The sequence below is a fragment of the Kitasatospora sp. NPDC101176 genome (assembly GCF_044768035.1).
Classification (GTDB): Bacteria; Actinomycetota; Actinomycetes; order Streptomycetales; family Streptomycetaceae; genus Kitasatospora.
On the sequence record NZ_JBIWPA010000002.1, the window covers coordinates 74,826 to 131,078 of the forward strand.

Annotated in this window: 54 protein-coding genes (1 of these 54 cut by a window edge); 29 read left to right on the forward strand and 25 right to left on the reverse strand. The window is 73.5% G+C overall.

Annotated features, from left to right (window positions below; translation table 11 throughout):
- Window positions 1–232: 232 nt before the first annotated feature.
- The gene (locus ACIRS1_RS03070) at window positions 233–526 is read right to left on the reverse strand and encodes a hypothetical protein (protein ID WP_360210205.1); all 294 of its coding nucleotides are present in this window, start codon (window positions 524–526) and stop codon (window positions 233–235) included.
- 135 nt (window positions 527–661) lie between these two features.
- On the opposite strand from ACIRS1_RS03070, the gene holA reads away from it, so the two are divergent.
- Window positions 662–1,660, forward strand: a complete 999-nt coding sequence (gene holA / locus ACIRS1_RS03075; protein ID WP_402836402.1) for a DNA polymerase III subunit delta — start codon at window positions 662–664, stop codon at window positions 1,658–1,660.
- A 199-nt stretch (window positions 1,661–1,859) separates the two neighbouring features.
- Here holA and ACIRS1_RS03080 read toward each other — a convergent pair whose 3' ends face one another.
- The 3 genes from ACIRS1_RS03080 to ACIRS1_RS03090 form a co-directional block, all read right to left on the reverse strand.
- The gene (locus ACIRS1_RS03080; protein ID WP_402836404.1) at window positions 1,860–2,684 is read right to left on the reverse strand and encodes a hypothetical protein; all 825 of its coding nucleotides are present in this window, start codon (window positions 2,682–2,684) and stop codon (window positions 1,860–1,862) included.
- 374 nt (window positions 2,685–3,058) lie between these two features.
- On the reverse strand, window positions 3,059–3,328 hold the full coding sequence (gene rpsT, locus ACIRS1_RS03085) for a 30S ribosomal protein S20 (protein ID WP_196951699.1): 270 nt from the start codon (window positions 3,326–3,328) through the stop codon (window positions 3,059–3,061).
- Between the two features lie 155 nt (window positions 3,329–3,483).
- Window positions 3,484–3,789 (reverse strand): antibiotic biosynthesis monooxygenase family protein, encoded by a 306-nt coding sequence (locus ACIRS1_RS03090; RefSeq protein ID WP_402836406.1) that lies wholly within the window; start codon window positions 3,787–3,789, stop codon window positions 3,484–3,486.
- A 231-nt stretch (window positions 3,790–4,020) separates the two neighbouring features.
- Between ACIRS1_RS03090 and lepA the strand changes: the two genes are divergently transcribed.
- A complete protein-coding gene (gene lepA, locus ACIRS1_RS03095) occupies window positions 4,021–5,889 on the forward strand; it encodes a translation elongation factor 4 (protein WP_360210197.1) in 1,869 nt (622 codons plus the stop codon).
- 133 nt (window positions 5,890–6,022) lie between these two features.
- Here lepA and ACIRS1_RS03100 read toward each other — a convergent pair whose 3' ends face one another.
- The 4 genes from ACIRS1_RS03100 to ACIRS1_RS03115 all read right to left on the reverse strand — a co-directional run bounded on the left by ACIRS1_RS03100 (window position 6,023) and on the right by ACIRS1_RS03115 (window position 12,278).
- Window positions 6,023–7,102, reverse strand: coding sequence for an NAD(P)/FAD-dependent oxidoreductase (locus ACIRS1_RS03100; protein ID WP_402836408.1), 1,080 nt, complete (start codon window positions 7,100–7,102; stop codon window positions 6,023–6,025).
- A 195-nt stretch (window positions 7,103–7,297) separates the two neighbouring features.
- The gene (sigJ, locus tag ACIRS1_RS03105) at window positions 7,298–8,368 is read right to left on the reverse strand and encodes an RNA polymerase sigma factor SigJ (protein WP_402836410.1); all 1,071 of its coding nucleotides are present in this window, start codon (window positions 8,366–8,368) and stop codon (window positions 7,298–7,300) included.
- 107 nt (window positions 8,369–8,475) lie between these two features.
- Window positions 8,476–10,374 carry an ABC transporter ATP-binding protein gene (locus tag ACIRS1_RS03110; protein ID WP_402836871.1) on the reverse strand — a complete coding sequence of 633 codons (1,899 nt, stop codon included), beginning with the start codon at window positions 10,372–10,374 and terminating at the stop codon, window positions 8,476–8,478.
- A 170-nt stretch (window positions 10,375–10,544) separates the two neighbouring features.
- Window positions 10,545–12,278, reverse strand: a complete 1,734-nt coding sequence (locus tag ACIRS1_RS03115; RefSeq protein ID WP_402836412.1) for an ABC transporter ATP-binding protein — start codon at window positions 12,276–12,278, stop codon at window positions 10,545–10,547.
- A gap of 416 nt (window positions 12,279–12,694) precedes the next feature.
- Here ACIRS1_RS03115 and ACIRS1_RS03120 point away from each other — a divergent pair, with 416 nt between their 5' ends.
- The 3 genes from ACIRS1_RS03120 to ACIRS1_RS03130 all read left to right on the forward strand — a co-directional run bounded on the left by ACIRS1_RS03120 (window position 12,695) and on the right by ACIRS1_RS03130 (window position 16,548).
- The gene (locus ACIRS1_RS03120) at window positions 12,695–14,626 is read left to right on the forward strand and encodes a long-chain fatty acid--CoA ligase (protein ID WP_360210190.1); all 1,932 of its coding nucleotides are present in this window, start codon (window positions 12,695–12,697) and stop codon (window positions 14,624–14,626) included.
- Window positions 14,627–14,720: 94 nt separating this feature from the next.
- A complete protein-coding gene (hemW, locus tag ACIRS1_RS03125; RefSeq protein WP_387897648.1) occupies window positions 14,721–15,950 on the forward strand; it encodes a radical SAM family heme chaperone HemW in 1,230 nt (409 codons plus the stop codon).
- Between the two features lie 40 nt (window positions 15,951–15,990).
- Window positions 15,991–16,548: a Uma2 family endonuclease gene (locus ACIRS1_RS03130; protein ID WP_402836414.1), complete on the forward strand. Its 558-nt coding sequence runs from the start codon at window positions 15,991–15,993 to the stop codon at window positions 16,546–16,548.
- Here the strand turns inward: ACIRS1_RS03130 and ACIRS1_RS03135 are convergent.
- The 3 genes from ACIRS1_RS03135 to htpX form a co-directional block, all read right to left on the reverse strand.
- Window positions 16,539–17,372 (reverse strand): DUF3097 domain-containing protein, encoded by an 834-nt coding sequence (locus ACIRS1_RS03135; protein WP_402836416.1) that lies wholly within the window; start codon window positions 17,370–17,372, stop codon window positions 16,539–16,541. The two genes, ACIRS1_RS03130 and ACIRS1_RS03135, sit on opposite strands and share 10 nt — an antisense overlap.
- Before the next feature lie 31 nt (window positions 17,373–17,403).
- Entirely contained in the window at window positions 17,404–17,988 is a 585-nt protein-coding gene (locus tag ACIRS1_RS03140) for a hypothetical protein (protein WP_360210182.1), read from the reverse strand.
- A gap of 108 nt (window positions 17,989–18,096) precedes the next feature.
- Entirely contained in the window at window positions 18,097–19,017 is a 921-nt protein-coding gene (gene htpX, locus ACIRS1_RS03145) for a zinc metalloprotease HtpX (RefSeq protein WP_360210180.1), read from the reverse strand.
- Window positions 19,018–19,280: 263 nt separating this feature from the next.
- Between htpX and hrcA the strand changes: the two genes are divergently transcribed.
- From hrcA to era, 15 genes are all read left to right on the forward strand, one after another.
- Complete coding sequence (gene hrcA / locus ACIRS1_RS03150; RefSeq protein ID WP_360210178.1) at window positions 19,281–20,315, forward strand: heat-inducible transcriptional repressor HrcA; 1,035 nt, start codon at window positions 19,281–19,283, stop codon at window positions 20,313–20,315.
- Between the two features lie 76 nt (window positions 20,316–20,391).
- Complete coding sequence (gene dnaJ, locus ACIRS1_RS03155) at window positions 20,392–21,534, forward strand: molecular chaperone DnaJ (protein ID WP_360210176.1); 1,143 nt, start codon at window positions 20,392–20,394, stop codon at window positions 21,532–21,534.
- A gap of 117 nt (window positions 21,535–21,651) precedes the next feature.
- Window positions 21,652–22,401 (forward strand): 16S rRNA (uracil(1498)-N(3))-methyltransferase, encoded by a 750-nt coding sequence (locus ACIRS1_RS03160; protein WP_402836418.1) that lies wholly within the window; start codon window positions 21,652–21,654, stop codon window positions 22,399–22,401.
- An 84-nt stretch (window positions 22,402–22,485) separates the two neighbouring features.
- Entirely contained in the window at window positions 22,486–25,749 is a 3,264-nt protein-coding gene (locus tag ACIRS1_RS03165; protein WP_402836420.1) for a PDZ domain-containing protein, read from the forward strand.
- A 165-nt stretch (window positions 25,750–25,914) separates the two neighbouring features.
- Entirely contained in the window at window positions 25,915–26,676 is a 762-nt protein-coding gene (locus tag ACIRS1_RS03170; protein ID WP_402836422.1) for an RDD family protein, read from the forward strand.
- Between the two features lie 44 nt (window positions 26,677–26,720).
- A complete protein-coding gene (locus ACIRS1_RS03175; RefSeq protein WP_360210168.1) occupies window positions 26,721–27,074 on the forward strand; it encodes a histidine triad nucleotide-binding protein in 354 nt (117 codons plus the stop codon).
- Window positions 27,075–27,082: 8 nt separating this feature from the next.
- Window positions 27,083–28,006 carry a ribonuclease Z gene (locus ACIRS1_RS03180; protein WP_360210166.1) on the forward strand — a complete coding sequence of 308 codons (924 nt, stop codon included), beginning with the start codon at window positions 27,083–27,085 and terminating at the stop codon, window positions 28,004–28,006.
- Window positions 28,007–28,181: 175 nt separating this feature from the next.
- Window positions 28,182–29,300: a PhoH family protein gene (locus ACIRS1_RS03185; protein WP_387897660.1), complete on the forward strand. Its 1,119-nt coding sequence runs from the start codon at window positions 28,182–28,184 to the stop codon at window positions 29,298–29,300.
- 14 nt (window positions 29,301–29,314) lie between these two features.
- Window positions 29,315–29,809 carry an rRNA maturation RNase YbeY gene (ybeY, locus tag ACIRS1_RS03190; protein ID WP_030061268.1) on the forward strand — a complete coding sequence of 165 codons (495 nt, stop codon included), beginning with the start codon at window positions 29,315–29,317 and terminating at the stop codon, window positions 29,807–29,809.
- Between the two features lie 19 nt (window positions 29,810–29,828).
- Complete coding sequence (locus tag ACIRS1_RS03195; protein ID WP_387897663.1) at window positions 29,829–31,154, forward strand: hemolysin family protein; 1,326 nt, start codon at window positions 29,829–29,831, stop codon at window positions 31,152–31,154.
- Window positions 31,155–31,187: 33 nt separating this feature from the next.
- Complete coding sequence (locus tag ACIRS1_RS03200; protein ID WP_360210162.1) at window positions 31,188–31,424, forward strand: hypothetical protein; 237 nt, start codon at window positions 31,188–31,190, stop codon at window positions 31,422–31,424.
- 87 nt (window positions 31,425–31,511) lie between these two features.
- The gene (locus ACIRS1_RS03205) at window positions 31,512–32,051 is read left to right on the forward strand and encodes a DUF4383 domain-containing protein (RefSeq protein WP_402836426.1); all 540 of its coding nucleotides are present in this window, start codon (window positions 31,512–31,514) and stop codon (window positions 32,049–32,051) included.
- Between the two features lie 93 nt (window positions 32,052–32,144).
- Window positions 32,145–32,498, forward strand: a complete 354-nt coding sequence (locus ACIRS1_RS03210; RefSeq protein WP_402836428.1) for a cytidine deaminase — start codon at window positions 32,145–32,147, stop codon at window positions 32,496–32,498.
- A gap of 198 nt (window positions 32,499–32,696) precedes the next feature.
- Complete coding sequence (locus tag ACIRS1_RS03215) at window positions 32,697–32,855, forward strand: hypothetical protein (RefSeq protein ID WP_360210156.1); 159 nt, start codon at window positions 32,697–32,699, stop codon at window positions 32,853–32,855.
- A gap of 127 nt (window positions 32,856–32,982) precedes the next feature.
- On the forward strand, window positions 32,983–33,912 hold the full coding sequence (gene era / locus ACIRS1_RS03220) for a GTPase Era (RefSeq protein ID WP_360210154.1): 930 nt from the start codon (window positions 32,983–32,985) through the stop codon (window positions 33,910–33,912).
- Window positions 33,913–34,019: 107 nt separating this feature from the next.
- On the opposite strand, the gene ACIRS1_RS03225 is transcribed toward era, so the two are convergent.
- Both ACIRS1_RS03225 and ACIRS1_RS03230 read right to left on the reverse strand, forming a co-directional pair.
- Window positions 34,020–34,286, reverse strand: coding sequence for a protealysin inhibitor emfourin (locus tag ACIRS1_RS03225; protein WP_360210152.1), 267 nt, complete (start codon window positions 34,284–34,286; stop codon window positions 34,020–34,022).
- Between the two features lie 159 nt (window positions 34,287–34,445).
- Window positions 34,446–35,468 (reverse strand): M4 family metallopeptidase, encoded by a 1,023-nt coding sequence (locus ACIRS1_RS03230; protein ID WP_360210150.1) that lies wholly within the window; start codon window positions 35,466–35,468, stop codon window positions 34,446–34,448.
- A 337-nt stretch (window positions 35,469–35,805) separates the two neighbouring features.
- Here ACIRS1_RS03230 and leuA point away from each other — a divergent pair, with 337 nt between their 5' ends.
- The 4 genes from leuA to ACIRS1_RS03250 all read left to right on the forward strand — a co-directional run bounded on the left by leuA (window position 35,806) and on the right by ACIRS1_RS03250 (window position 40,458).
- A complete protein-coding gene (leuA, locus tag ACIRS1_RS03235; RefSeq protein ID WP_360210148.1) occupies window positions 35,806–37,602 on the forward strand; it encodes a 2-isopropylmalate synthase in 1,797 nt (598 codons plus the stop codon).
- Window positions 37,603–37,842: 240 nt separating this feature from the next.
- Entirely contained in the window at window positions 37,843–38,535 is a 693-nt protein-coding gene (locus ACIRS1_RS03240) for a TerB family tellurite resistance protein (RefSeq protein ID WP_402836432.1), read from the forward strand.
- Between the two features lie 332 nt (window positions 38,536–38,867).
- On the forward strand, window positions 38,868–39,614 hold the full coding sequence (gene recO / locus ACIRS1_RS03245; RefSeq protein WP_387897671.1) for a DNA repair protein RecO: 747 nt from the start codon (window positions 38,868–38,870) through the stop codon (window positions 39,612–39,614).
- A 4-nt stretch (window positions 39,615–39,618) separates the two neighbouring features.
- Window positions 39,619–40,458, forward strand: coding sequence for an isoprenyl transferase (locus ACIRS1_RS03250; RefSeq protein WP_360210142.1), 840 nt, complete (start codon window positions 39,619–39,621; stop codon window positions 40,456–40,458).
- Between the two features lie 82 nt (window positions 40,459–40,540).
- Here the strand turns inward: ACIRS1_RS03250 and ACIRS1_RS03255 are convergent, their stop codons facing one another.
- Genes ACIRS1_RS03255 through ACIRS1_RS03270 form a run of 4 tightly spaced genes read right to left on the reverse strand, consistent with a single transcriptional unit; the run spans window position 40,541 to window position 43,687 of the window.
- Complete coding sequence (locus ACIRS1_RS03255; RefSeq protein WP_360210140.1) at window positions 40,541–40,951, reverse strand: Fur family transcriptional regulator; 411 nt, start codon at window positions 40,949–40,951, stop codon at window positions 40,541–40,543.
- 35 nt (window positions 40,952–40,986) lie between these two features.
- A complete protein-coding gene (locus tag ACIRS1_RS03260; RefSeq protein WP_360210138.1) occupies window positions 40,987–41,943 on the reverse strand; it encodes a metal ABC transporter permease in 957 nt (318 codons plus the stop codon).
- Window positions 41,940–42,704: a metal ABC transporter ATP-binding protein gene (locus tag ACIRS1_RS03265; protein WP_402836435.1), complete on the reverse strand. Its 765-nt coding sequence runs from the start codon at window positions 42,702–42,704 to the stop codon at window positions 41,940–41,942. Before ACIRS1_RS03265 ends, ACIRS1_RS03260 begins: the two co-directional genes overlap by 4 nt.
- A 17-nt stretch (window positions 42,705–42,721) precedes the next feature.
- Window positions 42,722–43,687: a metal ABC transporter substrate-binding protein gene (locus ACIRS1_RS03270; RefSeq protein WP_402836437.1), complete on the reverse strand. Its 966-nt coding sequence runs from the start codon at window positions 43,685–43,687 to the stop codon at window positions 42,722–42,724.
- 191 nt (window positions 43,688–43,878) lie between these two features.
- Between ACIRS1_RS03270 and ACIRS1_RS03275 the strand changes: the two genes are divergently transcribed.
- Window positions 43,879–45,261: a glycine--tRNA ligase gene (locus ACIRS1_RS03275; RefSeq protein WP_360210132.1), complete on the forward strand. Its 1,383-nt coding sequence runs from the start codon at window positions 43,879–43,881 to the stop codon at window positions 45,259–45,261.
- An 88-nt stretch (window positions 45,262–45,349) separates the two neighbouring features.
- On the opposite strand, the gene ACIRS1_RS03280 is transcribed toward ACIRS1_RS03275, so the two are convergent.
- The 7 genes from ACIRS1_RS03280 to ACIRS1_RS03310 all read right to left on the reverse strand — a co-directional run bounded on the left by ACIRS1_RS03280 (window position 45,350) and on the right by ACIRS1_RS03310 (window position 52,300).
- A complete protein-coding gene (locus tag ACIRS1_RS03280; RefSeq protein ID WP_402836439.1) occupies window positions 45,350–46,423 on the reverse strand; it encodes a hypothetical protein in 1,074 nt (357 codons plus the stop codon).
- Between the two features lie 68 nt (window positions 46,424–46,491).
- Window positions 46,492–47,610 (reverse strand): hypothetical protein, encoded by a 1,119-nt coding sequence (locus ACIRS1_RS03285; protein ID WP_402836441.1) that lies wholly within the window; start codon window positions 47,608–47,610, stop codon window positions 46,492–46,494.
- Window positions 47,607–48,185: an NADAR family protein gene (locus ACIRS1_RS03290; RefSeq protein ID WP_402836443.1), complete on the reverse strand. Its 579-nt coding sequence runs from the start codon at window positions 48,183–48,185 to the stop codon at window positions 47,607–47,609. The genes ACIRS1_RS03285 and ACIRS1_RS03290 overlap by 4 nt, the downstream gene beginning before the upstream one ends.
- Window positions 48,186–48,302: 117 nt before the next feature.
- Window positions 48,303–49,001, reverse strand: a complete 699-nt coding sequence (locus tag ACIRS1_RS03295) for a hypothetical protein (protein WP_387897682.1) — start codon at window positions 48,999–49,001, stop codon at window positions 48,303–48,305.
- Window positions 49,002–49,091: 90 nt separating this feature from the next.
- Window positions 49,092–49,802: a hypothetical protein gene (locus ACIRS1_RS03300; RefSeq protein ID WP_402836445.1), complete on the reverse strand. Its 711-nt coding sequence runs from the start codon at window positions 49,800–49,802 to the stop codon at window positions 49,092–49,094.
- Window positions 49,803–49,992: 190 nt separating this feature from the next.
- Complete coding sequence (locus ACIRS1_RS03305) at window positions 49,993–50,493, reverse strand: hypothetical protein (RefSeq protein ID WP_402836447.1); 501 nt, start codon at window positions 50,491–50,493, stop codon at window positions 49,993–49,995.
- A 247-nt stretch (window positions 50,494–50,740) separates the two neighbouring features.
- Complete coding sequence (locus ACIRS1_RS03310; RefSeq protein WP_402836448.1) at window positions 50,741–52,300, reverse strand: MFS transporter; 1,560 nt, start codon at window positions 52,298–52,300, stop codon at window positions 50,741–50,743.
- A 102-nt stretch (window positions 52,301–52,402) separates the two neighbouring features.
- Between ACIRS1_RS03310 and ACIRS1_RS03315 the strand changes: the two genes are divergently transcribed.
- Window positions 52,403–53,266: a helix-turn-helix transcriptional regulator gene (locus ACIRS1_RS03315; RefSeq protein WP_360210118.1), complete on the forward strand. Its 864-nt coding sequence runs from the start codon at window positions 52,403–52,405 to the stop codon at window positions 53,264–53,266.
- Window positions 53,267–53,354: 88 nt separating this feature from the next.
- Here the strand turns inward: ACIRS1_RS03315 and ACIRS1_RS03320 are convergent, their stop codons facing one another.
- The gene (locus ACIRS1_RS03320; protein WP_402836450.1) at window positions 53,355–53,741 is read right to left on the reverse strand and encodes a hypothetical protein; all 387 of its coding nucleotides are present in this window, start codon (window positions 53,739–53,741) and stop codon (window positions 53,355–53,357) included.
- 281 nt (window positions 53,742–54,022) lie between these two features.
- On the opposite strand from ACIRS1_RS03320, the gene ACIRS1_RS03325 reads away from it, so the two are divergent.
- The 3 genes in view from ACIRS1_RS03325 to ACIRS1_RS03335 are tightly spaced (at most 20 nt apart) and all read left to right on the forward strand, a layout consistent with a single transcriptional unit that may run on beyond the window.
- The gene (locus ACIRS1_RS03325; protein ID WP_402836452.1) at window positions 54,023–55,237 is read left to right on the forward strand and encodes a histidine kinase; all 1,215 of its coding nucleotides are present in this window, start codon (window positions 54,023–54,025) and stop codon (window positions 55,235–55,237) included.
- A complete protein-coding gene (locus ACIRS1_RS03330) occupies window positions 55,225–55,869 on the forward strand; it encodes a response regulator transcription factor (RefSeq protein WP_360210112.1) in 645 nt (214 codons plus the stop codon). The genes ACIRS1_RS03325 and ACIRS1_RS03330 overlap by 13 nt, the downstream gene beginning before the upstream one ends.
- 20 nt (window positions 55,870–55,889) lie before the next feature.
- Window positions 55,890–56,253: the start of a DUF4097 family beta strand repeat-containing protein gene (locus ACIRS1_RS03335; protein ID WP_387897695.1), read on the forward strand. It continues 407 nt past the right edge of the window; 364 of the gene's 771 nt are visible here — the first part of the coding sequence; it begins with the start codon at window positions 55,890–55,892; its stop codon lies beyond the right edge, outside the window.

Below are 56,253 nucleotides of genomic sequence, written 5' to 3' on the forward strand. Positions count from 1 at the left end.
GGGGGGGGGGGGGGGTGGGGGGGGGGGGGGGGGGGGGGGGGGGGGGGGGGGGGGGGGGGCGCGCCGCGGGGGGGGGCCGCGCCGGGGGGGCCCCCGCCCCCCGCCGCACAGGGCCCAGCTCGATGCTCGATGCCAGGGTTCCAGGGCTTCGAAGTTCCACGACTCCTGGGCTCGGAGCCACGTGGCCCGGGCCCCGGGGCTCACCGGCTCACCCGTTCGTCGGGGTCGGGGATCAGCCCGCTTCGCGCCAGCCCTCGTACTCGGCGGCCAAGGCGTCGAGGGCGCCGAGTCGGGCCGGGGTCCAGCCGTCCTCCGGGGGTTCGACGACGACCAGCCACTGGGCGTCCTCGGCGTCGTCCTCCCCGGCCAGGGCGTCGCGGACGATGTCGAGCTCGCCGAGGTCGGGGTGGGTCGCGCTGAGTTCCTCGGAGGCCTCCTCGGCGGCCTCGCGGTCGGGCAGGACGAGCAGTTGCCGGGCGTGCGGGTCGTCGACGACCGGCAGGTCGGTGGTGTGGTTCTCGGTCACCGGACCATTCTCCAGGTCGGGCGCGGGCCGGTGCGGCCGGGGAGGGCGGGCCCGCCGGGCTGCCCGGTGGGCCGGGTGGGGTGGGCCCGGCGGCCCGGCGGGGAGTGTCCGCGCCCCGTGGGATGCTGGTAGGCGATGGCCAGGAAGAGTGCACCCGACGACCTGCTCGCCCCGCTGACCCTCGTGGTCGGCCAGGAGGAGCTGCTGCTGGACCGCGCGGTCGCCCAGGTGGTGGCGGCGGCGAGGGCGGCGGATCCGGACACCGACGTGCGGGATCTGCCCCCCGGTGGTCTGCAGCCCGGCAGCCTGGCCGAGCTGACCACGCCGTCGTTGTTCGCGGAGCGCAAGGTGATCGTGGTCCGCGCCGCGCAGGACCTCTCCGCCGACTCGGTGAAGGAGGTCAAGGCGTACATCGAGTCGCCCGCCGAAGAAGTGATCGTGGTGCTGGTGCACGCGGGCGGCGCGAAGGGCAAGGGCCTGCTGGACGCCGGGCGCAAGGCCGGCGGTCGTGAGGTGGCCTGCGCCAAGCTGGCCAAGGCGAACGAGCGGTTGGCGTTCGTCCGGGGCGAGTTCCGCACGCTGGGCCGTTCGGCCACCCCGGAGGCCTGCCAGGCGCTGCTGGACGCGCTCGGCAGTGACCTGCGCGAGCTGGCGGCCGCGTGCAGCCAGCTGACGTCGGACGTCGAGGGGACGATCGACGAGACGGTGGTGGCCCGTTACTACAGCGGGCGGGCCGAGGCGACCGGCTTCGAGGTGGCGGACCTGGCGGTCACCGGCCGGGCCGCGGAGGCGCTGGAGCGGCTGCGCTGGGCGCTGGCCGTGGGCCAGCCGCCGACCGGCATCACCTACGCGCTGGCCTCCGGGGTGCGCAGCATCGGGCGGTTGGCGACCGCCGGGCGGAACATGCGCCCGGCCGACCTCGCACGCGAGTTGGGCATGCCGCCGTGGAAGGTGGATCGGGTCCGCCAGCAGATGCGCGGGTGGACGGGTGACGGGGTGGCCACCGCGCTGACCGCGATCGCCCAGGCCGACGCCGCCGTCAAGGGCGGTTCGGACGATCCCGCCTTCGCCCTGGAGCGTGCGGTGGTCGCCGTGGCCCGGGCCTCCCGGGCCGGGTCCCGCCCCGCCTACTGACGCCCAGGTCGGCATCCTCGACCGCACCCCCCCCCGGCACTCCGACCGGCACCCCCGCCAACGGCCTGCCTGCCGCGCGGGCGCCCACCGGGTGCCCGCGGCGCGTCCGCGGCCACGCTGCGCCGGGCGCCCGCGGCCCGACCCCGGCCTCGCCCCCCGGCCCCGTCCGCGCCCCGGACGTCCGGCGGTGCGGCGACGGCTACTTGTGCATCGAGCGGACGGCGTTGCGGGCGTCCGTCTGCAGGGCGGACCGCAGGTCGTCCCTGGACGGCACCTTGCCCTTGCCCTCGGTGTAGCTGGCCGAGTAGGAGATGTAGAACGTCATCCCGCCGTCCCGCACGTCCACTTCGGCGCTGATGCTGTGCCAGGTCTTGTCCGAGCTGCCCGCGTCGTCCTTGTACAGGAAGTACGCCTCCTCGCCGATCCCCGGGACGTCGGTGACCTGGTAGTCGCGCGCCCGGTAGACCTCCTTGGCGGCGGCGAACTCGGGTGCCGGGTTGACCGCCTTGTGCAGGTCGGCGCGCAGGTAGACGGACGCGTAGTCGGTGTCGGAGCTGCTGGCGCCGGTGCGCTTGAGCGACATCGAGCAGTTCATGCTGTCCAGGGCGGGGTGCCGGTCGCTGTGGTGGGTCGGCGGGCTGGTGTCGGAGGCGCTGTAGGTGGTGAGCAGGCTGGAGGGCTTGCCGGTGGTGCAGAAGTCGTCGGAGACCTGGTAGGCGCTCACGCTCCGGGGCGAGGAGTCGGTGCTGACCACGCCGGGGACGACGAGCACGGCGGTGGCCCAGCCGGCCGAGGCGAGCAGGGCGCCGACGAAGGCCCAGACGGTGTTGCGCCGCAGGTTGCCGCCGGGGCGCCCGGGTGTGGGGTGGCCCGGCGCGGCGGCTCCCGGGAGGAGGCCGCCGGGTGCGGGCGGCAGCAGTCCGGTCGGCGGTCCGAAGCCCGGCGACGCGCCCGGCGCAGGCGTGCCCGCTCCGGCGACCGGCCCCGGTGCCTGCTGCGGGAAGCCGTATCCCGGCCGGTTCACCGCTCCCGGGTGCGGCTGGGCCCCTGGCCGGGCTCCGGGCTGGGCTCCGGGCTGGGCCCCCGGCTGTGGCTGAGGCTGCTGCGGCGGTGGTGGTGGCGTCGTCATGGAGTCAGTCCCCCTCGGGCCCGGTGTCGTGGTGCTCCCCGCACCTCCGATCGCGCGTGACCAGACCATAGCGGCCGGACCGCGGAACGCGACAGGCGCCGCGGCCGGCCTCCGGGGAGGAGGTCGGCGGCGACGCCTGTCGTACTGCTCTGTGCACCGCACCCGCGTGGCGAACGCAGGCCGCGTACGGTGCGAGTCTCGCGCGCCTCAGGGGTCCGGGTAGAGGGCCGGGGCGTCCCGAGGCGGTGGGGGCCGTGGCCCCCGGGGCGTCAGGCCTGGGCGGCCGCGTTGACGCGCTTGGTGATGGCCGACTTCTTGTTGGCGGCCTGGTTGGCGTGGATGACGCCCTTGCTCACGGCCTTGTCGAGCGCCTTGGAGGCGGCGCGGGCCAGCACGACGGCCTTCTCGGTCTCGCCGGCGGCAGCGGCCTCACGGGCCTTGCGCAGAGCGGTCTTCAGCGAGGACTTGACGGCCTTGTTGCGCAGGCGCGCCTTCTCGTTGGTCTTGTTGCGCTTGATCTGGGACTTGATGTTCGCCACGAAGGAGCCTCAGTCTTGTCTGAAAAGGATTGAACGGGCTGCACCGGCGGCCGCCGGTCCTGCTGAGAGGGCATGCCGGGGCCAGGTGCAGCTGACCACGCTACCAGGGGGCCCGCCGCCGACCCAAACCGGCCGCGGCCGGAGCCCGGGTCCGGTCAGGCCCGCAGCACCGGCTCCCCGTAGTGCTCGACCTCCGGGAACGGCCGGTAGAAGCGGTGCAGCAGCTCCCGCCAGCGCTGGTACTCGGCGGAGGTGCGGAAGCCCTCGGTGTGGTCGATGAGGGTCTCCCACTCGACCTGGAGGAGGAAGCGCGAGCCGCGGCCCTCGTCGAGGCAGCGCCGCAGTTCCAGGGAGCGGAAGCCGTGCTGGACGGCGATCAGGGGGCGGGCCTCGGTGAAGGCGGCGAGGAATTCGTCCTCCTGGCCGGGCAGGACGTCGAGCAGGGCGCTTTCCAGGATCATGGCGGGCCATCCTGCCGTTCCGGGGGCGTTCCGCGGAAGGCGGGGGAGGGCCCCACGGACGCCCCGGGAGCGCCTCGGGGGCGGTCGGGGCGGACCGAACGGCGGCCGGTGCCGCGGTCGTGGGAGGATGGGGGGACTATTTCGATCGGACGAGACTGTCCGGTCCCCGGGAAACCGGTCAGCGATGATCCGGACACCCCCGGCCCCGGACCAACGGAGAATCGGACCAAGGTGCCCGCGACCCCCAGCAATGTGCCAGAGCCCAGCCGTACCGACCCGGCGCTGATCCGCAACTTCTGCATCATCGCCCACATCGACCACGGCAAGTCGACGCTCGCAGACCGGATGCTGCAGATCACCGGCGTCGTCGACCCGCGGCAGATGCGTGCCCAGTACCTCGACCGCATGGACATCGAGCGCGAGCGCGGCATCACGATCAAGTCGCAGGCGGTCCGCCTCCCGTGGGCGCCGAAGACCGGTCCGAACGCCGGGACGACGCACATCCTCAACATGATCGACACCCCGGGCCACGTGGACTTCACGTACGAGGTGTCCCGTTCCCTCGCGGCCTGCGAGGGGACCATCCTGGTCGTCGACGCGGCCCAGGGCATCGAGGCGCAGACCCTCGCCAACCTGTACCTGGCGCTGGAGAACGACCTCACGATCGTCCCGGTGCTGAACAAGATCGACCTGCCGGCCGCCCAGCCGGAGAAGTACGCCGCGGAGATCGCGCACATCATCGGCTGCGACCCCTCGGACGTGCTGCAGGTCAGCGCCAAGACCGGTCTCGGCGTCGAGGACCTGCTCGACCACATCGTCAACACCGTCCCGGCCCCGGTCGGCGTCAAGGACGCCCCGGCCCGCGCGATGATCTTCGACTCGGTCTACGACTCCTACCGCGGCGTGGTCACCTACGTGCGTGTCGTGGACGGTCAGCTCACCAAGCGCGAGCGGATCGCCATGATGTCCACCGGCGCGACCCACGAGCTGCTGGAGATCGGCGTCATCTCGCCGGAGCCGAAGGTCGCCGACGGCCTGGGCGTCGGCGAGGTGGGCTACATCATCACCGGTGTGAAGGACGTCCGGCAGTCCAAGGTCGGTGACACGATCACCTCGATGCACAAGGGTGCGACCGAGGCGCTGGGCGGCTACAAGGACCCGCGCCCGATGGTGTTCTCCGGCCTGTACCCGCTGGACGGCTCGGACTACCCGCTGCTGCGCGACGCCCTGGACAAGCTGCGGCTCAACGACGCGGCGCTGGTGTACGAGCCGGAGACCTCGGTGGCGCTCGGCTTCGGCTACCGCTGCGGCTTCCTCGGCCTGCTGCACCTGGAGATCATCCGGGAGCGCCTGGAGCGCGAGTTCAACCTCGACCTGATCTCCACCGCCCCGAACGTGATCTACCGGGTGATCATGGAGGACGGCACCGAGCACACCGTCACCAACCCGAGCGAGTTCCCGACCGGCAAGATCGCCGAGGTCTACGAGCCGGTCGTGCGCGGCACCATCCTGGCGCCCAACGAGTTCGTCGGCGCGATCATGGAGCTGTGCCAGTCCCGCCGCGGCAACCTGCAGGGCATGGACTACCTGTCCGAGGACCGGGTCGAGCTGCGCTACACCCTGCCCCTCGCCGAGATCGTCTTCGACTTCTTCGACCAGCTGAAGTCCAAGACCCGCGGCTACGCCTCGCTCGACTACGAGCCCATCGGCGAGCAGAGCGCCAACCTGGTCAAGGTCGACATCCTGCTGCACGGCGACGCGGTGGACGCCTTCTCCGCGATCGTGCACAAGGACAAGGCCTACGGCTACGGCGTGATGATGGCCGGCAAGCTGCAGAAGCTGATCCCCCGCCAGCAGTTCGAGGTGCCGATCCAGGCCGCCATCGGCTCCCGGGTGATCGCCCGTGAGACGGTCCGCGCGATCCGCAAGGACGTCCTCGCCAAGTGCTACGGCGGTGACATCTCGCGCAAGCGCAAGCTGCTGGAGAAGCAGAAGGAGGGCAAGAAGCGGATGAAGATGGTCGGCCGCGTGGAGGTCCCGCAGGAGGCCTTCATCGCCGCGCTGTCCACCGACGCCGAGGCGCCCAAGGACAAGAAGTAACCGCAGGCGACCGAAGGGGCCCGGGCATCCGCCCGGGCCCCTTCGCGCGTCCCGGGCCCCTTCGCGCGTCCCGGGCCCCTTCGCGCGTCCCCGGTCCGTTCCGGCCGGTGGCCCGCCGCCGGGCCGCCGTGGGCTACTTCAGCGCGCCGTAGACGCCGCCGACGATCGCCGCCTTGGCCAGCCGCCCGGCCGTGCCGGTGAGCACGGTGGGCCGCATCGAGTCGTCCGCGTGGATCAGTTGGAGCAGCCCGTCGTGCCGGCCGAGGCTCACGCACTGCGCGACGTACTTGAACGAGTACGGCGCCGTGGTGGCCCCGTCGAGCAGCTTGCCGAGGTAGCGGCCCATCGGCAGGGCGGTGGCGCAGCCCATCCGTAGGGTGCCGATGCCGGGCAGCGTCACCGCGGCGGCGTCGCCGACCACGTGGACGTCCGGGTGGGAGACCGACCGCAGCCGGTCGTCGACGACGGCCCGGCCGCGGGCGTCCACGGCCAGCCCGGCCTCGGCGGCCAGCGGGTGCGGCTCCAGCGAGGCGGCCCAGACGGTGACCTCGGCGTCGACCGGGCCGGTGGTGGTGCGCAGCCCGTCGGCGGTGACCGCGGTGACGGTGGCCTGCTCGTGGACGGTGACGCCGAGCCGGTCGAGGGCGCGCAGGACGTGGGCGCGGCCCCTGGGCGAGTAGAGGCCGCCGACCTGCCCGGCGGCGACGATGTGCACCCGCCACTGCGGGTGGCTCTCGGCGAGTTCGGTGGCCAGTTCGATGCCGGTCGGTCCGCCGCCGACCACGGCCAGGGTGCCGGGCCGGTCGGCCGTGCGCAGCCGGTGGTCGATTTCGGCGGCCTGCTCGGCGGAGTACGCGTGCTCGGCGGCGCCGGGGACGTCGTGCCAGGCGGTGCGGCTGCCGAGGGCGTAGACGAGGGTGTCGTAGCCGAGGGTGGTGCCGTCGTCGAGCCGGACCCGGTGGTCGGCGAGGTCGATCCCGACGGCCCTGGCCCGCCGGTGGTCGACCTGCCGGCCGCGGACGAGGTGGCCGATGGTCGGCCACTGCCGGCCGTGACCGGCCGCCGTCTCGTGCAGGCGGACCCGGTGGAGCAGCCGCTCCTCGGGGGCGACCAGGGTGACGGGGCGCCGCTTCCCGGCGCGCTTGGCGACGCTGAGGCCCGCGTAGCCGGCTCCCAGTACGACGATCCGCTGGTGGGTGGTGGTGCCGCTCATCTCGTCCGCCTCCATTCGGTGCGCCCGCGCGGAGCGCTGTTCGGGAGGGGGACGACGCGGCCGGCGGGAGTGTGACGGTGACCCGTGTCACATCCCGGCCGGGCCGCCGTCGCGCACGCCGGCCGGGCCCGGGCCACACGCCGGCCGGGCCGCCGTCACGCACGCCGGCCGGGCCACATGCCCGCCGGGCCGCCGTCACACGCCGATCGGGTCGATGTGGCCCAGCTTCTCCGGGTTGACCACCACGTACGCCTGGGTGATCCGCCCGTCGGCGACGTCGAGGGCGACCACGCCGCCGACGGTGCCGGTGGCCTTCTCGTACCAGACGATCCCCGGCTCGCCGTTGACCTGGGCGAAGCCGAAGCCGTGGTCGGGGGTGGACCACTTGGTGACCAGTCCGACCACCAGCCGGGCCACGTTCCAGGCGCCGAGGACGGGGCGGGCGGCGGCGCGGACGATGCCGCCGCCGTCGGCGTGCCAGACCACGTCCGGGTCGAGGACCTCCAGGAGGGCCTGGAGGTCGCCGCGTGCGGTGGCGGCGGCGAAGGCCTCGACGGCCTGGCGGTGCTCGGCCGGGTCGGCGCCGGTGCGCCGACCGCCGTCGCGCACCCGCCGGCGGGCGCGGGAGGCCAGCTGCCGGGTGGCGTCGGGGGTGCGGTCGAGGGAGGCGGCGATCTCGTCGAAGCCGACGGCGAAGACGTCGTGCAGCACGAACGCGGCCCGCTCGGCCGGGGTGAGCTGCTCCAGCACGGTGAGCAGCGCGAGCGAGACGGACTCGCCGCGTTCGGCCAGGTCGGCGGGGGAGTCGGGGGCGGAGGCGTAGGAGACGGACGGCTCGGGCAGCCACTCGCCGTAGTAGGCCTCGCGGCGGGCCCGGGCGGAGCCGAGCTGGTCGTAGCAGAGCCGGGTGACGACGGTGGTCAGGAAGGCGCGCGGGTCGTGGACGGCGGTGCGGTCGGCGGCCCGCCAGCGCAGCCAGGCGTCCTGCAGGACGTCCTCGGCGTCGGTGAACGAGCCGAGCAGCCGGTAGGCGACGGAGCCGAGGTAGCGCCGGTTCGCCTCGAAGGCGTCCGGCGCGCGGTCGACGCCCGTGTCGTCTGCCGTGTCGTGCGCCGTGTCGCCGACCCCGGCGCGGGCGGTCCCGGTACCGGCGGTCCCGCCCCGGGCGGTCGTGCCGCCGGGTTCGCCGCCGGTCCCGCCCGTCCTGCCCGTCCCACCGGCCGTGTCGTCGTCACCGGCGGCCCTGGCCGCGTCCTCGGAGATCACGGGCCCACGGTAGCGAAGCCGGTGCGGAACGCGAAGGGCCGGGGCGGTGGAGTCCCGCCCCGGGAGTCCCGCCCCGGCCCTCCGGCCGTCCCCCGTGCCCGTCCGGGTCAGTCCACCTCGGCCACGGCCTCCGCGAACTGCGCCTGGTACAGCCGCGCGTACGCGCCGTCGGCGGCGATCAGCTCGTCGTGGGTGCCCTGTTCGACGATCGAGCCGTTCTCCATCACCAGGATCACGTCGGCGTCCCGGATGGTGGAGAGCCGGTGGGCGATCACGAAGCTGGTGCGGCCGGTGCGCAGCCGGGCCATGGCCCGCTGGATCAGCACCTCGGTGCGGGTGTCGACGGAGCTGGTCGCCTCGTCCAGGACGAGGATCGACGGCTGGGCGAGGAAGGCCCGGGCGATGGTGATCAGCTGCTTCTCGCCGGTGCTGACGCCGGTGCCCTCGTCGTCGATGACGGTGTCGTAGCCGTCCGGCAGGGTGCGCACGAAGCGGTCGACGTGGGCGGCCCTGGCGGCCTCGACGACCTGGTCGCGGGTGGCGCCCTGGGCGCCGTAGGCGATGTTGTCGGCGATGGTGCCGCCGAACAGCCAGGTGTCCTGGAGCACCATGCCGATGCCGGAGCGCAGCTCCTCGCGGGACATCGCGGAGATGTCGACCCCGTCGAGGGTGATCCGCCCGGAGCTGACCTCGTAGAACCGCATCAGCAGGTTGACCAGGGTGGTCTTGCCGGCGCCGGTGGGGCCGACGATGGCGACGGTCTGGCCGGGTTCGACCTTGAGCGACAGGTCCTCGATGAGGGGCTTCCCGGGCTCGTATCGGAAGGACACGTCCTGGAAGGCGACCCGGCCGTGGACGGTGTCGGGGCGTTCGGGCATGGCCGGTTCGGGCGTCTGCTCGGGGGCGTCCAGCAGTTCGAAGACGCGCTCGGCGGAGGCGACCCCGGACTGCACCAGGTTGGCCATGCTGGCGACCTGGGTGAGCGGCTGGCTGAACTGCCGCGAGTACTGGATGAACGCCTGGACGTCGCCGATGGACAGCGCGCCGCTGGCCACCCGCAGGCCGCCGACGACGGCGACCAGCACGTACTGCAGGTTGCCGATCAGCATCATCGCGGGCTGGATGATCCCGGAGATGAACTGCGCCCGGAAGCTGGAGGCGAACAGCGCCTCGTTGTGCTCGCGGAAGGTCTCGGCGGACTCGCGCTGGCGGCCGAACACCTTCACCAGGGTGTGGCCGGTGTACATCTCCTCGATGTGGGCGTTGAGCTGGCCGGTGGACTTCCACTGCTGGACGAACTGCGGCTGCGCCCGCCGGCCGACCTTGGCGGCGACGACCACCGACAGCGGCACCGAGACCAGGGCGATCACGGCGAGCAGCGGGGAGATCCAGAACATCATGGCGAGCACGCCGACCACGGTGAGCAGCGAGTTGACGACCTGTCCCATGGTCTGCTGCATGGACTGGCCGATGTTGTCGATGTCGTTGGTGACCCGGCTGAGGACCTCGCCGCGGGGCTGCTTGTCGAAGTAGCTGAGCGGCAGCCGGGAGAGCTTGGCCTCGACGTCCTGGCGCAGCCGGTAGCCGGCCCGCTGGATGGCCGTGGTGGCCAGCCGGCCCTGGGCGATGCCGAACACGGCGGAGGCGACGTAGATGGCCAGGACCCAGAGCAGGACGGTGCCGATGGCGCCGAAGTCCATGCCCTGGCCGGGGGTGAAGTCCACGGAGGAGAGCAGGTCGGCGACGCCGCCCTGGCCCTGGGCGCGGAGCCCGTCGACGACCTGGGCCTTGGAGGTGCCGGGTGCGAAGCGGGCGCCGACGACGCCGGCGAAGATCAGGTCGGTGGCGTTGCCGAGGATCTTGGGGCCGACGACGGCGCAGCCGATGCTGACGACGCCGAGCGCCAGCACGCCGGAGAGCAGGGCGCGTTCGGGGCGCAGCAGGGCGAGCAGGCGTTTGCCGGAGCCCTTGAAGTCCATGGACTTCTCGGTGCCCTGGCCGCCCATGAAGCGGCCCGGGCCGGCCGGGCCGCGGCGGGCGGCGGCGGCCTGCGAGTCGCTGGGGAGCTCGCCGCCGGCCGCAGCGGGCCCGCGGCCGGGCGCCTTGCCCGGGTCGGGGGCCTCGCCCGGGCCGGTCTGGTCCTCGGGGGCCTTGTCGGGGGCCTTCTCGGGGGTGGTCACGCCGCCTCCTGCTCGGTGAGCTGGGAGAGCACGATCTCCCGGTACGTCGGGTTGTCGGCCATCAGTTCGCGGTGGGTGCCGGTGCCGACGACCGCGCCCTCGTCGAGGACGATGATCCGGTCGGCGTCGCGGATGGTGGAGACGCGCTGGGCGACGATCAGCACGGTGGCGTTCGAGGTCTCGCGGGCGAGGGCCTTGCGCAGCCGGGCGTCCGTCGCGTAGTCGAGCGCGGAGAAGGAGTCGTCGAAGAGGTAGACGTCGGGTTTGCGGACGAGGGCGCGGGCGATGGCGAGGCGCTGGCGCTGGCCGCCGGAGACGTTGCCGCCGCCCTGGGAGATGGGGGCGTCCAGGCCTTCGGGGAGCTTCTCGACGAAGTCCTTGGCCTGGGCGATCTCCAGGGCGTGCCAGAGCTCCTCGTCGGTGGCGTCGGGCCGGCCGTAGCGGAGGTTGCTGGCGACGGTGCCGGAGAACAGGTACGGCTTCTGCGGGACGAGGCCGATGCACTCGGCGATCGCGTCGGCGGCGAGTTCGCGGACGTCGACGCCGTCCAGCAGGACCTGTCCCGAGGTGGCGTCGAACAGCCGGGGGACGAGGCCGAGCAGGGTGGACTTGCCGCTGCCGGTGGAGCCGATGACGGCGGTGGTCTCGCCGGGGCGGGCGGTGATGTCGATGCCGCGCAGCACGGAGGCCTCGGCCCCGGGGTAGCGGAAGTCGACGTCGCGCAGTTCGAGGTTGCCGCGGCGCAGCACCTCGGTGACCGGGGCGGCGGGCGGCACGACGCTGGAGGAGGTGGCGAGCACCTCGTCGATGCGTTCGGCGCAGACCTCGGCGCGCGGCACCATCATGAACATGAAGGTGGCCATCATGACGCTCATCAGGATCTGCATCAGGTAGGAGAGGAAGGCGGTGAGCGCGCCGATCTCCATGCCGCCGCTGTCGATCCGGTGGGCGCCGAACCAGAGCACGGCGACGCTGGAGACGTTCACCACCAGCATGACGGCCGGGAACATGAAGGACATCAGCCGGCCGACCTGGAGGGCGACGTGGGTGAGGTCCCCGTTGGCGCCGGCGAAGCGGGCCTGCTCGTGGTCGTCCTTGACGAAGGCGCGGATGACCCGGATGCCGGTGATCTGCTCCCGCAGGACGCGGTTCACCGTGTCGATCCGCTCCTGCATGCTGCGGAACTTGGGGCGCAGCGAGCGCACCAGCAGGATGACGACGGCCGCGAGGAGCGGGATGACGGCGAGCAGCAGGCCGGACAGCGGGACGTCCTGGTTGAGCGCCATGATGATGCCGCCGACGCACATGATCGGGGCGGCGACCATGAGCGTGAAGCTCATCAGGGCCAGCATCTGGACCTGCTGGACGTCGTTGGTGGTGCGGGTGATGAGCGAGGGGGCGCCGAACTGGCCGATCTCGCGGGAGGAGAAGGTCTGCACCCGGTCGAAGACGGCGGCGCGCACGTCCCGTCCGAAGGCCATCGCGGTGCGGGCGCCGTAGTAGACGGCGCCGATCGAGCAGACGGCCTGGACGAGGGTGACGCCGATCATCACCCCGCCGACGCGCAGGATGTAGCCGGTGTCGCCCTTGACCACCCCGTCGTCGATGATGTCGGCGTTGAGCGTCGGCAGGTAGAGCGCGGCGAGGGTGGACACCAGCTGGAGGGCGACCAGCAGGGCGATCGGTCGGGTGTAGGGGCGCAGGTACGCCCTGAGCAGTCTGATCAGCACTGGCACACTCTTGTCGTCGGCGGGTGGATTCGCACCCCAATTCTCGGTCTTTGGTGCACTCGTACAGGCGATTCACGGGGTGCGAGCCGGAGGTTTGTCCAGTCCTTTGCCGAATCGCCCGGCGGGCCCGGTTGTATCGTTCACGCGGGCCCGGTCGTCAGGTCGGCGCGGGCCCGGTCGTACGGTCCGCACCGGCCCGTTCCCGCGGGTCGGGCGGGGGTCGCGGGGCGGACACCGGCGCCGCGGGGGCGTGCCAGCTGGCCTCGCCCCCTTACGGAATGACCGGTTTCCCCCTAGGCTGCTGATTGCCCCCTTGTTACTCGCCGGTACCGAACAGGTGAACCGGGGGCCCGGCGACCGCCCCCACGGACGCCGCGACAATCCCTCAGACGGCCACCCGCCCCCGGAGGTCCTCGTTGAGTTCCGCGCAGTCCCTGATCGACTCCGGCAGTGCCGACATCGTCGCCGGGCGTCCCGCCTCCGTCGCCCACCTGTTCCTGGAGCGGGTCGCCCTGACCCCGAACGGCGAGGCCTACCGCTACCCGGCCCCGGTCGACGAGCAGGCCGCGGACAGCGCCCCCGGCGCCGAGCAGTGGCGCTCGCTCACCTGGGCGCAGACCGCCACCCGGGTCAAGGCGGTGGCCGCCGGTCTGATGGCGCTGGGCATCCAGCCGGAGGACCGCGTCGCCCTGGCCGCCTCCACCCGGCTCGAGTGGGTCATCGCCGACCTCGGGAACATGTGCGCGGGCGCCGCCACGACGACCGTCTACCCGAGCACCAACGCCGACGAGACGGCCTTCATCCTCTCCAACTCGGGCTCCAGAGCGCTGTTCGCCGAGAACACCGCCCAGCTGGCCAAGGCCGTCGACCAGATCGGGCAGCTGCCCGACCTGCGCACGGTCATCCTCTTCGACGGGCCCGAGCCCGGCGCCGAGGCCCCCGCCACCGGCGGCCTGGAGGTGCTCACCCTCGCCGAACTGGAGCAGCGCGGCGCGGCCTACCTGGAGGAGCACCCGGACGCCGTCGAGAAGGCCGTCGCCGCCCTCGACAAGGAGCAACTGGCCACCCTCATCTACACCTCCGGCACCACCGGCCGCCCCAAGGGCGTGCGCCTGGTGCACGACTGCTGGGCGTACGAGGGCCGGGCCCAGGAGGCCAGCGGACTGCTGCGCTCCGACGACGTCCAGTTCATGTGGCTGCCGCTGTCGCACGTCTTCGGCAAGACGCTGATCTCCGGGCAGATCGCCACCGGCCACGTGATGGCCGTGGACGGCCGGGTCGACCGGATCATCCACAACCTGCCGGCCATCCGGCCGACCGTGATGGCCTCGGCGCCGCGCATCTTCGAGAAGGTGTACAACGGCATCGCCGGCCGGGCCCGTGCCGAGGGCGGGGCCAAGTACAAGATCTTCCTGTGGGCCGCCAAGGTCGCCCGGGCCCACGCCCGGGCCGTGCAGGAGAGCCGGATCGCCACCGGCACCGGCACCGCCCCGCTCGGGCTGCGGCTCCAGCACGCCCTGGCCGACAAGCTCGTCTACGCCAAGATCCGGGCGGCCTTCGGCGGCCGGCTGCGCGGTGCCGTCTCCGGCAGCGCCGCCCTCGCCCCCGAGATCGGCTACTTCTTCCTCGGCGCCGGCGTGCCGATCCTGGAGGGCTACGGGCTCAGCGAGACCAGCGCCGGCTCCTGCGTCAACCGCGAGGAGGACGTCCGGATCGGCACCGTCGGCCGCGCCCTGCCCGGCACCGAGGTCCGGATCGCCGAGGACGGCGAGATCCTGCTGCGCGGCCCCGGCATCATGCGCGGCTACCACGACCTGCCGGAGAAGACGGCCGAGGTGCTGGAGGCCGACGGCTGGTTCCACACCGAGGACATCGGCGAGCTCAGCGCCGACGGGTTCCTGCGGATCACCGACCGCAAGAAGGACCTGTTCAAGACCTCCGGCGGCAAGTACGTCGCGCCCAGCGAGGTCGAGGGCAAGTTCAAGGCGGTCTGCCCGTTCGTCAGCAACATCCTGGTGATCGGCAACGGCCGCAACTACTGCACCGCGCTGATCGGCCTCGACGAGGCGGTCATCATGCCGTGGGCGGCCGAGCACGGCATGGCCGGCCGGTCCTACGCCGAGGTGGTCGCCGACCCGCAGGTGCACCAGCTGATCGAGGGCTTCGTCAAGCGGCTCAACGCGGACCTGCAGCGCTGGCAGACGATCAAGCGGTTCCACCTGCTGCCGCGCGACCTCGACATCGAGCACGGCGAGCTCACCCCGAGCCTGAAGATCAAGCGCCCGGTGGTCGAGCGGACCTACGCGGACGCCGTCACCGCGATGTACGCGGGCGCCAACGAGGCCTGAGCCACCCGCCCCGTACGGTCCGCGCCCGGTCGCGCGAACCGTACGGGGTGCGCGGGCCGCACGGGACACCCGGGCCGTACGGGACAATGGGGTCATGCCCTCCGCACTCCCCGACGGCGATCCGGTGCCGTCCGACGGTTCCCTGCCCGCGCACGCCCTGACCGGGCTCGGCGAGCGGCCGTTCGGTTTCTACCTGCACGTGCCGTACTGCGCCAGCCGCTGCGGCTACTGCGACTTCAACACCTACACCGCCACCGAGCTGCGCTCCTCCGGGGCCGTCGCCTCCCAGGAGACCTACGCGGACAACGTGGTCGCCGAGATCCGGCTGGCCCGCAAGGTGCTCGGCCCGGTCGACCTCCCCGTGCAGACGGTCTTCCTCGGCGGCGGCACCCCCACCCTGCTGCCCGCCCGGGACCTGGTGAAGATGCTCACCGCGCTGCGCGAGGAGTTCGGGCTCGCCCCGGACGCCGAGGTCACCACCGAGGCCAACCCGGAGTCCGTCGACCCGGCCTACCTGGCGGAGCTGCGCGAGGGCGGCTACAACCGGATCTCCTTCGGCATGCAGAGCGCCCGCCCGCACGTCCTGCAGCTGCTCGACCGCCACCACACGCCCGGTCGCCCCGAGGCCTGCGTCGCCGAGGCCCGCGGGGCCGGCTTCGAGCACGTCAACCTGGACCTCATCTACGGGACCCCGGGCGAGTCCGACGACGACTGGCGGGCCTCCCTGGACGCGGCGATCGGCGCCGGACCGGACCACGTCTCCGCCTACTCCCTGATCGTCGAGGAGGGCACCCGGCTGGCCGCCCGGGTCAAGCGCGGCGAACTGCCGATGATCGACGACGACGTGCACGCCGACCGCTACCTGATCGCCGAGCAGGCGCTCGCCGCCGCCGGCTACTCCTGGTACGAGGTGTCCAACTGGGCCACCACCCCGGAGGGCCGCTGCCGCCACAACGAGCTGTACTGGACCGGAGCCGACTGGTGGGGCGCAGGCCCCGGCGCGCACAGCCACGTCGGCGGCGTGCGCTGGTGGAACGCCAAGCACCCGGCCGCCTACGCGCAGGCCCTCGCCGAGGGCCGCACCCCCGCGCAGGCCCGCGAGGTCCTCACCGAGGAGGACCGCCGCGTCGAACGCGTCCTCCTGGAACTGCGCCTCGCCGAGGGCATCCCCCTGGAGCTGCTCACCGCCGCGGGCCGCCGGGCCGCCGACCGCCACCTCGCCGACGGCCTCCTCGCCGCGGGGACGTACGCCGACGGCCGCGCCACCCTGACCCTCCAGGGCCGGCTGCTCGCCGACGCGGTCGTGCGTGACCTGGTGGACTGACGGCCGTTAACGTGGTGTCAGCCGTCGGAGGGAGCGCGCAGTGACCGCCATCGATGACCGGATGACGGGGATCTTCGAGAACCTGGAGGTCCCGGAAGGCGTCAAGGCCGAGCTCATCAGGGGGGAAATCGTGATGATGGCCGGGCCGGACATGGTCCGCAACCTCATCGTCTCCGCGATTCAGCACCAGACCCCCTACACCCGGTGGAGGGCGCTCCAGACCCAGGACCTGATCATCTCCGGCGAGGCCAGCGAGCCCCAACCGGACCTGGTCGTGTTCGAGCGGGGCGTCGTCCCGGAGGCAGGGCGTCTGCTGGCAGCCTCCGCGGTGACCGTGGTGGTCGAGGTGGTGTCCAGGACCAGCGTGCACCGTGACTACCGGACCAAGCGCGAGATGTACGCGCAAGGCGGGATCCCGGCCTACCTCATCGTCGATCCGCTCAAGGGCGTGTGCGTGCTCCTGACGGATCTGACCACCGACACGGATTCCGGCGCCCCGGTGTACTGGGCCGAGCGGACCACGAAGTTCGGCGATCCGATCGAGCTGGATCTGCTGGGCATCACGCTCGACACCTCGGAGTTCCAGACCTACTCCTGATCCGGGAGGGTCACGAAGTCGATGAGCTCCTCGACCCGCCCGAGGAGCTCGGGCTCCAGGTCCTTGTAGCTGTTCACCCGGGACAGGATGTGCTTCCAGGCGGCGGGGGTGTCCGCCGGCCAGCCGAGGCGGCGGCAGGTGCCCTGCTTCCAGTCCTCGCCGCGGGGGACGTCGGGCCAGGCGGGGATGCCGACCGAGGAGGGCTTCACGGCCTGCCAGACGTCGACGTACGGGTGGCCGACGACCAGGACGGCGTCGCCGGTGACCCGGGCGGCGATCCGGTGCTCCTTGGTGCCGGGGAGCAGGTGGTCGACCAGGACGCCGAGCCGCCGGCCGGGGCCGGGGGCGAACTCGGCGACGATCGCGGGCAGGTCGTCCACGCCCTGCAGGTACTCGACGACCACGCCCTCGATGCGCAGGTCGTCGCCCCACACGCGTTCGACCAGTTCGGCGTCGTGCCGGCCCTCGACGTAGATCCGCGACTCGCGCGCCACCCGGGCCCGGGCGCCGGGGACGGCGACCGAGCCGGAGGCGGTGCGGCCGGGCGTGCGGGCGGGGGCGGGGCCGGCCGGGCGGACCAGGGTGACGACCCGGCCGTCCAGCAGGAAGCCGCGCGGCACCAGGGGGAACACCCGGTGCTTGCCGAAGCGGTCCTCCAGGGTGACGGTGAAGCCCTCGGCGGTCTTCTCGCAGCGCACCACCGCGCCGCAGAAGCCGGTGGCCGCCTCCTCGACGACCAGGTCCCGGTCGGCCGGCACCTCCGGGGCGGGGGTCTGCTTCTTCCACGGCGGGGTCAGGTCGGGTCCGTACTGGCGGCTGCGCATGCAGGCGACTATAGGGAGTGCGGACGGACCGTCAGAGTCCGGGCGCGCCCCAGACCGGGAACCAGCGGCTGAGGTCCTTCTCCAGCCGCAGGTCGTTCCCGAGCAGGGCGTTCACCTGCAGTTCGAGCGGGCTGTTGCGCCGCTCGCCGCCGCCGGGCATCGGCGCGAAGGGGTAGAAGGTGCCGCGCTTGTACAGGTAGACGAGGGCGAGCGACCGGCCCTGCGGGTCGCGGAAGCCCACCAGCGAGCAGAGCAGCTGCGGCCCGAAGCCGTTCCCCTCCAGCTCGCTGTTGACCGCGTGCAGGTCGTTCACCAGCTCGGGCAGCTCCTCGGGGGTGTGCCGGGCGAGCAGCCAGGAGTAGCCGTAGCCGTCCTTGGAGGCCTCCACCGGGACGCCGCCGCGCTCGGTGTCGGCGTCCAGCAGCTCCCGCACCTGCTGCTCGACCTGGCCGAAGGCCGCGCCCTCGACGGCGGCGAAGCACACCGAGCCGAGCCCGGTGGGGGTGAACCCGGCCCCGGCCTCCAGGGTGAGGGCGGCGGACGGCACGCCGAACAGCTGGTCGAGGTCGGGTTTGACGGGCTTGGTGCGGCCGAACAGGGCGTCCAGGATTCCCACGGTGGTCCTTTCGCGTCGAGGCGGAGGGGTGGCGGGTCGGAGGGGCGGCGGGCCGAGGCGGCGGGTCGGTGGTGGGCGGGTTCGGCGGTGGGCGGGGGAGCCCCGCGGTCAGCGGCCGAGCTGCTCGGAGATCTTCGCCAGCTGGTCCAGCCGCTTCTCCAGCGTCGGGTGGGTGGAGAACAGCTGGGCGGCGGTCTCCCGGGCGCCGAGCGCGGGGGCGAAGTAGAAGGCGTTGTAGGGCTGGGCCTGGCGCAGGTCCTTGCTGGGGATGGCGGCGATCTGCCCGGTGACCTTGGTCAGGGCGGAGGCCAGGGCGCTGGGCCGGCCGGTGAGCTGGGCGGCGGCGCGGTCGGCGGCGAGCTCCCGGTAGCGGGAGAGCAGCCGGGTGAGCAGGAAGCTGATGGCGTAGACGACCATCGACACCAGCGGGATGATCAGGGCGACGATGGCCGCGTTCTGGTCGTTGTTGTTGCGGCCGCCGCCCATGAACCCGCCGTACACCGCGATCCGGGTCATCGCGCCGGCGAGGACGCCGAGGAACCCGGCGACGGTCATCACCGCGACGTCCCGGTGGGCGACGTGCGACAGCTCGTGGGCGAGGACCCCTTCGAGTTCCTCGGGCTCCAGCCGGCGCAGCAGCCCCGTGGTGACGCAGACCACGGCGTTCTGCGGGTTGCGGCCGGTGGCGAAGGCGTTCGGCATGTCGTTGTCGGCGACCGCCACCCGGGGCTTGGGCATGTCCGCGAGGGCGCAGAGCCGGTCGATGGTGCCGTGCAGCTGCGGGTACTGCTCCGGGCTCACCTGGTGGGCGCCCATCGCCCGCTCGGTGATCTTGTCGCTGAACCAGAACTGGGCCACGAACAGCCCGCCGGAGATGAGGACGATCAGTGGCCAGGCGCCGCGCAGGAGCGCGATCAGCAGGCCGGTGAAACCGACGTACAGCAACCCGATCACGAACATCGTCACGACCATGCGGCCGGTCAGACCGCGGTCGGGCGCGAAACGGGTGTGCTGGCCCGAGCTCGACATCGCTTGCTCCTCCATTCGCCGTCGCTTCCGATGCTGCCACCCGGACGGCCCCACGGCACCACCCCCGCGCCGGGAACTGCGGGCAGGATCACTCCGGCCGGGCCGTTCCTGCCTCAAGGCCCGGGCCTTACACTGGCAGGTACGGTTCTGGCACTCGTAGGTTCAGAGTGCCAGGGCGGTCACCGGATCCGGGGCCTTCCCGGAGCGGTCGGCAGCATCTGTGACACAGACGGACAACGTGCGAAGACGGAGGTGTGTGCCCCATGGCCGGTGAGATCCGCCAGCTGGACGACCGCAAGCTCGCCGTGCTCCGCGCGATCGTCCAGGACTACGTGGGGACCGAGGAGCCGGTCGGCTCCAAGGCCCTGGTGGAGCGGCACAACCTCGGGGTCTCCCCGGCGACCGTGCGCAACGACATGGCGGCGCTGGAGGAGGAGGGCTACATCCACCAGCCGCACACCAGTGCCGGGCGCATCCCCACCGATAAGGGCTACCGCCTGTTCGTCGACAAGCTCGCCGAGATCAAGCCGATGAGCGCCCCCGAGCGCCGGGCGATCCGGCACTTCCTGGACGGCGCCGTCGACCTGGACGACACCGTGGCCCGCACGGTGCGGCTGCTCGCGCAGCTGACCCGGCAGGTCGCGGTGGTGCAGTACCCGTCGCTGTCGCGCTCCACCGTCCGGCACATCGAGCTGGTCGCCCTCGCCCCGACCAAGGTGATGCTGGTGCTGATCACCAACACCGGCCGGGTCGAGCAGCGGATGGTGGACTGCCCGGGCACCGTCGGCGAGACGGTCCTGGCGGACCTGCGGGCCCGGATCAACGCGCGGGCCGCCGGCCAGCGGCTGCCGGACGTGCCGGGGTTCCTGGAGGAGCTCCCGGCGATGTTCGAGCAGGCGGACCGGCCGACCGTCACCACCGTCCTGGCGACGCTGTTCGAGGCGCTCGCCGAGCAGAACGAGGAGCGGATCATGCTGGCCGGCACGGCCAACCTGACCCGCTTCGGCCACGACTTCCCGCTCACCATCCAGCCGGTGCTGGAGGCCCTGGAGGAGCAGGTCGTCCTGCTCCGCCTCCTGGGTGAGACCGCGGACGCCGGGATGACGGTCCGGATCGGGCGCGAGATCGCCTACGAGGGGCTGAATTCCACCTCGGTGGTGTCGGTCGGTTACGGTTCGGGCGACGAGAGCGTGGCCAAACTGGGTGTGATCGGTCCGACCCGGATGGACTATCCGGGCACAATGGGGGCGGTGCGTGCGGTGGCGCGGTACGTGGGTCAGATCCTGGCCGAGTCGTAGCAATCGACCGCCGTTGCACGGGTAACGGCGGTGTCCAGTCGCAGCACTTCTACAGGCGGAACAAGCGGAGCATTTGGTGGCCACGGACTACTACGCGGTACTCGGCGTCCGACGGGATGCGGGGCAGGACGAGATCAAGAAGGCGTTCCGGCGCCTGGCACGCGAACTGCACCCGGACGTCAACCCGGACCCGAAGACGCAGGAGCGGTTCAAGGAGATCAACGCCGCCTACGAGGTGCTCTCCGACCCGCAGAAGCGCCAGGTCTACGACCTCGGCGGCGACCCGCTGTCCCCGGGCGGCGGCGCGGGCGCGGGCGGCTTCGGCGCCGGTGCGGCCGGATTCGGCTTCTCGGACATCATGGACGCCTTCTTCGGCGCCGCGGCCGGCCAGCGCGGACCGCGCTCGCGGACCCGGCGCGGGCAGGACGCCATGATCCGGCTGGAGATCACCCTGGAGGAGGCCGCGTTCGGCACCACCAAGGAGCTCCAGGTCGACACGGCCGTCACCTGCACCACCTGCAGCGGCGAGGGCGCGGCCCCCGGCACCTCCGCGCAGACCTGTGACATGTGCCGCGGCAAGGGCGAGGTCTCCCAGGTCACCCGGTCCTTCCTGGGCCAGGTCATGACCTCCCGCCCCTGCCCGCAGTGCCAGGGCTTCGGCACCGTCGTGCCGACCCCGTGCCCGGAGTGCGCCGGCGACGGCCGCGTGCGCGCCCGCCGCACCCTGACCGTCAAGATCCCGGCGGGCGTCGACAACGGCACCCGGATCCAGCTGGCCGGCGAGGGCGAGGTCGGCCCCGGCGGCGGCCCGGCCGGCGACCTGTACGTCGAGATCGCCGAGACCACCCACACCGTCTTCCAGCGGCGCGGGGACGACCTGCACTGCACCGTCACCATCCCGATGACGGCGGCCGCGCTCGGCACCCAGGTGCCGCTGCAGACCCTCGACGGGCTGGAGGAGGTCGACATCCGGCCGGGCACGCAGTCCGGGCAGTCGATCCCGCTGCACGGGCGGGGCATCACCCACCTGCGCGGGGGCGGCCGGGGCGACCTGATAGTGCACGTCGAGGTGCAGACGCCGACCAAGCTCGACGCCGAGCAGGAGGAGCTGCTGCGCCGGCTCGCGGTGCTGCGCGGCGAGGAGCGGCCGGCCGGCCAGTTCGCGCCGGGCCAGCAGGGCCTGTTCTCGCGCCTGAAGGACGCGTTCAACGGCCGGTAGCCGTCCGCGCGGGGGTGCCGGGGATCCGCCCGGCACCCCTTTCGCGTGCCCGCCCGGTTTCGCGTGCCCGCCCAGCCGGAGCGCCCCCGCTCCGCCCCACCACCGGAGGTTCCCCGCATGACCGCCCCCGTCTTCGTCGTCGAGACCGAGCGGATCGCCGCCGCCGCGCCCGGCACCGTGGTGCGCCTGGACGGGCCGGAGGGGCGGCACGCGGCCGCGGTGAAGCGGCTGACCGCCGGTGAGGCGGTGACCCTCGCCGACGGCCTGGGCCTGGGCGTGGACGGCACGGTCGCCGAGGTGCTCGGCAAGGACGCGATCGACGTCGCGGTGGCGGCGGTGCGCCGGGAACCGGAGCCGGCGCCGCGGATCGTCGTCGTCCAGGCCCTGCCCAAGGGCGACCGGGGCGAGCTGGCGGTGGAGACCATGACCGAGGTCGGCGTGGACGTGGTGATCCCGTGGTCCGCCTCCCGCTGCATCACCCAGTGGAAGGGCGACCGGGGCGCCAAGGCGCTCGCCAAGTGGCGGGCCACCGCCCGGGAGGCGGGCAAGCAGTCCCGCCGGCTGCGCTTCCCCGAGGTGCGCGAGCCGATGACCACCCGGCAGCTGGCGCCGGTGCTGGCCGCCGCGGCGTTCGCCGCCGTGCTGCACGAGGAGGGCTCCCGGCCGCTGGCGCACGCCGAGCTGCCGGAGGGCGGCGACCTGGTGCTGGTGGTGGGACCGGAGGGCGGGGTCTCCCCGGAGGAGCTGGCGGCCTTCGCCGAGGCGGGCGCCGGGCCGTACCGGCTGGGCCCCTCGGTGCTGCGCACCTCGACCGCCGGCGTGGCCGCCGGCGCACTGCTGCTGGGGCGCACCGGCCGCTGGTCCTGACCGGCCGGACCGGGCGGCTCGCCCGGGCACCGGAGTCTGCGAAAAGCGGAGCGCGTCGTACGCGCACGTGCCTACGCTGGCCGCGTGACGGAACCCCTGAGCACCCCTGCGGGCGCCTACCTGCGCCACCCCCATCTGCACGGTGACCTGATCACCTTCGTCGCCGAGAACGACGTCTGGCTGGCCCCGCTGGACGGCGGCCGGGCCTGGCGGCTGACGGCCGACCACCTGCCGGTCCACCACCCCCGGTTCGCCCCCGACGGGCGGCACATCGCCTTCACCTCCACCCGGGACGGCGCGCCCGAGGTGCACGTGGTGCCGGTCGACGGAGGCCCGTCCCGCCGGCTCACCCACTGGGGCAGCGACCAGACCCAGCTGCAGGGCTGGACGGCGGACGGCCGCCCGATCGCCACCACCACCGCGGGCGAGGCCACGCTGCGCCGCACCTGGGCGCACGCCGTTCCGCTGGACGGCGGCGCGTCGGAGCGGCTGCCGTACGGACCGGTCGGCGGGCTCGCCCTCGAGCCGGACGGCCCGGGTGCCGACCCGGCCGAGGACCGGGGGAGGGTGCTGCTGGCCACCGTCAACAACCGCGAGCCGGCCTGGTGGAAGCGGTACCGGGGCGGCCGGGCGGGCAAGCTGTGGATCGGTCGGGACGAGTTCGTCCGCGTCCACGAGGAGCTGGACGGCCAGCTCTCCTCGCCGCTGTGGGTGGGGGAGCGGATCGCCTTCCTCTCCGACCACGAGGGCGTCGGCGAGCTGTACTCCAGCCTCCCCGACGGTTCGGACCTGCGCCGGCACACCACCTCCCCGGACGGCTTCTACGCCCGCAACGCCAGCACCGACGGCACCCGGGTGGTCTTCCACCGGGCCGGCGACCTCTGGCTGCTGGACGACCTGGACGGTGCCGAGGCGCGCCGCCCGGACGTCCGGCTGGCCGGTCCGCGCAGCGGCCGCCGCCCGCGCCCGGTGTACGCCGCGCACTGGCTGGAGTCCGTCGCCCCCGACCGCACCGGCCGGGCGAGCGCCGTGGTGGTGCGCGGCGGGGTGCACTGGCTGACCCACCGCGAGGGCCCGGCCCGGGTGCTGGACGAGACGCCGGGCGTGCGTGCCCGGCTGGCCCGGGTCGTCCCGGGCGAGGACGGCGGGCAGGGCGTGCTCTGGGTCAGCGACGCCGAGGGCGAGGACGCCCTGGAGTTCGCCCCCGCGGTGCAGGGCGCCGAGCGCCGACGGCTGGCGGCCGGGCAGCTCGGCCGGGTGAACTCCCTGGTGGTGTCGCCGGACGGCAAGCAGGCGGCGCTCGGCGTGCACGACGGCCGGGTGCTGCTGGTCTCGCTCGCCGACGGCACCGTGCACGAGCTGGCCCGCAGCACCGACGGCGAGGTGAGCGGGCTGGCCTTCAGCCCGGACTCGGCGTGGCTGGCGTGGTCGCGCCCGGTACCGGGGATGGGCCCGTACTCGCTGCGCCAGATCGTGCTGGCCAACCTGGCCACCCGCACCGTCGGCGAGGCCACCCAGCAGCGCTTCATCGACACCTCGCCGGCGTTCACCGCGGACGGCCGCTACCTGGTGTTCCTGTCGGTGCGCAACTTCGACCCGGTCTACGACTCGCACGTCTTCGACCTGTCGTTCCCCAACGGCTGCCGCCCGTACCTGATCACGCTGGCCGCGGACACCCCGTCGCCGTTCGGGCCGCAGCGGGCCGGGCGTTCGATCGGCGGGGACGAGGACGAGCCGCGCGGCAAGAAGGCGGACGCCGAGGAGGCCGCCGCCGACGCCGCGCCGGTGACCAGGGTCGACCTGGACGGCATCGCCGACCGGATCGTCCCGTTCCCGGTCGAGGGCGGCCGCTTCGACTCGCTCCGGGCGGTCAAGGACGGCGTGCTCTGGAGCCGGGTCCCGCTGCTCGGCGAACTCGGCGACGAGGCCGCCTCGCTGGAGGACGAGCGGCCCCGGCCCACCCTGGAGCGCTTCGACCTGCGCAAGCGCCGCGCCGAGCAGCTGGTGCACGGGCTCGACTCCTTCGCGGTCAGCGGGGACGGCACCCGGGTGGCGGTGCTGGACGAGGGCGAGCTGCGGATCGTCCCGGCCGACCACAAGGCGGGCGGCGAGGACGACGAGGTGGCCGTCGACCTGGCCCGGCTGCGGGTGACGGTGGACCCGGCCGCCGAGTGGCGGCAGATGTTCGACGAGAACGGCCGCCTGATGCGGGACAACTTCTGGCGCCCCGACCTGGGCGGCGTGGACTGGGACGGCGTCCTGGACCGCTACCGGCCGCTGGTCGACCGGGTCGGCTCCCACGACGACCTGGTGGACCTGCTCTGGGAGGTGCACGGCGAGCTCGGCACCTCGCACGCCTACGTGATGCCGCACGGCCTGCACACCGAGCCGGCCCGGCGCCAGGGCCTGCTCGGGGCCGACCTGGTCAAGGACGGCGACCAGTGGCGGATCGCCCGGATCCTGCCCGGCGAGTCCTCCGACCCGCGGGCCCGCTCGCCGCTGGCGGCGCCCGGCGCGGCCGTCCGCCCGGGGGACGCCGTCCTGGCCGTGAACGGCCGCCCGGTCGACCCGGTCACCGGCCCGGCCCCGCTGCTGGCCGGTACCGCCGGGCAGCCGGTCGAGCTGACGGTGGCCGGAAAGGACGGCACCGACCAGCGGCACCCGGTGGTCGTGCCGCTCGCCGACGAGGAGCCGCTGCGCTACCACGACTGGGTGGCCGGGCGGCGGGCCGCGGTGCGCGAGCTGTCCGGCGGACGCCTGGGCTACCTGCACGTCCCCGACATGCAGACCACCGGCTGGGCCCAGATCCACCGCGACCTGCGCTCGGAGATGGCCCGGGAGGGCGTGGTCGTCGACATCCGGGAGAACCGCGGCGGCCACACCTCGCAGTTGGTGATCGAGAAGCTGGCCCGCCGGATCGTCGGCTGGGACGTCGCCCGGGACATCGCCAGCCCGCTGCCCTACCCCGGTGACGCGCCGCGCGGGCCGCTGGTCGCGCTCTGCAACGAGTTCTCCGGCTCGGACGGCGACATCGTCAACGCCGCGATCCAGGCGCTCGGCCTCGGCCCGGTGGTCGGCACCCGGACCTGGGGCGGGGTGATCGGCATCGACAGCCGGTACCGGCTGGTCGACGGCACCCTGGTGACCCAGCCCAAGTACGCGTTCTGGCTGGAGACCTACGGCTGGGGCGTGGAGAACCACGGCGTCGACCCGGACGTCGAGGTGCCGTTCGCCCCGCACCAGTGGGCGGCCGGGGAGGACCCGCAGCTGGCCGAGGGGGTCCGGATCGCGCTGGAGGCCCTCGCCGCGACCCCGGCCCGGCCGGCGCCCGCGCTGCCCTGGGAGTAGCGGGGCCGCCCGCGCACCCGGGGGCGGGGGAGGCCGGCGGAGCGGGAGTCGGCGGAGCGGGAAGTCGGACGGGCCGACTTCCCGCTCCGGGCGGTGAGTAGGATGCGGGGCTGTTCTTGATCGATCCCGATCGGGAACGAGCATCCACAGCTCACGGGGGAGCACATGGCACAGGGCTATCCGCAGCCGCAACCGCAGCAGTACGGGCAGCACCCGGACCCGTACGGCCAGAACCCGTACGGGCAGGGCGCCCACGGCCAGAACCCGTACGGGCAGGACCCGTACGGGCAGGACCCGTACGGGCAGGGCGCCCACGGCCGGAACCCGCAGGCCCAGCCCTACCCGGGGCAGCCGCAGTACCAGCAGCCCCAGCCGCCGCAGGCGCCGTACCCGCCCTACCAGCAGGCGCCCCACCAGCAGCCGTACGGGCAGCCGCAGCCCGCCGCGCACCGGCCGCCCTGCCCCAAGGAGGCGGGCGGCGGTCGGCGCTTCCTGGCGATCGTGCTCGACTTCCTGTTCGCCGTCGGCATCGGCTTCGTCGCCGCCAACGCGGCCAGCCGTCCCAGGCCCGCCGCGCACGCGGTGGCCGGCCACGCGTCCCACGCCGCGGGCCCGGCCGTGCCCTACTTCGTGGCGCTGCTGCTGGTCGGACTCGCCGCGTCCTTCCTCAACCAGGTGGTGCTCGCCCGCCTGACCGGGTTCAGCGTGGGCAAGGGGATCCTGGCGATGCGGGTGGTGCGCCGCAAGGGCGTCATGCGCCCGAACACCTGGCGGCTGACCCGGCGCTGGCTGCTCGGCTTCGTCTTCCTCGCGGTCACCCTGCTGTCCGAGGACTTCGACCTGGACGACGGCGACATCGTCGGGATGCGCTCCGTCCGCTGGAAGCACCTGCAGGAGTACCAGCAGGCGGTCGGGCGGCTCGGCTAGGCTGCCGCCGTACCGCCCCGCGACCCGAACCCGAGGAGTAGCCGATGGCCGGCGAGCCGCAGTCCGACTGCCTGTTCTGCAAGATCGTGGCGGGCGAGATCCCGGCGACCGTCCTGCGCAAGACCGAGCGCGTGCTCGCCTTCCGCGACATCGCCCCCAAGGCCCCGGTGCACGTCCTGGTCATCCCGCACGTCCACTACCCGAACGCCGCCGCGCTGGCCGCCGCGGAGCCGCAGATCGCCGGCGAACTGCTCGCCGAGGCGGGCGCGGTGGCCCGGGACGAGGGCATCGAGGACTACCGGCTGATCTTCAACACCGGGGCCGGCGCCGGCCAGACGGTCTTCCACGCCCACGTCCACGTGCTCGGCGGCAAGCCGATGACCGAGAGCATGGTCTGAGGCTCTCCGTGTCACAGCGCGAACTCGTCGTCCTCGGCACCGCCAGCCAGGTGCCCACCCGGCACCGCAACCACAACGGCTACCTGCTCCGCTGGGACGGCGAGGGCCTGCTGTTCGACCCCGGCGAGGGCACCCAGCGGCAGATGCTGCACGCCGGGGTCTCGGCCACCCAGATCACCCGGATCGCCGTGACGCACTTCCACGGTGACCACTGCCTGGGGCTCGCCGGGGTGATCCAGCGGATCAACCTGGACCGCGTCCCCCACCCGGTGGACGTCTACTTCCCGGCCTCCGGCGAGGTCTACTTCGAGCGGCTGCGGCACGCCACCGCCTTCCACGAGACGGCCGTGCTGCGCCCCCGCCCGATCGACGAGCCGGGCCCGCTGCCGGCGCCCGGCGCCCGGTTCGCCCTGGACGCCGTGCGGCTCTCCCACCCGGTGGAGTCCTTCGGCTACCGGCTGTCCGAGCCGGACGGCCGCCGCCTGGTGCCCGAGCGGCTCGCCGCCCTCGGCGTCCACGGCCCCGCGGTCGGCCGGCTCCAGCACGAGGGCGCGACCGAGGTCGACGGCCGGCTGGTCACCCTGGACGAGGTGAGCGAGCCCCGGCCGGGCCAGCGCTTCGCCTTCGTGATGGACACCCGGCTCTGCGACGGCGTCCACGAACTGGCCGAGGGCACCGACCTGCTGGTCGTCGAGTCGACCTTCACCGACGCCGACGCCCGCCTCGCCGAGGACCACGGCCACCTCACCGCCGGGCAGGCCGCCAAGGTCGCCGCCGAGGCCGGCGCGCGGACCCTGGTGCTGACCCACTTCTCCCAGCGCTACCCGGACCTCGGGCAGCACCTGGCCGACGCCCGCAAGCACTTCGACGGGCACCTGGTGCTCGCCGAGGACCTCGCCCGGGTGCCCGTCCCGCCGAGGCGGCAGGGCTGAACCGCGCGGAGCACGCCGAAAAGGGCTCGCGCCGCCCCGCGATCTGCCGCAGCATCGTCGGGTGCGGCCCCGCCGCCCGCCGCGGCGATCACGTGCGCGGCGTACCCTGGTGCCCCGGAGGACCGAGCGGCACACGACACCACGGATGGGATGAGGCAGGCCCCAGCGCCGACCTATGAGTGACACATCGCAGACCCGTACCAACGGACAGTCGCGCCCCGAACCGGCCGACGACGGCCGCGTCAGCGCCCGGATCGTCATCCCCGAGAAGCACCCGATGGTCACCCTGCTCGGCACCGCGGACTCACTGCTGCGGGTGATCGAGCAGGGGTTCCCCGCCGCCGACATCCACGTCCGCGGCAACGAGGTGACCGCCACCGGAGCCCGCGCCGAGGTCGCGCTCGTGCAGCGGCTCTTCACCGAGATGATGCTGGTGCTGCGCACCGGCCAGCCCCTGACGGAGGACTCCGTGGAGCGCTCCATCGCCATGCTCCGCGGTGCCGCGGAGGACCCGGACAGCCCGGCGCCGTCCCAGGTGTTCACCGCGAACATCCTGTCCAACCGGGGCCGCACGATCCGCCCCAAGACCCTCAACCAGCAGCGCTACGTCGACGCGATCGACAAGCACACGATCGTCTTCGGCCTCGGCCCCGCCGGTACCGGCAAGACCTACCTCGCGATGGCCAAGGCCGTCCAGGCCCTGCAGGCCAAGGAGGTCAACCGGATCATCCTGACCCGCCCGGCGGTCGAGGCGGGCGAGCGGCTGGGCTTCCTGCCCGGCACGCTCTACGAGAAGATCGACCCGTACCTGCGCCCGCTCTACGACGCGCTGCACGACATGATGGACCCGGACTCCATCCCGCGCCTGATGGCGGCCGGCACCATCGAGGTCGCGCCGCTGGCGTACATGCGCGGCCGCACCCTCAACGACGCCTTCATCATCCTGGACGAGGCCCAGAACACCTCGCCCGAGCAGATGAAGATGTTCCTCACCCGCCTCGGTTTCAACTCCCGGGTGGTGGTCACCGGCGACACCAGCCAGATCGACCTCCCGGGCGGCACCCGCAGCGGCCTCAAGGTCGTCCAGGAGATCCTGGCCGACGTGCCCGACATCCACTTCTCCGTCCTCACCAGCACCGACGTGGTCCGCCACAAGCTGGTCGGCCGGATCGTGGACGCCTACGAGCGCTGGGACGCCCGGCAGGAGGCCGAGGAGAACCCCTCGTCCGCCCGCAAGCCCGCCCAGCGGCGCGGCTCCCGCGCACCCCGCCAGTCCCATCGCACCGAAAGCTGAGTACGCAGCCCGTCATGTCGATCGACATCGCCAACGAGTCCGGTTGGGACGCCGACGAGGAAGCCATCCTCGACGTCGCCCGCTTCGCCCTGGACAAGATGCGGATCCACCCGCAGTCCGAACTGTCCGTGATCCTGGTGGACGGTGCGGCGATGGAGGAGCTGCACATCCAGTGGATGGACCTCCCCGGACCCACCGACGTGATGTCCTTCCCGATGGACGAGCTGCGTCCCGGCAAGGAGGGCGAGGAGCTGCCGCAGGGCCTGCTCGGGGACATCGTGCTCTGCCCCGAGGTCGCCGAGCAGCAGGGCAAGGCCGCCCCCTCCAAGCACTCGATGGACGAGGAGCTGCAGCTGCTCACCGTCCACGGTGTGCTGCACGTCCTCGGCTACGACCATGAGGAGCCCGAGGAGGAGGAGGAGATGTTCGCCCTCCAGAAGCGCATCCTCGACGACTGGCGGGCGGGCCGCGGCCTCGGCGGCATCTCCCCGGCCCCCACCACCCACTGAGCGCGGAGCCCGAACCCCTGTGAGTGGTGAGAGTACGAGCTTCATCCTGGGTGCCGTGCTGCTGGTCGTCCTCGGCTGGCTGGCCGCGTGCGCCGAGGCGGGGATCTCCCGGGTCTCCCGGTTCCGGGCGGAGGAGGCGGTGCGGGTCGGCCGGCGCGGTTCGGCGCGGCTGCTGACCCTCGCCTCCGACCCCATCCGCTACCTCAACCTGGCCACCCTGATCCGGGTGGCCAGCGAGATGGCGGCTGCCGTGCTGGTCACCGTGGTCTGCGTGCGCAACGTCGAGCCGACCTGGCAGGCCGTCCTGCTGGCGTTCGGCGTGATGGTGCTGGTGTCCTTCGTCGCGGTGGGCGTCTCGCCGCGCACGATCGGGCGCCAGCACCCGCTCACCACGTCGACCGCGGCCTCCTTCGTGCTGCTGCCGCTGGCGGCCGTGCTCGGCCCGATCCCGCGGCTGCTGATCCTGCTCGGCAACGCGCTGACCCCGGGCAAGGGCTACCGCGAGGGCCCGTTCGCCTCCGAGGCGGAGCTGCGGGCGCTGGTGGACCTCGCCGAGAAGGACGACCTGATCGAGGACGAGGAGCGCCGGATGGTGCACTCGGTCTTCGAGCTGGGCGACACCATCGTGCGCGAGGTGATGGTGCCGCGCACCGACCTGGTGATGATCGAGCGGCACAAGACCGTCCGGCAGGCGCTCACCCTGGCGCTGCGCTCGGGCTTCTCGCGGATCCCGGTCGTCGGGGACAACGAGGACGACGTGGTCGGCATCGTCTACCTGAAGGACCTGGTCCGGCGCACCCACATCAACCGCGAGGCGGAGTCCGAGGAGGTCGGCGCGGTGATGCGCCCGGCCGTCTTCGTGCCGGACTCCAAGCCGGCCGCGGACCTGCTGCGCGAGATGCAGCAGCGCCGTTCGCACGTGGCCATCGTGATCGACGAGTACGGCGGCACCGCCGGCCTGGTCACCATCGAGGACATCCTGGAGGAGATCGTCGGCGAGATCACCGACGAGTACGACCGGGAGATCGCGCCGATCGAGGACCTGGGCGACGGCTCGTACCGGATCACCGCCCGGCTGCTGGTGGAGGACCTCGGCGAGCTGTTCGGCGTCGAGCTGGAGGACGAGGACGTCGAGACGGTGGGCGGCCTGCTGGCCAAGCACCTCGGCCGGGTGCCGATCCCCGGCTCCGCCTGCGAGATCCCGCTGCCCGAGCCGGCCGGCACCGGCCTGGCCGGGATCCTGCTGACCGCCGAGTCCTCGGCGGGGCGCCGCAACCGCATCGGCTCGATGGTCGCCACCCCCGTCCGGGAGGTCGAGGAGGCGGCGGCGGAGTCCGGCGAGTAGCGGCCGGGCGGTCGCGGAGCGACCATGGAGGGCATGACGCACCAACTTCGCGCGGAACACGGCCCGCAGGGGACGGCCGGCGGGGTCAAGGTCTGGCACGTGGTACGCGAGACCGACCCCGCGACGGCGCTCTGCGGCCGCAGCATGGCCGACGACGCCGACACGCGGCCCGAGCAGGAGTGGGGCACGGGGCTGCGCTGCTGCCAGCAGTGCGGCTCGCTCTACATGCACGAGGTGCCGCACATGCAGGGGAGCCACCCCTACAGCTAGGGGGTGCCCTGTGGATCACTGCCCGGTGCCGTGACGCCTGGACGGCTGGACCACGGCCGGGCCGACTACCCCATGGTGGAGGCCGCCATGAAGCTGCAAGACGAACTGCCCGTCGACAACCGGCTCGTCACGGTGTGGCGGATCGGTGCGGGGCTCGGGGGGGTCTTCCTGATCGTGTTCGGGTGCCTGGGGCTGGCCGACCACCCGGGTTTCCTCTCCACCCACGGCTCGGACGTCGCCGGGCTGTCGACCAACGGGGCGCTGAGCATCCTGTCCATCGTGGCGGGCGCGGTCCTGGTGGTGGGCGCGGTGATCGGCGGGAACTTCGCGTCCAACCTGAACATGGCCGTCGGCGTGCTGTTCGTCCTCTCCGGCTTCTACGGCCTGACGGTGCTCGGGCGGCCGGACGCCAACATCCTCAACTTCCGGATGGCGAACGTGCTGTTCGCGTTCGTCTTCGGGGTGGTCCTGACGACCTTCGGGATGTACGGCAGGGTGAGCAGCCACCTGCCGCACGACAACCCGTACTGGCGCGAGCGCGCCGGGCACGAGGAGCCGCTGCCCAACGGGCCGAAGACCTTCGTCAGGATCCTCCGCCCCGGGCCGCCCAATCCCGTGGGGCACTGAGTCCGGAGCCTTCCCGGGCCGGTCCGCCCGCTCCGCCGGGCGGGCGACCGGCCGCCGGACCGGCCCCGGGGCGGGCCGCCTATGCTCGGCGGCATGAGTGACATCGTCGAGCTCGACCCCGAAGACAAGAAGATCATCACCCTGGCCCGCTCGGCCCGCGCCCGCAACGGCGTGGCCGAGGGGGCCGCGGTGCGCGACGAGACCGGCCGCACCTACGTGGCCGGGACGGTCGCGCTGGAGTCGCTGCGGCTGAGCGCCCTGCAGACGGCGGTGGCGATGGCGGTGGCCAGCGGCGCGAAGTCGCTGGAGGCGGCCGCCGTGGTGAGCGAGGCGGACCAGCCGGCCGAGGCCGACCTGGCGGCCGTCCGGGACCTCGGCGGGGCCGGGACGCCGGTGCTGCTGGCCGGGGTGGACGGGGTGCTGCGGGTGGCGGTCGAGGCCCGCTGAGGCACCTCGGGGGCCGTCCGGGGGGCTGCCCGGGCTCCCGGCCCGGGCCCCTGTTCGGGGGTCGGGGCCCACGGGGCGTCCGGAGCCCCGCCGGGGCCGGCCCGGGCTCCGCGGGGGCGGCGACGGTCCGGCGACCACCGTCCTGTGTTCAGCAGATAATCTCACCGGGGGAGTGAACTCGGTGAGGGGGCTGGGCAGATGGGGGCGGTCGCGTTCTTCGCCGGACTGCTGCTGTTCGTGATGGGGATGGGCAAGTGGCAGGAGACCGGCTCGCCGTTCTGGCTGTGGGGCTCCATCGCCTTCCTGGTCCTGCTGATCGTGATGTCCCTCGTCGCCAGGGGCGAGCGCCGGGGCTGATCCGGGCTGGTCCCGGGCCGCTTCCGGGGCCGTTCGCGGCCCGCAGGCGGCCCGTCCCCGGCGGCCGGTCGCGGGTTCCGGGCGGGGTCGGACGGCGGGGCTCCGGTGATCAGGGAGAATGGAGCGCATGAGTGCCCCTTCCTCCCCGTACCGCTCCGGCTTCGCGTGCTTCGTGGGCCGACCCAACGCGGGCAAGTCGACCCTGACCAACGCCCTGGTGGGGACGAAGGTCGCGATCACCTCCGACCGACCGCAGACCACCCGGCACACCGTGCGCGGCATCGTGCACCGCCCGGACTCCCAGCTCGTCCTGGTCGACACCCCCGGCCTGCACAAGCCGCGCACCCTCCTCGGCGAGCGCCTCAACGACCTGGTCCGCTCGACCTGGGCCGAGGTCGACGTGATCGGCTTCTGCCTCCCCGCCGACCAGAAGCTCGGCCCCGGTGACAAGTTCATCGCCAAGGAACTCGCCGAGATCAAGAAGACCCCCAAGGTCGCCATCGTCACCAAGACCGACCTGGTCGACTCCAAGCGGCTGGCCGAGCAGCTGATCGCCATCCAGCAGCTCGGCGTCGAGCTGGGCATCGAGTGGGCCGAGATCATCCCGGTCTCCGCGGTCGGCGACAAGCAGGTCGACCTGGTCGCCGAGCTGCTCACCAAGCTCCTGCCGGAGGGCATGCCGCTCTACCCGGAGGGCAACCTCACCGACGAGCCCGAGCAGGTCATGATCGCGGAGCTGATCCGCGAGGCCGCGCTCGAGGGCGTCCGGGACGAACTGCCGCACTCGCTGGCCGTCGTCGTCGAGGAGATGCTCCCGCGCGAGGGCCGCCCGGCGGACCGCCCGCTGCTGGACATCCACGCCTACGTCTACATCGAGCGCCAGAGCCAGAAGGCCATCGTGATCGGTGCCAAGGGCGCGCGGCTGAAGCACGTCGGGACCACCGCCCGCAAGCACATCGAGGCGCTGCTGGGCACGCCGGTCTACCTCGACCTGCACGTCAAGGTGGCCAAGGACTGGCAGCGCGACCCGAAGCAGCTGCGCAAGCTCGGCTTCTGAGCCGCGGCCGGGCCGACGGCCCGGGCGGGCCCGCCCGGAGTGCTCCGGGCGGGCCTTCGCCGTACCCGGGGGCGGGTGGCCACCGGGCGGCGCAGCACCGTCCGGGCCTACGCGCCCTCGCGCAGCACCAGCGAGACCAGCTCGCGCTGGGAGTCGGTGAGCTTCGGGTCGGCGCAGTGCACCGTGCGGCCGTCGACGCTGATCTCGTAGTGGAAGCCGTCCGGCACCCCGTAGGAGGGCGCCCGCAGCCCGCCCGCGACGGCCTCGCGGGCGAGCGCGTGGACGTGCGGGGCGTCCGTGCGGTCGGAGGTGTCGAGCTCCGCGTGGCGGACGATCCCCGCGAGGCCGCCGGTCCGGGTCACCTGGATACGCATGGTGTCCATGGTGCTACGCAGGGAGGGGGATTGCCGGGCCTTTTCCCCGACCGTGACCTTAAGCCCGGCTCGACCAGCCGCCGATCCCCCTCCGAGCGCCTTCCGGGCCCCCTTCCGGCCCCTCGTCGACTCCCCGCCGGCCGTCCTCCCGGACGGTGGTCAGCCCGGGCTGACCCCGACCTGCGCCCAGGAGGCCGTCACGGTGTCCGCCACCGACGGCTGGTCGGGGTAACGGGCCTGCGCGGCGGCCACGGTGGCCCGGGCGAAGGCGGTGAAGTCGGCGTCGGCGGGCAGCCTGCGGCCCGTCAGCGCGTCGTACCAGATCCGGCCGGCGCGCTCCCAGGCCGGTCCGCCCAGGGCGGTGGCCAGCAGGTAGAACGCGTGGTTGGGGATGCCGGAGTTGATGTGCACCCCGCCGTTGTCCTCGGCGGTGTCCACGTAGTCCCGCAGGTGCGCGGGCTGCGGGTCCTTGCCGAGCCTGGGGTCGTCGTAGGCGGTGCCGGGGGCCTTCATGGAGCGCAGCGCCACGCCCTGGATGCCGGGGGCGAGGAGGCCGGCACCGATCAACCAGTCGGCGTCGGCGGCGTCCTGGCGCAGCGCGTACTGCTTGACCAGTGAGCCGAAGACGTCGGAGACCGACTCGTTGAGCGCGCCGGGCTGGTCCTGGTACTGCAGTCCGGCGGTGAACTGGGTGACGCCGTGGGTGAGTTCGTGGCCGATGACGTCGATGCAGGCGGTGAAGTCGCCGAAGATCTCGCCGTCGCCGTCGCCGAAGACCATCCGGTGGCCGTTCCAGAAGGCGTTGTCGTAGTCCCGGCCGTAGTGCACGGTGGCGTCCAGGCGCAGCCCCTGGTCGTCGATCGAGCGGCGGCCGTAGGCGTCGGAGAACAGGGCGTAGGTGGCGCCGAGGCCGTCGTAGGCGTGGTCGACCGACTGGTCGGCGACCGGGGCCTGGCCCTCGGTGCGGACGGTGCGGCCGGGCAGCCGCTGGCTGTGACCGGCGTCGGCGATCACCCGGCTCGGGGCCGCCCCGCCGGCGGGCGGCGGGGGAGGGGCGAGGCGGGCCGCGCGGTGCGCGGTGTCGAGTGCGAGGGAGCGGACGGCGGGCTCGTGACCGGCCTCGGCGAGGCGGTCCAGGACGTACGGCGGGACGATCGCGCAGATCGGTACTGCTGCAGTCATGTGGCCCAGGGTGAGGCCTCGATGACCGGATGTCACCACTCTTGGCATGACCGGTCGGCGTCTCAAGGAGTGGAACGGTGGGCCGGATCACTTCGGGGGCGCGCGGCCCTGGGTTACGCTGGGGACATCATGCGCAACGGGCTGCTTCTTCTTAGCTGCCGCGTCGAGGGCCTGTAGTCCATTTCGGGCCGGCTCCCTCGCCGCGGGGATTCGAGCTGTGCGCGTCATCGGGCGATCCAACGGAGGATCGCGAGCGGCAGCTGGCCGGCCAGTCGGTGTTGATCTTCCCCGACCCGCCCCGCACCCACGCATCACAGGAAGCCGAGAGAGTCACTCCATGACCGAGCAGAGCTCCGCCGCGTCCATCCCCGCCGGTCGCGCCTTCGTCGACCGCCCCACCCCGATCACCGGCGCCTCCGTCCGTCAGCAGCCCTCGGGCATGCGGCACGGGCGCTACCTGCCGTTCGACACCGTCGACCTGCCGGACCGCACCTGGCCGAGCAAGGTGATCACCAAGGCGCCGCGCTGGCTCTCCACCGACCTGCGGGACGGCAACCAGGCGCTGATCGACCCGATGTCCCCGGCCCGCAAGCGCAAGATGTTCGACCTGCTGGTCGCGATGGGCTACAAGGAGATCGAGGTCGGATTCCCGTCCTCCGGCGCCACCGACCACGCCTTCGTGCGGTCGCTGATCGAGGAGGGGGCGATCCCGGAGGACGTCACCATCTCGGTGCTGACCCAGGCCCGCGAGGAGCTGATCGAGAAGACCGTCGAGTCGCTGGTCGGCGCCCCGCGCGCGACCGTCCACCTGTACAACGCGACGGCCCCGCTGTTCCGCCGGGTGGTCTTCCGCAACGACCGGGCCGCCACCAAGGCGATCGCCACCGACGGCACCCGGCTGGTGATGGAGTACGCCGAGAAGCTGCTGGGCGAGGACACCGTCTTCGGCTACCAGTACTCGCCGGAGATCTTCGTCGACACCGAGCTGGACTTCGCTCTGGAGGTCTGCGAGGCGGTGATGGACGTCTGGCAGCCCGGCGAGGGCCGCGAGATCATCCTGAACCTGCCGGCCACCATCGAGCGGGCCACCCCGAACGTCCAGGCCGACCAGTTCGAGTGGATGTCGCGCAACCTGTCGCGCCGCGAGTTCGTCTGCCTGTCCGTCCACCCGCACAACGACCGCGGCACCGCCGTGGCCTCCGCCGAGCTGGCCTACATGGCGGGCGCCGACCGCATCGAGGGCTGCCTGTTCGGCCAGGGCGAGCGGACCGGCAACGTCGACCTGGTGACGCTGGGCATGAACCTGTTCTCGCAGGGCATCGACCCGCAGATCGACTTCTCCGACATCGACGAGGTGCGCCGCACCGCCGAGTACTGCAACCAGATGGAGGTGCACCCGCGCCACCCGTACGCCGGTGACCTGGTGTACACCTCCTTCTCCGGCTCGCACCAGGACGCCATCAAGAAGGGCTTCGACGCCCTGGAAGCGGACGCGAAGGCGGCCGGCGTCCCGGTGGAGGAGCACACCTGGGGCGTGCCGTACCTGCCGATCGACCCGAAGGACGTCGGCCGCACCTACGAGGCGGTCATCCGGGTCAACAGCCAGTCCGGCAAGGGCGGTGTCGCGTACGTCCTGAAGAACGACCACAAGCTGGACCTGCCGCGCCGGATGCAGATCGAGTTCTCCCGGATCATCCAGGCCATGACCGACGCCGAGGGCGGCGAGGTCACCCCGGCCGAGATCTGGCGGGTCTTCGAGGACGAGTACCTGCCCACCACGGAGAACCCGTGGGGCCGGATCTCGCTGAGCGGTTCGCGGACCCTGACCACCGAGGACGGCCGGGACGCGCTGATCGCCGGCGCGCTGGTGGACGGCCTGCCGGTCACCCTGACCGGTGTCGGCAACGGTCCGGTCTCCGCCTTCGCGGACGCGCTGGCCCGCATCGACGTGGACGTCCGCGTCCTGGACTACGCCGAGCACGCGCTGAGCGAGGGCGGCGACGCCCAGGCCGCCGCGTACGTGGAGTGCGCGGTGGACGGCAAGGTGCTGTGGGGCGTCGGCATCGACGGCAACACCGTGCTGGCCTCGCTGAAGGCGATGATCAGCGCCGTCAACCGGGCGCAGCGCGGGTAGTTCGTACGAGTGGCACGCGGCGGGGCCGTCCTCCGGGGCGGCCCTTCGCCGCACCTGGGGGCGGCTGTGTCCTGCGCCACATTTTTTCGGGTCGGAAGGCGTTCGGGGTACTGACACGTGCCGGTAACCGTGGCAACATCGATCCACCGGAAAGCCGGGTCGGTGGGACGGCCCAGGTGTCCGGTCGCGTGACCTGCCCATAGTTGTGCAGGCCGCCTGCCATGTCTGGGGAGTGGCGCCGTGACCAGGTTGTGGGGTGTTCGCCCGCAGTGGCGGACGGACGTTCTCGGTGACTTCTTCTGCCCCGGCTGTGGCGGGGACCGCAACTACCGCCGGCAGCACGGCCGGCGGTGGCTGCGGTTGCTGGGGACGCCGGTGCTCCCGCTCGGCCCGGTGATCGGCAGCGTGCAGTGCACCGGCTGCCACGGCCGGTACGGCGTCGAGAGCCTGGAGCAACCGACCTGCGTGCGCCTCGGAGCGATGCTGCGGGACGCCCAGTACACCATCGCGCTGGCCCTGCTCGCGGCCGGCGGCACCGCCCACCGGGCGGCCCGCGAGGCGGCCTGCACGGCGGTGCGCGAGGCCGGCTTCGAGGACTGCGGCGAGGCGCAGGTGCTGGCCGCGCTCGCCGCGCTCTCCGGGCTCGGCGGCGAACTCCGCGACGCCCACGAGCTGGGGGCGCCCTCCGGCGAGGGGCTGGGGGAGGCCGCCGGCCTGGCGGTGGAACTGCACGCGGTGCTCGAACCGCTCGCCCCGCACCTGGCCCACCAGGGCCGGGAGCGGCTGCTGCTGCAGGGTGCGGCGATCGCCCTCGCCGACGGCCGCTACCTGCCGCAGGAGCGCGAGGCGCTGGCCGCGGTCGGGCGCTGTCTGGACCTGCCGGCGTCGCGGGTCGGGGCGCTGCTGGAGGCGGCGACCCGGGCGCCGTACTAGTCGCCCCGCCCGTCCCGGTCTCCGGCTCCGGGCCGGGCCCCGGCGGCGGGTGCGCCGGGCCGCCCCCGCCGAACCGACCTCCTGGACCTGAACCGACCTCCTGAACCGGCCCCCTGGATACCGACCTCCTGAACCGTCCTACCGGACCCCCCGAGCCATCCCCATCCCCCACAAACGGGCCCGACTCCCCCCTCCGGGCCCGCCGTGACCCGCACCGTACGGTCCTCCCCCACGGACTCGGTGCGGGCAACACGGCTGTCGGCACCCGCCCGGGCCCCGGCGGTCGTCGCCGGCTGTCGGCCGGGGCCGGCGGCTGGGGGAGAATGGCTGGCATGAGTCTTTTCCGGGACGACGGCGTCGTGTTGCGGGCGCAGAAGCTCGGCGAGGCCGATCGGATCATCACCCTGCTGACCCGCCAGCACGGCAAGGTGCGCGCGGTGGCGCGCGGGGTGCGGAAGACCAAGTCCAAGTTCGGCGCCCGCCTGGAGCCGTTCTCGCACGTGGACGTGCAGTTCTTCAGCCGGGGGAGTGAGCTGGTCGGCCGCGGGTTGCCGCTCTGCACCCAGGTGGAGACCATCGCGCCGTACGGCGGTTCGATCGTCACCGACTACGGCCGCTACACCGCCGGGACGGCGATGCTGGAGACGGCCGAGCGGTTCGCCGAGAACGAGGGCGAGCCGGCGGTGCAGCAGTACCTGCTGCTGGTGGGCGGTCTGCGCACGCTGGCGGCGGGCCTGCACGAGTCGCACCTGGTGCTGGACGCCTTCCTGCTCAGGTCGCTCGCGGTGAACGGGTACGGCGCGAGCTTCACCGACTGCGCCAAGTGCGGCCTGGAGGGGCCGAACCGTTTCTTCTCGCTCCAGGCGGGCGGCGTGCTCTGCCCGGACTGCCGAGTGCCGGGATGTGCCGTACCCTCCCCTGAGACACTGGTACTGCTCGGGGCGCTGCTGTCAGGGGACTGGCAGACGGCCGATTCCTGCGAGCCGCGGTACTGGCGGGAGGGCAGCGGCCTGGTCGCGGCCTATCTGCAGTGGCATTTGGAGCGGGGCATCCGCTCGATGAGATACGTGGAGAAGTGAGCACATGGCAGCGCGACGGCTCTTCGGCGGCGGCAAGCAGCGGGAGTACGTTCCCCCGACCCCGCACCCCAGCGGCGCCCGGCCGCCGAAGATCCCCGGTGAGCTGGTCCCCGAGCACGTCGCGATCGTGATGGACGGCAACGGCCGCTGGGCCAAGGAGCGCGGGCTGCCGCGCACCGAAGGCCACAAGGTCGGGGAGTCCGTCGTGCTGGACGTCCTCAAGGGCGCGATCGAGCTCGGGGTCAAGAACATCTCGCTGTACGCGTTCTCCACCGAGAACTGGAAGCGCTCGCCCGACGAGGTGAAGTTCCTGATGAACTTCAACCGGGACGTCATCCGCCGCCGCCGGGACGAGATGGACGCGATGGGCGTGCGGATCCGCTGGGCCGGCCGGATGCCGAAGCTGTGGAAGAGCGTCGTCCAGGAGCTGCAGGTCGCCGAGGAGCAGACCAAGGGCAACGACGCCGTCACGCTCTACATGTGCGTCAACTACGGTGGCCGGGCCGAGCTCGCGGACGCGGCGCAGGCCCTCGCGGCCGACGTCGCCGCCGGGCGGCTGGACCCGAAGAAGGTCAACGAGAAGACCCTCGCCCGCTACATGTACCACCCGGACATGCCGGACGTGGACCTCTTCCTGCGCCCCAGCGGCGAGCAGCGCACCTCCAACTTCCTGCTCTGGCAGTCCGCGTACGCCGAGTTCGTGTTCCAGGACGTGCTCTGGCCGGACTTCGACCGCCGTGACCTGTGGCGCGCCTGCGAGCAGTACGCGATGCGCGACCGCCGCTTCGGCGGGGCGATCCCGAACGAGGTGCCGGCGCCGGTGGGGCTGCCCACCCAGCGCTGAGGCGCGGAGCCGGGGCACGGCGAAGGGCCCGCGGGAGCAGCTCCCGCGGGCCCTTCGCCGTCGTCGCGTCCGGGCGGCGCGCTCAGACCTTCTTGGCGCACTCCGCGCAGGTGCCGAAGATCTCCAGGGTGTGCGCGATGTCGCTGAACCCGTGCTCGGCGGCGACCGAGTTGGCCCAGCGCTCCACCGCCGGGCCCTCCACCTCGACGGTGGCGCCGCAGTGCCGGCAGACCAGGTGGTGGTGGTGCCCGCTGCTGCACCGGCGGTAGACCGCCTCGCCGTCGGCGGTGCGCAGCACGTCCACCTCACCGGCGTCCGCGAGCGACTGGAGGGTGCGGTAGACCGTGGTCAGACCGACGGAGTCCCCGCGGTGCTTGAGCATGTCGTGGAGCTCCTGCGCGCTGCGGAAGTCCTCGATCTCGTCCAGGGCCGCCGAGACGGCGGCACGCTGCCGGGTCGATCGGGCGCGCGGCGACGGGCCTGCGGTGGTCACCGTGGGTCCTCCTGGGGTGGTGGGCGTCTCGCACCTCATTGTGCCAGCCCTGCCCGCCGCCCCGGGGTGGTCGTGTCGGACGAACTCTGTTCCGGGAGTTGCCCCGGGTGCGACCCGGCCGGACGGTCCGGCAGTTCGACGTCGCAGACCTTCGGTCCCGGGTCCGCGGAGGCCCGGTGGCGGCGCCGGGCGAGCGGTGCCGCGAGCACGCTGAACACCGCGAAGACGGCGATCGCGAGCAGCACGATGGCCGGACCGGAGGGCACGTCGAGCTGGTAGGAGCCGGTGACGCCGGCCAGCGAGACCACCACGCCGAGCGCGATCGAGGCCGCCTGGGTGGCGGCGAAGGAGCGGGTCAGCTGCTGGGCGGCGACCACCGGGACCACCATCAGGGCGCTGACCAGCAGCAGGCCGACCACCCGCATGGCGACGGTGACGGTGACCGCGGCCATCACCGCGAGCAGCAGGTTGAGGGTGCGCACCGGCAGCCCGGTGACCCGGGCGAAGTCCTCGTCCTGGCAGATCGCGAAGAGCTGGCGCCGCAGCCCGACGGTGACCGCGACGACCACCGCGCCGAGCACCGCGATGGCGGTCAGGTCCGCGGGGGCGACGGTGAGGATCGAGCCCCACAGGTAGCTCTCCAGCGAGCCGGCGCCGGCCTGGGCGGAGAGCGAGACGAGCAGCTTGCCGCAGGCCATGCCGCCGTAGAAGAGCATCGCGAGCGCGATGTCGCCGCGCTGGTTGCCGCGCGAGCGGACCAGCTCCATGGTGACGGCGCCGAGCACGCAGACCAGGACGGCCATCCAGACCGGGCTGGTCTGGAAGATGAAGCCGAGGCCGACGCCGGTCATCGCGACGTGGCCCATGCCGTCGCCCATCAGGGCCTGCCGGCGCTGCACCAGGTAGATGCCGACGGCCGGGGCGGTGATCCCGACCAGGACGGCGGCGAGCAGGGCGCGCTGCATGAACTCGTAGGACAGCATCTCGGTCATGCGAGCAGCCTCGGCGGGGTGTGGTCGGCGTGCGGGTGGACGTGGTCGTGGCCGGGGAGCGCGTGCAGTCCGGTGTTGGGCACCGGCGGGCCGTCGTGCGCGACGCAGCCGTCCCGCAGCACCACGGCGCGGTCGATCAGCGGCTCCAGCGGGCCGAGTTCGTGCAGCACGAGGAGGACGGCGGCACCGCGGGCGACCTCGGCGCGCAGCGTGTCGGCGAGCACCTGCTGGCTGGCGGCGTCCACGCCGGCCATCGGCTCGTCCATGATCAGCAGGTCGGGGGTGCCGACCAGGGCGCGGGCGATCAGCACCCGCTGCTGCTGGCCGCCGGAGAGGTCGGCGACGCCGTCCCCGGCCCGCTCCAGCATGCCGACGGCGTGCAGCGCGCGGTCCACCGCGGCGCGGTCCCGGCGGCGGAACGGCAGCAGCCGGTGCTGCGGCAGGCGCCCGGTGGAGACCACCTCGCGCACGGTGGCGGGGACGCCGGAGGCGGCGGTGGTGCGCTGCGGGACGTACCCGATCCGGTGCCAGGCGCGGAACCCGGCGTACGGGACGCCGAACAGCTCCAGGGAGCCCTGCTCCAGCGGGACGGAGCCGATGACGGCCTTGACGGTGGTGGACTTGCCGGAGCCGTTGGCGCCGAGCAGGGCGACCACCTCGCCGGGCTGGACGGTGAGGTCGACGCCGCGCAGCACCGGCCGGCCGCCGCGCGAGGCGACGGCGTCACGGAGGCGGACGGCCGGGGGTATCGGAGGGGTCATGGCGTGCTGTCGTCCCGTCAGCTGGCGGCGCTGGTGGCGCCGAGGGCGGCCTGGAGGTTGGCCAGGTTCTGCTTCATCACCGTCAGGTAGTCGTCCTTGGCCGGGTCCTTGACGCCCTCCAGGGGGTCCAGGACGGCGGTCCTGAGGCCGAGGTCCTTGGCGACGGTGTCGGCGAGCTTGGGGCTGACCAGGGTCTCGAAGAAGATCGTGGTGACACCGTTGTCCTTGGCGGCCTTCTGCACCTCGGCGAGGCGGGCCGGGGTGGGCTCGGACTCCGGGTCGACGCCGTTGATGGCGACCTGGGTGAGGCCGTAGTGCTCGGCGAGGTAGCCGAAGGCGGCGTGGCTGGTGACGAAGGTCCGGGTGCCGGCGTCCTTCAGGCCGGTGCGGAACTGCTCGTCGAGCGCGGTCAGCCGGCCGACCAGGTCGTCGGTGTTCCGGCGGTAGTCCTCGGCGTGGGCCGGGTCGGCCTTGGCGAACTCCTCGCCGACGCTCCTGGCCACCGCCGCGTAGCGGGTCGGGTCGAGCCAGATGTGCGGGTCGCCGGCCGGGCCCTCGTGCCGGTGCCCGTCGGCCCCGCCGCCCTCGGCGCCCTCGTCGAGGTGGTGGTCCACCAGCGGGCTGGCGGCGGTGGCGTCGATCTTGTGCTTGCTGCCGGACTGGGCGACCGCCTGGTCGACGGTGGGCTGCAGGCCCTTGAGGTAGAGGATCGCGTCGGCCTTCTGGACGGTGCCGACCTGCTTGGCGGTGAGCTCCAGGTCGTGCGGCTCGACGCCGGCCGCGGTGAGGTCGGTGACCGCGACGTGGTCCTTGCCGATCTGCTGGGCCAGGTACTCCATCGGGTAGAAGGAGGCGACGACCTTCAGCTTGCCGTTCGCGTCCTGGGCGCTGCTGCTGCCGCCGCAGGCCGTGAGGGCGAGGGAGGCGGCGAGGGCGGTGGCGGCGAGGGCTATGGAGCTGCGGGTGCGTCGTCGGATCATCATGACAATCATTCTCATCTTTAGTGGAAATGATTGTCAACTCACTCGGACGGGTGAACGGCAGGTGACGATGGGTGGGGGAGACCGGACGATACCGATTTGAACCACGTACCCATATGGCCGGTAACCTGAGGTATTCGGGTACGCGCAACCAGCCGTGCCCTGACCGTGCCGTACGTACTGAAGAGAGCACTGTGGCCGCCGACAAGATCGACACGATCGTCAGCCTGAGCAAGCGCCGTGGCTTCGTCTACCCCTGCAGCGAGATCTACGGCGGCACGCGTGCCGCCTGGGACTACGGGCCGCTGGGTGTCGAGCTCAAGGAGAACATCAAGCGCCAGTGGTGGCGCGCGATGGTGCAGGCGCGTGAGGACGTCGTCGGACTCGACTCGTCGGTGATCCTCGCCCGTGAGGTCTGGGAGGCCTCCGGCCACGTCGCCACCTTCAACGACCCGCTGACCGAGTGCCTCTCCTGCCACAAGCGCCACCGGGCCGACCACCTGGAGGAGAAGTACGAGGCCAAGCACGGCTTCCCGCCGGCCAACGGCCTCAAGGACGTCAACTGCCCCGACTGCGGCACCAAGGGCCAGTTCACCGAGCCCAAGGACTTCTCGGGCATGCTGAAGACCCACCTCGGTGTCACCGAGGAGGCCAGCGGCCTGGCGTTCCTGCGCCCCGAGACCGCCCAGGGCATCTTCACCAACTTCAAGGCCGTCCAGACCACCTCGCGCAAGAAGCCGCCGTTCGGCATCGCCCAGACCGGCAAGAGCTTCCGCAACGAGATCACCCCCGGCAACTTCATCTTCCGCACCCGCGAGTTCGAGCAGATGGAGATGGAGTTCTTCGTCAAGCCGGGCGAGGACGAGCAGTGGCACGAGTACTGGCTCCAGCAGCGCTGGGACTGGTACGTCGGCCTCGGCCTGCGCACCGAGAACATGCGCTTCTTCGAGCACCCGAAGGAGAAGCTCTCCCACTACGCCAAGCGCACGGTGGACATCGAGTACCGCTTCAACTTCGGCGGCAGCGAGTTCTCCGAGCTGGAGGGCGTCGCCAACCGCACCGACTACGACCTGCGGGTGCACAGCGAGGCGTCCGGCCAGGACCTGAAGTACTTCGACCAGGAGTCCGGCGAGCGGTACTTCCCGTACGTCATCGAGCCGGCGGCCGGCCTCAACCGCGCCATGCTGGCCTTCCTGATCGACGCCTACTTCGAGGACGAGGCGCCCAACGCCAAGGGCGTCCTGGAGAAGCGCGTCGGCATGCGGCTCGACCCGCGCCTGGCCCCGGTCAAGGTCGCCGTCCTGCCGCTGTCGCGCAACGCCGACCTCTCCCCGAAGGCCCGCGGCCTGGCCGCCGACCTGCGCACCGCGTGGAACGTCGAGTTCGACGACGCCGGCGCCATCGGCAAGCGCTACCGCCGCCAGGACGAGATCGGCACGCCGTTCTGCGTCACCGTCGACTTCGACACCCTCGAGGACAACGCGGTGACCGTGCGCGAGCGCGACACCATGTCTCAGGAGCGGGTCTCGCTCGACCAGGTCAAGTCGTACCTGGCCGCGCGACTGATCGGCTGCTGAGTCCGGCCGGCGCCTCCGGGAGCCCCCGTCCGCCCTCACCGGGCGGGCGGGGGCTCCCGTCGTCGCGGCCCGTCGCGGCCCGGCGCGGCTACCTGCGGCCCCGGCGGGACCGCGGTGCCGGGGCCGGCGTGGTCGGCAGGCCGGCGCTGCGCAGCGCGGCGAGGGTGGTCCGGTGCCGGACGGCGTCGGCCAGCAGGGCCGCGAGCAGCTCCTCGTACAGCCCCGGGGCCGTCTCCAGAGCGGCCGCCAGCCGGACCAGCTCCGCCGGCGGGCGCAGCGCGGCCAGCTCGTGCAGCAGTACGGTGGCGAGCTCGGCCGGCAGGCCCGTCGCCAGCGAGGCCAGGTCCGCGGTCGGCCGGCCCGCCGCCTGGCGCAGCAGGGTCCGCAGGTCGGCCCGGCGGTTCGCGCGCCGCAGGCCGTCGGCCAGCGCGGTGAGCTCCGGTGTCGGCGCCGAGCCCCACTCCCAGAGCAGCGTGGCGCCGTCCGCGCTCTGACCGGCCCGCTCCAGCGCCGCCAGCAGGGCGGGCAGCTCGGCGGCCGGGAGGCCCCAGAAGGTGTGGAACAGCTCCGCGGCCTCCTCGGCCAGCCCGAGCTCGCGCAACTCCGCCAGCACCGCCACCGCCTGCTCCGGGGAGCAGCGGGCGGCGCTCTTGGCCAGCCGGAGCGAGGCGCCCGACGGGCCGCGCCGGGCCAGCATGCCGACCAGCAGTGCGGTGTCGGCCGGTTCGAGGCGGGTCGCGGCCTGGGCGAGCAGCTCCGCGGCCTCGGCGAACGCGCCGGCGCGGTGCAGGGCCGACACCCGCTCGGACAGGGCGCCGAGGTCGGGCCGGGCGGGCGGTGCCGCCGGCGCGGGGTGCGGTGCCTGCTCGGACTGCCGGTGCCGGAGCCGGGTCTGCAAGTCCTCCAGCTGGTCGCTCAGTTGGAGGCAGCGGGCGCCCAGGCCCTCGCGCAGGGTGCGGGCCTGGGCCAGTTGGCGCAGCAGGTCCCCGTCCGGCCGCTGGCGGCCCGGTGCCGCCCGCAGCGCCTCGTTCAACCGCCGCTCCCGCTGGCTCGCGTAGCGGCTCGCCCGGAGTAACTCGTCCAGCTCCGCCCGGAGTTCGTGCGCCTGGTGCTCGCCTTCCAGGTGCTGGCCCGCGGGTTCTGCCGTCGGCCGCATGCGCATGATCGCCCCACCCTGTCCATCTCGACCCTGACTGCGGGACATCCTGGCGTCGTTATGTGGCTGGGGAGTTAAGGGAGCACGTCCAGTCGTGACCGAGTGGTGTCAAGGAGCTCGCAGAGGGCGGACGCCGCGAGAAGTGCGCCGGTCGCGCTCCGGAGCAGCGTCGCCTCGAAGTACGGCCCCGGCAGCAGCGCGGCCACCGCGCACCCGACGGCCAGGCCCGCCGCCGCGGCGGGGAGCAGTCGGAGGGACTCCCGGCGCAGCGCGGCCGCCGCCACCAGCAGGCCCGCGGCGGCGGCGAGCCGGGGAGTGCCGAAGGAGGCGCCGTAGCGGATCGCGAGCGCCGGCACCAGGAAGAGGGCGAGCGCGCGGCCGGTCGTCGCGGTGAGCGCGGCGACCCGGGGGCCGGGCTCCTGCGCGGACCGCGGCAGCGCCGCGGTGACGGCCAGGGCGGCCGCCGCGGCGAGCGCGCCGGGCAGGTGCCCGCCGAGCCGGCCCAGGTTGTAGAGCAGCACGGTGTCGTACAGCACCAGCATCAGGTGGCCGTACAGCCACAGGTCGACCGCGAACAGCACCGGGCTGCGCGGCGGTCGGTCGGCGGGCGGCTCCCGCCCGGCGATCCGGGCCAGCAACGGCGGGGTGACCAGCGCCGAGACGATCCGCAGCGCGATGTCGTCCACGGTGTACGGGTTGTGCAGGTCCCACTCCACCGCGCAGAACGCCACCGTGTAGGAGGCGGCGGCGAACGGGACCAGCGGCGAGCTCGCCACCCGTACGTACAGGCCCCGGTCCAGCCGGCGTAGCACGGCGGCGAACGCCAGCAGCACCAGCGGCAGTTCGAGCAGCGCCTGGACCCGGAGCACGGTGGGCGCCAGCAGCTCCGGTGCGGGGAAGTGCGCCGCCAGCCGGTTGAGCAGCGCGTTCGGGCCCGCCAGGTCGAACCAGCCGGGCGGCAGGTGGCGGGCGACGAACGCGGCGCTGCCGTCGTGCACCCGGCGGACGTACACCGTGAACAGGGCCTGGTTGAGCAGGATCAGTCCGACGACGACGGCCAGCGCCGCCTCCGGGCCGAAGCGCCCCCCGCGCCCGGGCGGGACCTCCCGCCGCCACGCCCGTGGCGCCACTGCCAGCGCCGCCCCCGTCGACAGCAGCACGGCACCGTCCAGCAGCGGGACGACCGCCCTCACGGGGCCAGCCGTGCGCGGGCCTCCATCAGCGCGAAGCCGAGCAGGTTCTCCCCCCGCCACTCGGCGGGGCGCTCCGCCCGGACGTCGTCCGCGGCGAGCCCGATGCCCCAGATCCGGTCCACCGGACTGGCCTCGACCAGCACCCGCGCCCCCGTGCCCAGCAGGTACGCCCGCAACCGCTCGTCCTGCCCGAACTTGGCGACGTTGCCCTCGACGACCAGCTCGAACCGACCGGCCTCCCACACCTCGCCGTCGAAGCCCCGGACCAGCCGCCCCAGCTTCTTCGCCTGGGCCGGGGTCCGCGCCTCCAGCACCTGCTGCGCGATGGCCTCGTCCCCGAACATCCGGGCCTTGCCCGCCATCATCCAGTGCTCGGCCGACGGGTAGGTCACCCCGTCCACGGTGAACTCCGCGGGCCACCACTGGCTCAGGCACTCCTGCCGGGTGCCCCCGCCCCCACGCGCGGTGTGCCCCCAGAACATCACCCACTTCGGCCGCGCCCCGGCCGCCGTCAGCGCCGCCAACTCGGCCCGGCTGCGGGCCTCGCCGGGGTGCCCCACGTGCTTCTCGTTCATATCGTCACCCTGACATGAAGGGGTGGGTCCGGGCCAGCGGGTTTCGGGGCGGCCGTCGGGGGTGCCCCCCGGGGGGCTGTGGAAGAGTGCGCCCCGGCCCGGGTGGGAGCCCGTCGCTCAGGCCGCCGGCAGGGTGTCGGCGAGCTCGCGGAAGCGGGCCGAGGGGCGCATCATTCCGTTCGTCCCGACGTTGAGGTTCTCGAGCCAGCCGTCGCGGTACCAGAAGATCGACGAGGTCAGCGGCGCCGGGTCGCCGGCGGCGAGGTTCCCGGACAGGTCGATCATGAAGCGGATCGCGTTCAGCGAGGCGCTGGTGCGGATCGGCGCGGCGCAGAAGGCGTTGCCCGTGGGCAGGGTGACCAGGGCGCCGTAGGGCAGTTCGATCCCGCCCAGGGCCTGCTCCAGGCGCAGCGCCCGGGCGGCGCCGGGCCAGGCGCCCGTGCCGTTGACGGCGTACAGGGTGTCGCCGTTGGTGGCGTTGAAGGACCGCCGGTTGAGGTCCTGGGCGGGCAGGTTGGCGAACGCCCGCTCCCACAGCTCCGGGCGGCTGATGCTCCACTGGTCGGCGGCGTGCTCGGCGATCGACAGGGCCGCCGTCGCCCCGCCCCGCTTCCCCCCGTCGACGCAGAGGACCACCGACAGCTCGTCGTCGATCCGCTGTGCCATCGTGTCCGGCCCCAGGCCGCTGGTCGGGGTGATCAGGAGCCGCAGCCGGTCCCGGACGTCGAAGACCGAGATCCTGGCGAGTTCCCTGCACGGGCCGTGCTCGTCGCACAGGGGCTTCGGAAGGTTCTTGCGGCTGCCGAACAGCGGCATGGGTGGCTCCCCCGGGTGGTCGTGGTGCGGTCGGATCGGGGCCACAGCCTTCCAGGTAGCGCCCCGCCCGTCCCGGAGATCACGCGATTCTCACACTTTGCCGGACGGCGCGTCAGGGCACCGGTGCTCCCAGCGCAGTGCGGGGTGGCCCGGGACCCAGGCGGTCCAGGTGTGCGGGGCGATCCGGAGCCGGACGGCGGTGGGGCCGGGGCGCCCGGCCTCCTGCCAGGCGGCCAGGAGGGATTCGGCCTCGTCCCACAGGGCGCGCCGGCCGCTCTGGTGGGCCGTCCAGCCGTAGGTGTCGTCGCGGACCTCGGCCAGCGAGTCGGAGGTCGCCAGGCAGTGGATCGACTCCAGGTCCTCGCCGATGGTGACGTAGTACTCCGCGTCGGGGAAGGCCAGTTGGACGAGCAGGGCGGCCGCCGGGTCGCTCAGGAGGGTGGGGGAGGTCCGCGCGGGCCGGCCGGGCCCGGCGAAGGTGATCCAGTACCGCTGGCTCCGGGCGTACCGGGCGGCGTCGCCGGGAAGCGCGTCGGCGCGGGCGATGATCCCGCCCTCGGCGGTGCCGTCCGGCAGGACGGTGAGCCGGGCCAGGCCGGCGCCCTCGCTCCAGGTGCCGAGGACGGCCACGAGGGTGGCGCCGGGCCTGCTCCGCGCCACCCAGGCGTACGGGAGCCGGCGGACCGGGCGGGTGGCGAGCACCTTGTCGTACGGCGGGCGGTTGGGCGGGGCGGCGGCGCCGGCCTCCAGGAGGTTGTCGTCCTCCTGGAGGTCCAGTGCCTGGTGGATGTCCGGGGTCATGTCCCTCCTCGGGGTGGCCGTCGGTACGGGGTGCCCGCCGCGGCGGGGCTGATGACCAGGGTGACAGCGCGGAGCGCCGGGAGGAAGGCCGGGCGGGGCTGGCAGGAGGGCGCCGCGGGCGGGAGCCGGTGCGGGCCGTGGGGCACCGCGCCGGGTGGGCGCTGTGGTCGCCGGCCGCCACGACGGGACGTCAGCGGCCGTCGACCGCGCCGCTGCCGAGGCCCGGCCACGGTGTCCGCCGCATCCGGGGCAGCACCGTGGCCACCAGGGCGGCCGCGCTCAGGGGCAGCAGGACGGCGAGCGCCCCGACCGCGGCCGGATCGCGCAGGCCGCCGAAGACGGCGCCCGCGCCGACGACGGCCAGCAGCCCGGTGTAGAGCGCCGTCCCCGCCGCGAAGGCCGCCGCGCCCGCCGCCCCCTGCCGCAGGCGGTGCGCCGCCCGAGCCCAGCACCACGCGGCGGTGGCGGCCGCCAGCAGGATCATCAGGAAGCCGATCCCCGCGACCAGGTTGTCGATCTGGGCCGTCTCGTACTCGGCGGAACCCCACTTCTCCCTGGGCGGCAGCCGATCGCCCGGATGCGGCCGCATGGCCAGGGCGTAGAAGGGGGCGGCCCCCCAGAACCCCGCGCCGACCACCATGAGCCGGGCGACCGCGGTGTGGTGGGCGGAACGGGCGGCTTCGACGGACACGACGGTCTCCTCGGGTGTGCGGTAGGTACGGGACGAGCCTTCCGCAGGCGCCCCGGCGCGGCATGAGTACGGGTACTCACCCCGCCCGGGTGCCGGCACCCGGGTCCGGGGCCGGGTGAGTGACGCCCCGACGGGCACCGCCCCGACGGGCACCGCCCCGAGGGCACCGCCCCGCCGGGAACGGCCGGGTCCCGCGGTCACGGGGTGACCGCGGGGCCGTCCTGCGCGCCGTGACCCGTCGGCCGGGTCAGCCGATGGAGCGGGGGAGACGGGTGGTCAGGTGGAGGATGGTGAACGAGCCGAGGAGCTGGAGACCCAGGCAGAGCGCGAGGGCGCGGTCCATGCCGAGACCGGGGGAGAGCGACAGGTAGAGGGTGCCGAGGGTGGCGACGCCGAGGGCGAGGCTGGCCTGCTGGCTGGTGGCGAGCACGCCGCTGCCGACGCCGGCGCGCGCGGTGGGCACCTTGGAGAGGACGACCCGGAACAGCGGGGTGCCGATGAGACCCTGCCCGATGCCGGCCAGGGCGACGCCGGGGGCCATCCGCAGCGGGGAGAAGTGCGCCCAGTCGGTGAGCACGGTCGCGGCGAGGGTGGCCAGGCCGGTGGCCTGGACGACGGCACCGGCGCTCAGCACCCGGCTGCCGTACCGGCCGATCAGCCGCGGGCCGGAGAGCGAGGCGCTGAAGTAGCCGACGGCCATCGGGACGAGTGCCCAGCCGGCCGCCACCGGGCCCAGGTGCAGGCCCTGCTGCAGGGCGACGGCGATGACGAACATGAAGCCGCCGAAACCGGCGAAGTAGGGCAGGGCAATGCCGAGGCCGCGCCGCATCTCGGGGATGCGCAGCAGCGTCGGCGGCACGAGCGGGGTGTCGCCGCGCCGCTCCGCGCGGCGTTCGACGAGGGCGAAGGCGACGGCGAGGACGGGGAACAGGGCCAGCATCACCCAGGACCAGAGCGGCCAGCCGGCGGCGCGGCCCTCCATGAGGGGGACGAGCAGCGCGACCAGGGCCGCGGTGAGCAGGACGGTGCCGGGGACGTCGACCCGGGCGGCGCTGGCGGCCCGGCTCTCCGGGACGTAGCGGACGGCGAGGACCACGGCGAGCAGCGCGAACGGCACGTTGAGGAGGAAGACGGAGCGCCAGCCGGTGCCGAACAGGTCGGCGGCGACGAGCATGCCGCCGAGCACCTGGCCGATCACGACGGAGATGCCGCCGACGGCTCCGTAGACGCTGAGGGCGCGGCCGCGCCGGGCGCCCTCGGTGGCGGCGGTGATGGTGCCGAGGACCTGCGGGATCAGCAGTGCGGCCGAGGCGCCCTGGGCGGCCCGGGCGGCGACCAGGCTCCAGGCGCCGGGGGCGAGGCCGCAGGCGAGCGAGGTGACGGCGAAGGCGAGCGCGCCGATGACGAAGAGCCGGCGCCGGCCGAAGATGTCGCCGAGGCGGCCGCCGAGCACCAGCAGCACGGCGAAGGCGATGCCGTAGCCGGCGGCGACGAGTTCGAGGACGGCGGGGCCGGCGGCGAGGTCGTGGTCGATGGTGGGCAGCGCGACGTTGACGATGAAGAAGTCGAGCATCGGCAGGAAGGCCCCGAGCAGGACGGTGACCAGCCCGGCGGTGCCGAGGGAGGGCGTCCCGGGGGACGGGGCCACGGCGGGGCGGCCGCCGGTCGAGGGGCGGGCGGTCGACGGGCCGCCGGTGGCCGGGGTGTCGGTGGCCGGGGTGCCGGCGGGGCGGGTGGCGGTGGCGGTGCTGCCGGGGGTGGTGGCGGCGCGGGCCTGTGCGGCTGCGGTGGCGAGGTGTCGGGTCACGGGTCATACGATCCGCTGCTCCGCACCCTGGTACCAGAGTGTGGTTATCCGGGTATGAGAAGTACCTGGCAACAGGATCGCGGCTGACGCATGCTGGGAACCATGAGCCTCGTCACCCCGCCCGCGCAAGCCCGGAACACCCCCGCCGACGCCCGCCGGCACGACCTGGCGGCCTTCCTGCGCAGCCGCCGCGAGCGGATCGCACCCGAGCAGGTCGGCCTGCCGATGACCGGGCGCCGCCGGACCCCGGGCCTGCGCCGGGAGGAGGTCGCGCAGCTCGCCGCCGTCGGGGTGACCTGGTACACGTGGCTGGAGCAGGGCCGCGACATCCAGGTGTCCGCCCAGGTGCTGGACGCGGTCGCCCGTGCGCTGCTGCTGGACCCGAGCGAGCGCGCCCACCTGTTCACCCTGGCGGGCGCGGACGACCCGGCGCCGGTGGTCGACTGCCCGTCGGTGACGCCCAGCATCCGCCTGGTGCTGGATCAGCTGGCGCCCTGCCCGGCCGGAGTGATCAACACGCGTTACGACGTGCTGGCGTACAACGCCCAGTACACCGGGATCGTCGGGGACCTCGCCGAGCTCGCCCCGGAGGACCGGAACCTGTTGTGGCTGGCGTTCACGCCCTCGCGCTTCCGCGAGGTGCTCGTGGACCACGACACCGAACGCGACGTGATGGTGGCCCGGTTCCGCGCCGGGATGGCCGACCACAGTGCGGAGCCGGCCTGGAAGACGCTGCTGGCGCGGCTGCGCAGGGCCTCGCCCGACTTCGAGGCGGCCTGGCAGCGGCACGACGTGATGCGCCCGGGCAACGGCATCAAGCGCTTCCGGGTGCCGGGCGTCGGACTGCTGCACTGCGAGTACACCAATCTCTGGCTCGGCCCCCGGCTCGGCACCCGGATGATCACCTACACCCCGCGCGACGAGCAGACCCGTGAGCTGATGAACCGTCTGCCCACCACCCGCTGACCGGCCCGGCGCTCCTGCTCGGCACCCCGCGGCGGGAGCCGACGCGGTCCCGGCGCCCCGCCTCGGCACCAACCCTCAGAGACCGGCCTCAGAGACCGGCCGCCGCGGCCCGGCCGAGCAGGACGCAGACCACGGCGAGCGGCAGTTCGACGAGGAACGCCATCACCAGCGCGGCGAGCACCGCGTGGCCCGGCCCGGCGCAGGCGACGTCGGCCAGCGCGTCCCCGGCGAGCAGCAGGGCGACGGCCGCGCCGGCCACGGCGGCGGCGGGGCTGCGTCGGCGCAGCAGCGCGTCGAGCGTGACCAGCGCGGTGAGCTCGACCAGGTCGAGCACCACCCACGGGGTCTCGTGGCAGACGGCGAGGACCGCGAGCCAGGGCAGCAGCGCGACGGCGGCCAGCGCCGGCACCCGCTCGAAGCGAGCGGGCAGGACGAACGGGGCGGCCGGGCGGCCGGCCAGGACGGCGGTGCTCATGCCGCGCCGCCGTCCCGGCCGGCCCCGACGGGCAGCGTGCCCTCCGGCCCCGCCGCGCGGGGCGCGCCGTCGGGAGCAGCCCCGTGGCTCCCGGGGGCGGGCCGCCGGTGCGGCGGGGTGGCGGAGTGCGGTGCGCTGCTCGTCATGGGCCCAAGAATTCCGTCGATCATGGTCCGTTGTCGGTGGTGCCCCGCTCCGGATCGGGGGTGTACCCAGGTACACCCCCGCCGGGGCGCCCCCTTCATGGCGGTCGATGATCACCGGGCCCTACGCTGTCGGCCATGTCCTCCACACCGTTGCGCCGAGCGCTCGTCAGGAGCCTCCGGCGCACCCCGTGGTCGCCCGGGGCCTGGCGGGACACCCGTCTGATAGCCGCCGGTATCCCGATCGCCCTGCCCGTCTGGCTGGCCGTCACCGAGTCCGTCCTGCTGTTCCCGGTGCTCGTCCTGGTCCTCGGCGGCACCCGTCCGCTGACGGCCCTCCAGCGCGGCCGGCTGCGGGCCCTGCACGGGGTGGAGGTGCCGTCGCCGCGCCCGGCCGGCGGTTGGCACCGGTGGCTGCTGGGCCTGACCTGGCGCCAGAGCGCCTACCACCTGGTGGTCGGCCCGCTGCTGGCGGTGGGCGCGCTGGCGGTGCTGTACGCCTGGGGCGCCGGGCTGGTGATGGCCTGCACGTACGGCTGGATCTGGTTGCTGCCCAGTGGCGGGCTGCGCTCCGAGCTGGCCGGGCTGGACGTCGCGATCACGCTCTGCGGGGTGCTGCTGCTGGCGGCCGCGCCGTGGCTGGCGGCCCTGGCGGCCTGGCTGGAGGTGCGTGCGGCGGGCCTGCTGCTCGGCCCGAACCGGGCGGAGAGGCTTGAGCGCCGGGTGGAGGAGGTCACCGAGAGCCGCGCCGGGCTGGTGGACGCGGTGGACGCCGAGCGCCGCCGGATCGAGCGGGACCTGCACGACGGCGCCCAGCAGCGGCTGACCTCCCTGGCGATGAACCTGGGCCTGGCCCGGCGCACCCTCAAGGACGTGCTGCCGCCCGAGGCCATGCAGGTCATCGTGGCCGCGCACGAGGAGGCCCAAGCGGCCATCGACGAGCTGCGCGACCTGGTCCGCGGCCTGCACCCGGCCGTCCTGGAGGACCGCGGCCTGGACGCCGCGCTGTCCGGGATCGCCGCGCGGGCCCCGCTGCCGGTGCGGCTGGACGTCGACCTGTCCGAGCCGGTCTCGCCGACGGTGGAGGCGGTGGCGTACTTCACCGTCTCCGAGGCCCTGACCAACGTGGCCAAGCACGCCCGCGCCCGGCGGGTCGACCTCTCGGTGCGGACGGCCGGCGGCCGGCTGCGCCTGGTCGTCAGCGACGACGGCGTGGGCGGCGCGGATCCGGCCGGCGGGACCGGTCTGACCGGTCTGCGCAAGCGCACCGCCGCGGTCGACGGCACCCTCTCCGTTCTCAGCCCCCTCGGGGGTCCCACCACCATCACCGTGGAGTTGCCGTGCGTGCTGTGATCGCCGAGGACTCGGTCCTGTTGAGGGTCGGCCTGGTCAAGGTCCTGGAGGCGGTGGACTTCGAGGTCGTGGCCGCCGTCGGGGACGCCACCGAGCTGCTGGCCGCGGTCGAGGAGCACCGCCCGGACGTGGTGGTGGCGGACGTCCGGATGCCGCCGGGCTTCCACGACGAGGGCGTGAAGGCCGCCATGGTGATCCGCCGGGAGTGGCCCGAGGTCGCCGTGCTGCTGCTGTCCCAGTTCGTGGAGGAGCGCTACGCGGCCGACCTGCTGGCCACCAACACCAGCGGCGTGGGCTACCTGCTGAAGCAGCGGGTCGCCAACGTGGACGACTTCCTGGACGCGCTGCAGCGGGTCGCCGCGGGCGGCACCGCGCTGGACCCGGAGGTGGTGGCCCAGCTGCTGGTGCGGCGGCACCGGGATCCGCTGGAGAAGCTGACCCCGCGCGAGCGGGACGTCCTCGGCCTGATGGCGGAGGGCCGTTCCAACGCGGCGATCGCGGGCGCGCTGGTGGTCAGCGACAGCGCGGTGGCCAAGCACATCAACTCGATCTTCACCAAGCTGGACCTCCCGCCGGCCGACGACAGCCACCGCCGGGTGATGGCGGTGCTGCGGTTCCTGGAGGTCGGGTAGCGGTGGCGGGGGAGAAGGGGGTGGCGGTCCGCAGGGCCTGGCGGGTCACCGGGACGGTCGCGACCGTGCTCGGCCTGATCGGCGCCGGGGTGCAGACCTGGGCGGTGGCGGTGCAGCAGCAGACCACCTCCGTCCAGTCGTACGACGTGGCGGTCCACCGGCTCAGGCTGGACACCGGCAGCGCCGCGGTGCGGATCAGGGCGGGCCGGGACGGCCACGTGGTGGTGCGGCAGAACCTGGACTGGACGGTGCGCAAGCCGGTGGTGTCGGCCACCTTCGAGGGCGACGTGCTCACCGTCGGCATGGACTGCCGGCAGGTCCTGCCGGTCGCCGACTTCGGGTGCGGTGCCCAGATCGATCTGGAGGTGCCGGCCGGCACCGACG

Bases quoted from the DNA above. Each gene is read 5' to 3' on its own strand.
- holA (WP_402836402.1), top strand. From the start codon at position 662: ATGGCCAGGAAGAGTGCACCCGACGACCTGCTCGCCCCGCTGACCCTC.
- ACIRS1_RS03090 (WP_402836406.1), bottom strand. From the start codon at position 3,789: ATGATCCTGGAAAGCGCCCTGCTCGACGTCCTGCCCGGCCAGGAGGAC.
- ACIRS1_RS03100 (WP_402836408.1), bottom strand. From the start codon at position 7,102: ATGAGCGGCACCACCACCCACCAGCGGATCGTCGTACTGGGAGCCGGC.
- ACIRS1_RS03110 (WP_402836871.1), bottom strand. From the start codon at position 10,374: ATGGGCGGCCAGGGCACCGAGAAGTCCATGGACTTCAAGGGCTCCGGC.
- hemW (WP_387897648.1), top strand. From the start codon at position 14,721: ATGCCCTCCGCACTCCCCGACGGCGATCCGGTGCCGTCCGACGGTTCC.
- ACIRS1_RS03135 (WP_402836416.1), bottom strand. From the start codon at position 17,372: ATGCGCAGCCGCCAGTACGGACCCGACCTGACCCCGCCGTGGAAGAAG.
- htpX (WP_360210180.1), bottom strand. From the start codon at position 19,017: ATGTCGAGCTCGGGCCAGCACACCCGTTTCGCGCCCGACCGCGGTCTG.
- hrcA (WP_360210178.1), top strand. From the start codon at position 19,281: ATGGCCGGTGAGATCCGCCAGCTGGACGACCGCAAGCTCGCCGTGCTC.
- ACIRS1_RS03160 (WP_402836418.1), top strand. From the start codon at position 21,652: ATGACCGCCCCCGTCTTCGTCGTCGAGACCGAGCGGATCGCCGCCGCC.
- ACIRS1_RS03170 (WP_402836422.1), top strand. From the start codon at position 25,915: ATGGCACAGGGCTATCCGCAGCCGCAACCGCAGCAGTACGGGCAGCAC.
- ACIRS1_RS03175 (WP_360210168.1), top strand. From the start codon at position 26,721: ATGGCCGGCGAGCCGCAGTCCGACTGCCTGTTCTGCAAGATCGTGGCG.
- ACIRS1_RS03185 (WP_387897660.1), top strand. From the start codon at position 28,182: ATGAGTGACACATCGCAGACCCGTACCAACGGACAGTCGCGCCCCGAA.
- ybeY (WP_030061268.1), top strand. From the start codon at position 29,315: ATGTCGATCGACATCGCCAACGAGTCCGGTTGGGACGCCGACGAGGAA.
- ACIRS1_RS03200 (WP_360210162.1), top strand. From the start codon at position 31,188: ATGACGCACCAACTTCGCGCGGAACACGGCCCGCAGGGGACGGCCGGC.
- ACIRS1_RS03205 (WP_402836426.1), top strand. From the start codon at position 31,512: ATGAAGCTGCAAGACGAACTGCCCGTCGACAACCGGCTCGTCACGGTG.
- ACIRS1_RS03210 (WP_402836428.1), top strand. From the start codon at position 32,145: ATGAGTGACATCGTCGAGCTCGACCCCGAAGACAAGAAGATCATCACC.
- ACIRS1_RS03215 (WP_360210156.1), top strand. From the start codon at position 32,697: ATGGGGGCGGTCGCGTTCTTCGCCGGACTGCTGCTGTTCGTGATGGGG.
- era (WP_360210154.1), top strand. From the start codon at position 32,983: ATGAGTGCCCCTTCCTCCCCGTACCGCTCCGGCTTCGCGTGCTTCGTG.
- ACIRS1_RS03225 (WP_360210152.1), bottom strand. From the start codon at position 34,286: ATGCGTATCCAGGTGACCCGGACCGGCGGCCTCGCGGGGATCGTCCGC.
- ACIRS1_RS03230 (WP_360210150.1), bottom strand. From the start codon at position 35,468: ATGACTGCAGCAGTACCGATCTGCGCGATCGTCCCGCCGTACGTCCTG.
- leuA (WP_360210148.1), top strand. From the start codon at position 35,806: ATGACCGAGCAGAGCTCCGCCGCGTCCATCCCCGCCGGTCGCGCCTTC.
- recO (WP_387897671.1), top strand. From the start codon at position 38,868: ATGAGTCTTTTCCGGGACGACGGCGTCGTGTTGCGGGCGCAGAAGCTC.
- ACIRS1_RS03250 (WP_360210142.1), top strand. From the start codon at position 39,619: ATGGCAGCGCGACGGCTCTTCGGCGGCGGCAAGCAGCGGGAGTACGTT.
- ACIRS1_RS03260 (WP_360210138.1), bottom strand. From the start codon at position 41,943: ATGACCGAGATGCTGTCCTACGAGTTCATGCAGCGCGCCCTGCTCGCC.
- ACIRS1_RS03265 (WP_402836435.1), bottom strand. From the start codon at position 42,704: ATGACCCCTCCGATACCCCCGGCCGTCCGCCTCCGTGACGCCGTCGCC.
- ACIRS1_RS03270 (WP_402836437.1), bottom strand. From the start codon at position 43,687: ATGATGATCCGACGACGCACCCGCAGCTCCATAGCCCTCGCCGCCACC.
- ACIRS1_RS03280 (WP_402836439.1), bottom strand. From the start codon at position 46,423: ATGCGCATGCGGCCGACGGCAGAACCCGCGGGCCAGCACCTGGAAGGC.
- ACIRS1_RS03290 (WP_402836443.1), bottom strand. From the start codon at position 48,185: ATGAACGAGAAGCACGTGGGGCACCCCGGCGAGGCCCGCAGCCGGGCC.
- ACIRS1_RS03295 (WP_387897682.1), bottom strand. From the start codon at position 49,001: ATGCCGCTGTTCGGCAGCCGCAAGAACCTTCCGAAGCCCCTGTGCGAC.
- ACIRS1_RS03300 (WP_402836445.1), bottom strand. From the start codon at position 49,802: ATGACCCCGGACATCCACCAGGCACTGGACCTCCAGGAGGACGACAAC.
- ACIRS1_RS03315 (WP_360210118.1), top strand. From the start codon at position 52,403: ATGAGCCTCGTCACCCCGCCCGCGCAAGCCCGGAACACCCCCGCCGAC.
- ACIRS1_RS03320 (WP_402836450.1), bottom strand. From the start codon at position 53,741: ATGAGCACCGCCGTCCTGGCCGGCCGCCCGGCCGCCCCGTTCGTCCTG.
- ACIRS1_RS03325 (WP_402836452.1), top strand. From the start codon at position 54,023: ATGTCCTCCACACCGTTGCGCCGAGCGCTCGTCAGGAGCCTCCGGCGC.